Here is a 57,671-nt window from a genome sequence, read left to right as displayed (position 1 = left end):
TATGAACCGCCGCATGAACCGGACTGCTTTGTTTGGAATCATCAGTGTTTCTTTGGCGGTCTGTGTCTTTAATGTTTGGCCAAATCATGCCAGTATGAACGAGAACAAAAAAGCGGAGAGTATGGGGATTCTTAATTACGAGGTCTATACTATTTTTGCCGATACAAGGGAAACAGAAGAAATAATCGACAGCAAAGAAATCACGCAACCATCCATTAACGAGACCAAAGGGATTACAGAACCTGTCTCACCGAAGTACTGGGCGGCAGCTCAAGGTAAGAATCTAATCGTGGTACAAATGGAATCTTTTCAGAACTTTTTGCTGGGCCTGAGCATTGATGGGCAGGAAGTAACACCCAATCTAAATAAGCTTTTGAAAAGCGAACATTATTTCAATAACTTCTATACTAATGCCGGGCAAGGAACAACTTCGGATGCTGAATTTGTAGTGAATACTTCGTTGTACGTTCCTCACCACGAAGTAGCCACTTCATCCAATTATATGGATAAGGCGCTTCCGAGCCTGCCTAAGTTAATGAAAGCTAATGGATATAACACAGCAACCTTTCACACCAATAGCGTAGAATTCTGGAACCGCAAAACCCTATACAAAGTTCTAGACTTTGATAAGTATTATGATCAAGCGTTCTATGGGGATGATGATCATATCGCATTCGGTGCTTCAGATGAGGTACTCTATGCCAAGACTGTTCCAGAATTAGTCAAAATGGATGCTAAAGATGATCCTTTTTACGCGATGGTCATATCTATGAGTGCTCATCACCCTTATAAAATGCCAGAGTTAAAAAATAAAATGACACTGCCTAAACGGTATGAAGGCACCCTAGTTGGCAACTATATTCTAGCTCAAAATTACGCAGATTATGCAATGGGACAATTCCTGGATCAATTAAAGTCCAGTGGTCTATGGGATGATAGCGTCATTGTCTTTTACGGTGACCATCAGGGTGTATCGCTATATTCCCTTGATGGCAACGAGAAATCGTTAATGGAAGAAATGGTCGGCCACGAATATGGTTATACCGATATGTTCAATGTTCCTTTCATCGTTCATGCCCCTGGTGTAGGTGAACCTGCCGTGTACAGCCAAACTGGCGGCCAAATCGACATTATGCCAACTGTAGCTAACCTGTTAGGGATTTCAATGAAAGACCAGCTCCACTTCGGAGAAGACCTGATGAACCAACAGACCAACATGCTGCCTGTCAGACACTTTTTGCCTACCGGCTCTTTCATTAATGACACAAGCATGTATTTAACTGGTGTCGATTACGACGATGGAGACAACTTTAATCTAATCGATGGCTCAGAAACAGAGGGCGGTTCGACAAAAGAACAATTTGACGCCGTTCAGCGGCTTCTAAATATGTCAAACAGCTACATTCAACAACTGCCGGATTTACCCTCTACGGATGATGCAAAGTAACTATAAAAAGAATGCCCCTCAGCCAAATAGCTGAGGGGCATTTTTGCATTTTTTATAAGAATCTAAAACTTAATTAAGCTTCAACATCCTATCGATAATCACTGCTGCTTGAGCACGGTTGGCAATGTTTTTAGGACCGAAGGTATCCGCAGTCAGACCTTGCACAATACCTTCCTGAGTTAGTAATGCCACCGCTTCTTTACCGTAAGCAGCGATTGTAGCCTGATCTTTAAAGTTAGCCAAAGCGGCATTTGTATCACTTACCGACTTGCCTTTAAATTTCTTAAGTGCATTGGATACAATGATTGCCATTTCCTCGCGTGTAATCGCACGGTTAGGATCAAACTTTCCATTGCCTACACCGTTAATCAATCCGTTCTTGACCCCGGATGCAATGTATCCGTAAGACCAGTCAGTAGCTTTCACGTCACTGAAGGCAGCGGATGATTTCACATCAAGCAGATCAAAAGCTCGCACGATCATGGTAATAAACTCGGCACGCGTCACCTCTTTAAGCGGAGCAAAGGTATTATCGCTCACCCCTTGCAGAATCCCTTTTGCCGCCAGCTCTTTAATCGCCGATGCTGCCCACGCCACCTTACCTAGATCCGTGAAGTTAGAACCTATTGGGGCTGGTGTCGCAGACGGCTGCACAGTTGGAGTTGGAGCTGGCGTTGGTGTTGCAGACGGCTGCACGGTCGGTGCAGGTGTTGATGTTACAGATGGCTGCCACGGTGTCGAAGGTATTGTTGGCTCTTGTTCATTCACCCCGTTATCCATACCATCCTCTTCAGTCGCCGCTGGAGCGGCAGCATAGATTGAATTGGCAAGCAATCTGAATTGATTTTGCGGATGATATTTATTCATCAGATCATTCGCAAATAACGTCACATGAATGTTGTCTGTATTGTAAGTAAGCGCCAATACTTGGTCTTGTGCAGCCTCGTTATTCGGCCACCAGCCTGCTTTGAAAAAGTCAGCGCCTGATCCGTATTTCGCCAAGATCTCTGCGCCTTCAGGCACTTTTGTAATATAAGCCGCGGAAACCGTGTAGAGGTATTCGCTATCGGCATAAGGCGCTGTAATTACATTGTCCTGAGAGACCTCAGCCTTAAACAATCCCTCATGAGCATCTTCTTTGCCATCCTTATTGACCGGAGTTGAATAGTCCAGTCCAGGGAGGACCTTAAGCCCTTTAACAGTTTTCAGCATCGTTCTTCCATAACCGATAAATGGTTTACCTGTAGCAATCAGATTCGTTCCCGAATTGATTAGAACATCTGCTGCCACTGTATCCGTAGTTACGTTAAATCCAAGATCCTTCAGCATAAATGCAGTCGCTCCTGCAATAGCTACCTCAGGAGCCTTAAGCAATTTACCCGTTCTGTTCTCTGAAGCACTAAACGGCACAATATCCAGCAGATATTTAGACGATACCGTTCTAAGGTTGGATCTGGAAACAAGGAAACTTCCCTTCTCGTAACCCGTCCCCCCATTCTCCAGCAGTGTCACTGCCTTATGGTTGGCTAGCAGCTCATTCACAGCTTTTATCGCATCATTGTTGCTGTTTTTAATCACATAATTTTGCTCGAACGGAGATTGATCCAGATTCGTACTAGGGATCGTTACACTGCTAACCTGTTCTGTTTTCCCAGTGAATGCTCCAACAGAACGGCTAATATATCGGTCAAAACCACGCATAGCCGAGAAATTCTGTACCGTATCTGAATACATCTCATTAAAATCCGAGACATCTAGTCCATCATACAAGACAAGATTCGCATAACCTCTTTTGGCTTGATGCATATTCACCACATAGGTTCCAGCCGGATAGACTACAGAATCTACAGTTACACTGGCTGTTGTCCGTTCTACTTTCACATTGTTACGCAGTAGGTACTGAACCATTTTGTAGGTTTCCAGATCATTTTTTTGCAAATCTTTTGCAACCGGAAGAATGTAATACTCAGGGAAGAAATTCGTATTCTCATCTACCCCTGGACGTCCAATGGACTCATTCTGTGCATTGATTAGATAATCTTTAACAGCAGCATTAGTATTCTCATTTTGGATACCCCGTTTGAAGATTTCCAATTGATTCAGGAACAGTTCCTGCTTGTTGTTGATCACATAATCGGTTGCCCCCAAAGCCGCATAATAAAAGGCATCCAGTGAATCTTCATTCAATTCAGGCACTTCAATCGTATGCCCAAGTGCTCCTTGATGCATGGCATATACAGCTGTGTAGGCTGGTGAAGCATCATCCCAACCTGTTGCATTCGTTCCTTTATAGTTCGGATCCTGTTGTGTTTTTTCGTATTCTTCATAAGGGATATGGTAGGAATCATATTTAGTATTAGCAATTCCCGCCTTCCCCATGGCATTTGCTTGCTCAAGCATACTTGGCATTACAAGATCATATTCAATGTTAGGATCATGAGGTGGTGTGCAAGGCTCAATCAAGAAGCCACTTACAAATCCATGCATGTCCAAAAAGGTAAGCGGCGTCCACTTAGCAATTTGTGCAGTTACCGCTTGTGTCTCAGGCTGGGTCTGGTAAGAGTTGTCCCGATTTGGATCAAGCAGCGTTGAAGTTTGACGCGTGTTTAACGCGCGACCGTCAGGATTCTCTACATAATCAAGCAGGAAAATCACATGGTCAAGCGCTTCGTCGATGTTCAGAACTACCTTTTTCGGATTTCCATTCTCATCAGTGGTATCATAGGTGACAATTTGCTGTGTCATCAGCGTATCCAAAAACTTAATGATTACATCGACACCATTGGCTTCATCGGCATGAATGTTGTTCAACCAGATAGGTACCTTATAATCCTGCAGATCCCCGTCGTTAATTTTCTTTTGCAGGGCTTCAGGATCATTCATCATAAGCGGTAAGGTCTCGTTCAAATATTGATCTACTGAGGACTTATCCTTAGCAACAATAGAGAAATGAATGGCACGACCTTGAGTTGAGGTCCCAATTTGCTGATACTCTACATATCGATCATATTTATTATTGCTTTCAGCAGTAATCCTATCGATCGCCGGTTTAATCTCATCATATGTATGATAGGTTTCATATGGATTTAGTTTGACTTGCTGCTCTACCAGCACATCTCCAGCAGGTATTGTCCCGATTAGATTATAAATTCCCACTCGTTTGACGTACTCTGCACGTATACCCGTTAATGAAAGATTCTCTCCGTACAGCAAATCAAAATGAATTAAAGCCTTTACTTTTGAACCTGAGATCGGCTCATAGGTCACTGTTACGAAAGGATTACCTGAATAATCTTTCGCATCTTTATTCCATTTCTTCCACTCTGCCAGCGGCTTCATCTCTTCCGCCGTTCTGCCAAAATTCCAGATGATATCTTGAGGCGATGCCCCATCAGGAAGATCTAAAGTCAATTCTAATGTTCTAGCTTCCGTCATAGAAGCTTTGTATACTTCTGTGGAAACTGTCGCCGCTATTTGTTCATAGACAGCAGTCGCTACCGTAGTTTGTTCTGAAGAAAGCACCGCTGGATCAGCTGTGTTCTCCGTAGAAACCGGAGCAACAACCGCCTGCGGGTTAATTTCGGTTGCAACTTCACCTGCATATGCAGCTGGAAGCAGACCCGACATCATAAGTGTAAAAGCTAGTAATAAAGATAGTATTCTCTTGGACATTTTTTACCTCCTATAATTTTGTCTACTTTCACCCCAAATTGAATGAATATACACTTATATGAATCTGTATTCATAACATAATATAGTATTCTATTAATTTTGGGAACAAAAATAATAGAAAAAATAATATTTTTATACGACTCGCCTAAGTAAGCGCATTCATTTTGTGCAAGAGCCCTACACTACCGCAACAAAAAAAGCGCCCGGATAACCGGACGCTTTGAATTACAATGAATATATTAAACGGTTTCTGGAAAAGAAGCTTCACTTACCTCTTGTACAGGTACAAGTTCACTGCTACCCTCTTGCTCTACAGGTGCGTTAACCAGCATATACACACGGGACTCGTAAGGCCGTAATGCGACAGTCTCAATCGGCTCCGCAGGATCAACCTCATAGTTATGCAAGAGCAATTCACTAGTATCAAACTCCAAATCAAATGGAAGGTCAAACAGCGCTTCCTCTGCTGTCAGGTTAGACATGACCAGCAGTTTTTTATTTCCAAGCGTCCGCGTATAAGCATAAATACGTTCATCTTCAGGCAAAATGAGATCATATGTCCCGTAAACAGTAACGGGATTAGCAGCCCGAAGAGCGATAAGCTTTTTGTAATGATGATAGATGGAATAAGGGTCCTGCTTCGCCCGCTCCACATTGATTTCCGTATAATTCGGATTCACCTTCATCCATGGCTTGCCGCTGCTGAAACCAGCGTTTTCAGAGTCGCTCCATTGCATTGGTGTTCTAGAGTTGTCCCGACCGTTCTTCCAGATTACCTCCATGACTTCTTCATGTGATTTACCGGCTTCAGTCTCCAAACGATACAAGTTCTTCATCGCCACATCATCGTAATCATCCATTGATTCAAATCTTACATTGGTCATCCCAATTTCTTGACCTTGATAAATAAATGGTGTTCCCTGCATCAGGAAATACATCGTAGCCAACGATTTAGCTGACTCTTTCCAATACTGGCCATCATTTCCCCAAGTAGAAACTGAACGCGGCTGGTCGTGATTTTCGATGAACAATGCGTTCCAGCCTCTGCCCTCAAGACCTTTTTGCCAACGGGAGAGAGCTGATTTTAGCTGCAGAACATCCAATCCACCTGTCACACTCTTATTCCAAAGAGCTAAATGCTCGAATTGAAAAATCATATTAAATTTGCCTTGCTCTTCACCCACCCACGACTCCGCCTGATCAACATTTACACCACTCGCTTCGCCAACCGTCATGATGTCATATCGGTCAAACGTCTCCTGCTTGAGCTCCTGCAAGAAATCGTGAATCCCTTCACGGTTCATGTGCCCATCGCCAGACGGAACATACGGAAGATTCTGTGGATTCGGCAGATCGGGATGTCCGGTGATTTTTTTAATATGTGAAATGGCATCCACCCGGAAGCCGTCGATTCCTTTGTCCAGCCACCAGTTGACCATGCTATACAATTCACGGCGCACCTCAGGATTCTCCCAGTTGAGGTCTGGCTGTCTTTTGGAAAATACATGCATAAAATATTGCTCTGTGGCGGGATCAAGCTCCCAAATCGAACCGCTGAAAATACTCTCCCAGTTATTCGGCTCCTTCCCGTCCTTGGGATCACTCCAAATATAATAATCCCGCTTCGGATTATCCTTGCTTGAACGTGCTTCAACAAACCATGGATGTTCGTCCGAAGTATGATTAATCACTAGATCCAGAATCAGCTTCATGCCTCGTGCATGAACCTCGTGCAGCAGCTGATCAAAGTCGGCCATGCTGCCGAACTCCGCCATAATATCCTGATAATCCGAAATATCATAACCATTATCATCATTTGGGGATTTATAAATAGGACAGATCCAAATGACATTGATGCCAAGATCCTGCAAATAATCAAGTTTAGAAATGACTCCCTGCAGATCGCCTACACCATCACCATTGCTGTCCATAAAGCTCCGTGGGTAAATTTGATACGCTGTGGCTTCTTTCCACCATGTTCTGTTCAATGCATGCAGCTCCTTCGTATTCATATACCCTTCACAGGAAAATATTTTCCCGAAATTCATTAGAATTAATAATTCAGTTATTTTTTTTAGCAAAAATTCAACTTTATCGTGTAAAACAAGCTTTTTTCAAGGAAATAATTTTCCTACAGCGATCATTATAGGACCTTTTATTTCCTAGGTCAACAACAATCTTTTGGATTCTTGAAGCTATCCGTGATATGCTTGCGAGAGTTGAAACACCAAGTGAATCATATGGAAAGTTATGGTGATCTTCTTGAAGGTAAAGATAAAAGATATAGCCCAAATGGCGAACGTTTCGATCTCTACGGTGTCCAGGGTAATCAATAACAGCAAACCAGTTAACGATGATGTCCGCAAACGAGTACTGGAAGCTATTAAACAAACCAACTACCGTTCGAATGTCATCGGTCTTGAAACGGACAGAGCTAATACACAGCTGATCGGTGTGATCATTCCGCAGAATAGCAACACTGTACTGGATGACTTCAATGTTGGCATTCGCGATCTCGCGGATTTGTATGGATACAACATTATGGTCGGATTAACGGACGGCAGTGCAGAAAGTGAACAACATTATTTGAAGATGTTCCAGCGGATGGGGACAGAAGGAAATATATTTGTGGGTTCTATTCCAAACCATGAACATTTGGAGATCATCCGCAGCTCAAATACACCTTGCGTGCTTGTCGGGCAACAATCGCAGGTGGATACGATTCCTTCCGTTCATCTGGACAATATAACTGCCTCTTATGAAGCTGTTACTTATCTGATTCAAAAAGGTCATCGCAAAATCGCTATGATTCGTGGCTCGGGAGATAATGCAGTGGGCGGGGATCGATATAAAGGCTATCTACAAGCCCTTATGGATGCAGGCATAACCTTAAGGAAAGAATGGGTAGTAGAAAGTGCGATGGCCGTCGAAGATGGGAGCGACGCCATGCGCCGAATTATGGATAGCGGGGAGTTACCTACTGCGGTGTTTTGCTCTACAGATTGGATGGCAGTTGGAGCCATGAATCATTTAACCGATAACGGTCTACGGGTGCCAGCTGATGTTGCCGTGTTCGGATTTGATAACAGCTTCATTGCCTCTATCGTTCGACCTAAGCTTTCCTCGGTTGAATACTCAGGAACGGAGATTGGGATGACCGCCACCCGAACTTTAATCAAGCTGATTAAAGGGGAGACCGTTGTGCCGCATCATGCAAATGTGGCTCATTATTTGGCTATTCGGGAAAGTACGGGTTAGGAGCTATGGAGCTCCTAACCCTTTTTTATACAGTTGATGTTGTTGATGTTGTTGATGTTGTTGATGTTATTGTGTGAATCCTACTTTGGCTCGTTCACGCGTTTTGGTATCTAGAGAGATAGAACAGATCGAGCTGATTGGAATATAAAACTCTTCAAAATCCGTCCGATATTTGACGAACTTTTCACTTACCGTTTCCAGCACTCCTTTTGTAGCGTTGGAGCCATCCACAAAATAGATTGTTACCTCTTTTCCCTGCAAAACCTCCAGCATAGCCTTCTTCACTCCTTCGTCTTAGAGATTTGTGATGACCTTATCGATAATTCCGTATTCAACCGCCTCATCGGCTGACATGAAATAATCTCGATCCATATCTTGCAGTACCTTCTCTACCGTCTGCCCAGTTCGGTCCGCTGTAATTTGCACAAGCACTTCCCTTGCCTTCAAAATACGTTTGGCACTGATCGCAATGTCACTAGCTTGCCCCTGCGCCCCACCATGCGGCTGATGAATCATAATCTCGCTATTCGGCAAGGCATAACGTTTCCCTTTGGCCCCAGCCAATAACAACAAAGAACCAAAAGAAGCCGCCATTCCTGTACAAATGGTATTCACCGGCGGTTTAATAAGCTGCATCGTGTCATAAATACTGAAGCCTGCGGTGATAGAGCCACCTGGACAATTAATATACATGTGTATATCTTTATCCGGATCTTCTGCTGATAAAAACAATAACTGGGCAACAATACTGTTAGCCAGCTGATCCTCAATTTCCGCACCTACGAACACTATCCGGTCCTTCAACAGCCGCGAATAAATATCGTAAGATCTTTCACCTTGATTCGTTTGTTCGACTACATAAGGAACGTACGCCATCTGTATTCGACCTCCATCTGTTTTAGAGTTTTGAAATCTACCCTGTAAACGGATTAGTATGGGGATAGGATACGTTAGGCGTGAGAATTTTTATTTTTTAAAATTGCGTATCTTAATTTCCTGCTCATTCGTTTATTATTAGAAGTAATCGAAATCACCTTACTGGAAAAGGAGTTATGCAGAGTGATCATCCTTGAGAAGCTTAGCACCGGAGATGCGCCGGATGAAAGTAACACCAGGTCTTTGCAGAAAGCTCTGAAGCGATATTGTCTTGCATTGACACAATCCCCGTGGGATGCCGATGATTTAGCTCAGGATACATGGGTCAAGGCTCTAGGTTATATGAAGACCTCGGACTCAACGAGCGCAAATAATAGGAACAGTCCAATGAATGAAGTTAAACAAAATAAAGAAACCATTGAAAATGATAAAGCTAATGAAGCTAATAGAGCTAATGGAGCTAATAGAGTCAATGGAGCTAATGGAGCTAATAGAGTCAATGGAGCTAATGGAGCTAATGGAGCTAATGAAAAACTTGAAACTAATCAAACTAATAAAATGAACTATACTTTTTCTACGGCTGCAACGTCTGCCAAGGCTGTAACGCCATCTAAGACTGCACCGTCTACAAAATCTGCAATGCATTCTACGATTCCTACAAATTCTACTCATCATACAAGTTCTACAAATCACCCAAATCCTGAGGCATTGCTTTTTCGGATTGCCCGAAACACATGGATTGATATCATGCGGCGAAAAGCCACCTTGTCACGAGTGTTGGAGCTGGATCAGTCCCCCACTGAGGCCTCTGCGGAGTATGGTTCATTTGAGATTGAAGCTGCTTTTCAAGCACTACAGGAGCATTTATCCCCGCTGCAGCAGGCGGTGTTCCTGCTTCGAGATGTGTTGGGACACTCTGCAATGGAAGCTGCCGAGATTCTCGATACCACAGAAGGGGCAATAAAAGCCGCTCTGCACCGAGCCCGGCAAGCCCTTCCTCTCGTAAGACAAGAGCTGCTTCAGGCCGATGGTCCTTCCTTACCACAGGACACAGCCATGCAGATCGTCTTGAGCCGCCTTGCAGCCGCGTATGAACATGGGGAAATTGCCGAGCTGATCGAGCTTGTATTTGCGGACGAAAGTCAGGAGCCTGTAATGGCGGTATCGAGCCAAAGCTTGCAAGGCTTCCAGACCTTCCAAGCTGGTGAATTCAGTTCAAACAGCTGGAACTATACCACGCCAGGAATGTGTATGGTGGCGTAGTTTTTCGTTAAGCTGGATTTCGGGCAGCTAAGTGTCTCGTTACGTTAAAAACGAACAGATATAATTGTGATTAGTGCGCTTAATGTGTAATTAGCGTTTGGGCGGTTTGTGGTAACTAGCTGTAGACGTTGCATATTGTGCAACAGAATCCGCAGTCCTGGCCGCAAAAATTGAATCTGCTGCACTCTCTGCAATAGATTCAGGTGAAAAGTTAGTTTAATGCCACTTGCTCATCCATTGATTGTATAGAGTGCAATAGGATCAAATTTTCTCCACTCTAATACGAATTCTATTGCACGAAGTACAATCAAACTAACTCCTTTCCCTTTAGTCCAATTTGTATCACTCAAAACTCAATAAATTGCTGCTGATCTGGCTGATCCCGCTGCTTATCTACAATGAGTCAGAAGCTTTATATAAACCAATAAACAGTCGTTTTAATAACCATTAATAGCAATCAAGGAGTGAGGTTGATGAGGAAGATTCTTATTTTAGGCGGCACACGCTTTTTTGGAAAACGTTTGGTCGAGCGTCTGCTTGAGGATTCTAAGAACGAAGTAACCATATTAACGCGCGGGGAGACAAGCGATCCTTTTGGCGATCTCGTTCACCGGATACAGGTAGATCGGTCTCAACTGGCGGCCTTCGCTCAAGCATTAGGTGATACGAGTTGGGATGTAGTTTACGATAATATTTGTTTTTCACCTGATGAAGCGGATCAGGCGCGCCGTATTTTTGACGGCAAAACCACACGTTACATACTGACTTCAAGTTTATCTGTCTATGATTTCAGTGAGCAAGCGCTGACAGAAGAGATATTCGATCCTGAAACGTACCCAATTCGTTATGGAGGACGAAATGATTTCACCTATCAGGAAGGAAAAAGACTGGCGGAAGCCGTCCTTATCCAACAAGCTAACTTCCCTGTAGCCGCTGTCCGCTTTCCGATTGTTCTGGGAACTGACGATTATACACGAAGACTCCATTTTCATATTGAACATGTACGTAACGAACTGCCCATCGGGATTCCGAATCCAGATGCAAATATCTGTTTTATTCGTTCGGACGAAGCCGCTGATTTTCTGTATTGGCTCGGCAACTCGACGGTGACGGGTCCTCTCAACGCTTGCTCAGACGGTACCGTTAGTATTAAAGACCTTATCTCGCTGATTGAAAAAGAGACCAGAAAACAAGCCGTCATTCAAAGCGAAACTACGGATGCGCATAATTCTCCATTCGGGATCACACAATCCTGGTTTATGGATACAACTAAAGCTCAATCGGAGGGATACAAGTTTCTCACTCTAAGCGACTGGCTCCCAGCGTTAGTTAGCACCCTAAATCAAACTTACGAGGACTAGTTACTAATTATATTTCTACGATAAAAAGCTGGCTTTTCGTGGACACTCCCACGAATGAGCCAGCTTCTTCATGCAACAAAGCACAATTATGCGTTGAGTTAATTGCACTCTATACAACTATTTTCAGGTATGTGCACTCCCACCTGGTTTTAGTTGTATTTCATGCAATTAAATCCCCACCAAACCACCGTTATCGTCATTTCGCCTCGAAATAACTGCACTAAATACAACTAAACCCTAATCAAGCTAAATACAAACTTTTTTAGTTGTATAAAATACACTTAAAATCAAAACGGCAGGTAGAACCTCACTAAGCGCTAAACTTTAGCCTCTCATCTCTAAACTCTATTCTATAAACTCTAATCTCTAGACTCTACTCTCTACTCTCTACTCCACCTTACGCTACGAATGCCAATTCCCGCTGAGCTAAGCAGAGATTGTCAGATAAGACCTCTCTTTAGAAGCGTCTGCATTTGGAGTACCACCATCATTTGGAGTACCGCTATCATCTGGAGGATCGCCAGCACCTAATGTATCATCTCCTAATGCGTCTTCTAATGTGTCCCCAGCTTCTGGATTGCCAGCATGCTTTGTATCCCTGTCACCTTCATCGCTGACCCCATCGTCCCCATCCGAATCAATCTTAAAAATGTTGATTTCTTTGAATAAATTCTGCGAAATTTCGTTAATCTCAATGGCTTGACGGGCTATATCACGGATAGCATGATCCTGCTGTACGCTGGAGGCGTTCACCTCTTGCACCCCGGCCGCAGTTTCCTCGGCGATGGCCGCGACGGCATGCACAGACTCTGCGAGTCTACGGTTCATAGTCTGAGTCATATCCACTTTGTCGTGAATTTGCCCAATCTGTTTACTAATCTCCACAATAGAATGATCAATCGCTTCAAAAGAGGACAACGTTTCGGCCACTTTATGATCCTGTTCCTCAAGATTTCCTTTGGTCACCAGCATATATTGCTGGAATTCATCCATCCCGGATTGCAGCTCGCTAATAATCTGACTGATATGTACGGAGGACTCTTTGGTCTGCACTGATAATTGTCTTACTTCATCAGCGATGACAGCGAACCCTTTTCCGTAGGCACCCGCCCGGGCTGCTTCAATTGCTGCGTTAAGTGAGAGGATATTGGTCTGATTAGAAATATCTGTTATGGATTTAGTGATGCGCGAGATGTCCTTTGATTGATCACTCAGTTTGGTTAAAGCCAGATATACTTTATTAACAGATTCTCGCGAATGCTCAGACACCTCCCGGAGGGCGATGACGGATTCAGATCCTTTACGAGTATTGTGATTAGCCGTTTGACTGGTAGCCAGCATAACCTCGGTATACTCCGTGATCTCATTCACTTCACGTTCCAGCTCCTGAATCAGGCCAGCGCTCTGCTCAGATTGTCCTGCCTGCTGTTCTGCGCCTACCGAGATTTCCTGTATAGTGCTTACGATATCTTGATTCGTATGCGCCGTTATAGATGAAGATTCTTGAAAAGAATGCGAATAAGTTGCCAGCGAAGAGGCTACTGACTGGGTATGCTGAAGCATTTCCCGGACCCGCTCCACCATATGATCAAAATGATGACTCAAACTGCCCAACTCATCGTTGTAAGGTGAATTAATCTGCTGACGCAAATCTCCTTCGGCAATTTTTCGCAGAGCCACTTGCAGTTTATGAATAGGATTCAGGAAGGAACGTATGAGCATAACCGCAATCACTAATGTGAAAATAAACACTAGCACAGCTGCGTAAGCAACTATAGAGGTGGTCAGATTAAGCAGATCAAAAGAATAATCCTGTGCTTTTTCTGCATTTTCTGCTGCTGCCGTATACAACTTTTCATTAGTCACTAGCATGACTTCACTCAACGCTGTAGCCTTCGTATGTAATTCATCGATTTGTTCCAGCACACTCATGGGATCAAGCTGCTCGTCTTCTATGGTCTTTACCAATTCGTCAAAATATCCCGTATATTCCCCAATCTGACTATGTAATTGTTCTAACTCTTTAAATGCCGGCGAATCTGCCGCAAAATTCACCGTCGCCAACTCTTTAGTCAGCTTTGTTTGCTTGTCCTTAAAAGGTTGGACGAATTCCAAATCACTCGAACCTGCTAACGAAGATTCTACCGCATTCATTTCCTGCAGCAGTTGCGTAATTATAGACACGGTAATTCGTTTTTCCATCTCAGCTTTTTGCGTTTCCATAGAAATCTCCACTTGGCTGATTTTATGGTTTTGATAAAACGCTACTCCCAAAAAGAAAAGAACAACGGCGGAAAAACTCAAAATCAACTTCCATTTCATAGTTAGATGCATAGACCTAGCTTTCAACAATATCATCCTCCGTATAAAGCCTCATATTGCAATAGGTACATTCTACCAATATCTTGATTGTAGAAGCTGGACGTTAAATACTGGACAATGTTTTGTATGAGAAATGTAAATTATCTCGAATACCCAATCATTAATTCTCCTTGCAATTGACGTAACGTTAAATGCTAAAATAATCCACATAAGGCGCCTTATCAAACTATGAAATGGGAGTTGTCTATGAGCGGATTTGTTACCATTGATAAGCTTTCTGCGCAATTCGGGCTGACGAGTCGGACTCTGCGTCACTGGGAAGCTCAAGGATTGTTTGAAAGTAAGCGGGACAGCAGCTCTGGCTGGCGGATTTATGATGAGAAAGCAATACTCGCCATTCGGGTTACCTCATTATTAAGAAAGCTGGATATTAGCATCAAGGATATTGGAACCGTCCTTAAAAATATGTCCGTTCAGTCCATGTACGAAGCGCTCAGCCAGCAAGCGGCTTCTATTCACAATCAAAAAACAGAACTAACAAATAGAGAAGGTGAAATCCATCTCTTTTTACAGTGGATATCCGCCCATCTCGAGGAACCCATTACAAATCAATTATTATCTGAACTAAACGAAAAGTCATGCAGTCCATCGGATGGTATGACTAAAACTGAGGAGGTTATATCTATGCCAACTATTAATCACTCTACCCCTATTCATGTAAGATTCATTACTCTCCCAGCTATGAGATTTGTCTACAATGTTGCGGTTAGTACCTCTCCAGAAGATGAAGCTATGATTCCAGTTAATGATTGGCTGGACGCTAGTCAACTATTAGGCACAGCACGGCTGTTTGGCGGCAATACGAACCCGCATCCAAGTGGTGAGAATAAACCTTACGGATATGGATTCTGTGCCTCAATTCCGGAAAATGTGAAGATACCAGCTCACCTAAAAGAAATGCGCCTCGACGGCGGCCTCTATGCTTTGACAGAAAGTACTGATGATATCTACGGCTCATGGCAAGCCCTAATGGGGTATCTGGATAATCATCCTGATTATCAAGCGGATCACAATTCCAGATTATGTCTGGAGGAGCATATCCGTAACGATAGTCCCAAAGGTAGCGGAAATGAGTATGCCCTAAATCTACTCGAACCTGTAAAAAAGAGAGTTCACGCGCTTGCGTAAACGAGCGAGCCATAGATAAACGTTTCTCATCTAAAAAAAAACGCTCTCTTCTGCTTATTCGGGCAGACGGAGAGCGTTTTGTTGTACATTGCTTCTATTGATTTATTCCCTACGCAGACACAGCTGGAGTAATTTTCACAAAAATAAATCGTGTAAGCGGCCCAACTAAAATGATTTGCAGTGGAAGTGCAAAAATAAAATTTTTACCTATGGCAGACAGATAAGCTCTTGGTAGCTCAGCAGAAAATCCAACATGGAGAACTGCGCCATAGAAGGACATGAACAATACCATTCCGGTCACCATAAAAAAGGATATGAACATGATTTTTTTGATCATCGGCTCATTCTCTTTAACCAGCTTATGCGCGATCCCCTTCGCAACCTTGCCTACAACAAATACATCTAGAATGAGTGCAACTATAAATGCAGGCAAGTAGCCGACAATCACATCCTTAACTAACGTGCCTGACCAACCCTCCATTAGTGCTACATTGTAAATACTCATCCCCAGTACCATCAAAAAACACATGATGAACGTAAATAAAAATGCTTCTTTTTTGTTTCTTCCCATCTTCAAGCTCCTTTTATCTCTATATTGTCAACTTGGATTACAATAACACAAATTCTCAAATCAAGTCAACCAAGTTGACAATAATCGCAAATGACTTATACTGGGATAAACGAGCCATCATTTAGGAGTGTTCTAATGAATAAGCAGCTGCAAAAAATGAACCTGATTGATTTACTCAGTGAGAAGCATCTAGCTTTACGTAAAATAGTGACAGACAAAGACCCGGATCAAATCAATAAGACCGAATCCCACATTCTTGCAGTTCTTGAGGCCCGAGAAATGTTATCGATCTCAGAAATCAGTAGAATAATTCATATTTCAAGACAGGGCACGCATAAAAGCATTCAAGGCATGTTATCCCGTGGTTATGTCCAAGCCGTTGAAGTCGAAGGAAATCAGCGTGACAAAAATATTGTCCTCACTCCAAAGGGTATAGAATGCAATAACAGAATGATGATCACCAAAATTGAATTAGAGCAGCAGATCGCTGCCAAGCTGGGAGTAACAAATGTAGAGCTTCTTAAATCTTTGCTAAAAGAAGATTGGCTCTAATCTCCAGCAAAAAAAAGCCGCAGAGCTGTCTACTCTGCGGCTTTAAAAAGATTGAATTATTTTCCGGGAAATTGTCGTTAATTAGCTTTCAAAGCACTGTTTGCCGCGCTCTCTCCACCTAGACGACCTGAGGTAAAGGAATAACCAATTCCGACCCCATTGCCCACATAGGTATCATTGAATAATACGCCTTCCGATTCAAGCCCTACAGCAAACAATCCTTTTACTGGTGTACGTTTATCATTTAGCACTTGGAACTTAGTGTTTACCAGCAAGCCACCCACAGAACCCAAGTTGTTGATTTCAGCGACGATGGCATAATACGGTCCTTCTTCGCCCATTGGCTCTAAATAATCAGCAGCTTTACCAAATTCAGTATCCACACCAGTTTTTGTAGCTTCTTTATAACTATTGTAATTTTCTACAAACACATCTACATCCATACCTGCATTTGTTGCTAATTCTTCGATTGTATTTCCTTTGAAGCCATCTCCGTTTTCTACCATAGAATCAAACACCTTTTCTGCATTTACCCATGGATTCTCTAACGTGAATTGATCTGCAAATTCGGCATAAAATTCTGGTGGCATTCCTGGCAGGCTTGGTGCGTTAACACCTTTCATCCCCTTGGACTGAAGAGCAGCCAATTGAGATTTTGATACGATAACCATATGATAAGCACCATTAAATGCACTCGTATTAGCTGCTGCGACCGATGTTAATGTAGCTGCTTCATCTCTGAAACGTGCTCCGGAAGAACCGACATTCATGAAGTTAGGCAGATACGTCAACATCAGCGGATAACTTGCTTCAAAAGGCTCATATTGTGTTTTTAGTCCTTGTGTTGCTCTGGCTAATGTTTGGTGCAGCATTTGTCCACCGAAGTTATCAGGAACCTTGGCTCCTGCTTCCCAAGCCATCTTCAGACCTTCCCCAACATTCTGACCTAGTCCTCCGTTAACCCCTTCAAAACCAAAAGCTTCTTTAACCATTTCCGAATTTGCGGCATAACCGCCTGTTGCCATTACGACACTTTTGGCTGTGATTTCAAGAGTAGTCCCGTCCGATTTCTCAGCCACAATACCTGTAACTTCTCCTGCTTCATTGGTAATCAGCTTTTTGGCAGTGGTTTCGGTGATCACTTGTCCACCTTTTTGTTCAACCGATTCAGCCAACATTTTCCGAAGGGTCTCTTCTCGGGTTTCATAAGCTGGCAGTACATGCAGCTGCTCTCCGAAGAAGTTTAGGAAGCTGGTTTTATACCCTTTTTCTGCTAACCAATCATAAGTTTCGCCGGATTTCGTTACGTATTGTCTAATCGCTGCAGCGTCAACTCTCCAGTGATTGTTGACAATCCAATCGGCAATTTCTTTTTCCACATTTACTTTAAGATTATTGTCAGTAGCTGCGGAAGAATTATAGAACTTACCGGCCCAGGATAGATTACTTGCTCCCCCGATAACTCCTGTCTTTTCGATAATAATAACCTTGGCACCTTTATCAGCAGCGGTTACCGCTGCGGACACACCAGATGCACCGGCGCCTACTACCACTACGTCTGATTCAAGCTTTTCCGTTTTACCTTCACCTGCTTTTTGCACGCCACCGGCTTTAAGGACTTCCAGATTTCCTCCACCTTTGGTTACGGCATCTTCAACTGCCGCGAGCATTGCTTCACTGGAAAGACTCGCACCACTAACAGCATCTACTGCCAAGGTTTGTCCTTCCAGAATTTGATCTTTTATTTTTTCAAGTGCATTATCGCCTAGACCACCCGTTTCTGACTGGCTTACGATCTTAATATCTTTAATTTTATCTGGCTCATCCATAGTGACTTCTACTTTAATCACGCCCTCTTTGCCTTCCGCTTCCCCTGCGAATGTACCGGCTTTAAAAGATGATGATGACGAATTTGCCGACTCCCCATTTCCTTTGCATCCGCTCAGCATGGAAACGATCAGCACCATACAAAAAGTTAACATGAGCATTTTCTTGGTGAAATTTCTGTTGCGCATTCTCTTCTCCCCCAGTATCTAATATCTTATAGCTCGCCAAGAACGTGATATTTTTCACATTCATATCTATACATATCTACCGAACGTTGCCAAGCTATATACCGAAGTATAAACATTGGTGCAGCACCAAGGTCAATGTCCAATTCTTGTCCAAAAAGAAAAAACACCCGCTCTTAGAGCAGGTGTTTATAAAAATAAACTTATACAATTGGAATATTCACTTCCAAATATGAGCGGTTATTGCCTTCTATTTTTTCAGTAAGCATTAATTTACCCACCACATCACCCGCTATGGTATAACCATTTGCTTCGATGTAATCTATCATAAACTGCAAAGATTTCTTCGTGATATAATGTCCATCCGTAGATAACATGATAGCAGAAATACAGGTACTCGGGCTAATGTACTCTACATATTCATCGATATCCATTGCAAATTTCTGCACTTCCTCCTCGGGTAAGGTAAGCCCCCAGCTATAGTCAAAGTTATTATCACCGGATAACACCCCCGCGTCCTCAATCTTAAAAGAATAAAACGCATAAGGAAGCCTATCCATCCAAGTGTTGACGAGGCTTTTTACGATATCATTTTTTAATAATGCATTTTTATCCGTTTGCTTAAGCCTGTACATGCCTGGCAGTTGTTTAAGTTTACATATATATAATGAGGACTCTATTTCCTTAAGCTCTTTATGAATTTCATTCATCTTGTTTAGCAGCATCGTCTTTTGCTTAATCTCTTCTTCTAAACTCTGCTGAGACTGCTGCATCAATCCCATAACTTGCTCAATAGAGGAATCCTTCATCAGAAGTGCCACTTCGGGCAATGGAATTTCCATACTGCGATACCATCTGCTCATTAACAGATCCCTTGCATCTAAATCATTAAAATATCTATAATTATTGCTGTTATCTTTTGTAGGCCTAACAATATCATGTTTCTCGTATAATCTCAGCGTATCCGCAGTTACCCCGAGAATGGAAGCAAATTCACCTATGCAATACTTCACTTGAAGTCCCTCCATTCATTTCATGCATATCCTACCACACTAAATGATAAAGAGAAGGATGCTGTTTGGATATGAAGTAACTCATTTCATACTCAGGGTGTACATGCTAACTACGCTAGCGCAAGTAAGTGAACTAACATAAATCCAACTAAAGATAACATGACCGAACCTATAAGTCCCGCTGCAAAAGACTTCATTCCAAGCCGTCTAAATGCCGCCAAATCAACGTTTAATCCAAGCCCTGCCATCGCCATAGCGATTAACATATAAGCAATCGTAACGATCCCATTGGCTACTGATGCGGAGACGATTCCTAACGAATTCACATCACTGACAACTAGAAATCCTAGAATAAACCAAGGGATTGGAATGCTTTTCCACGAAGCTTTTGCCGCTCCACCTTGCACTTTTCTTTCTTCACGATTGGACCAAATCCCAATTAAAATAGCCACCGGCACAAGTAAAGCCACCCGGGTTAATTTAACGATGACCGCCATATCAACGGCAGCATTTCCACCAGCATCCGCAGCCGCGATAACGTGAGCAATTTCATGTAAAGTCGCTCCTGAGAATACCCCATAACCTAAATCTGATAAGCCGAGAAAAGGATATAAAAATGTGTACAGCAGTGTAAATATTGTGCCTAATATAGCTACTATAGCTGCACCAATGGCAGTTTCGTCATCTTTGGCTTTTATCTGTGGAGCGATGGCAACCACCGCTGCCGCACCGCAAATCGCAGTTCCGCAGGCAGTTAAGATACTGAGGCGCTTATCTACTTTGAACAGTCGTGCCAGCCCGTATACAACGGAGATCGCAAATATAATGACGATGACTGCCAAAAGAAATACCCGGGGTCCTGCAGCAACGATATCCTTTAGATTAAGCCGCATACCGAGCAAGATAATCCCAAGACGAAGCAGTTTTTTACTGGAAAAATCGGTGCCATGTGTGATGCTATTTGGCACTCCTATCGTAGCTCGCCAAATAATCCCGATTAAGATGGCAATGACCAATTGCCCCATAATAGATAGGAATGGAAAACCCGCTAAAAATTTCGCCAATAATGCGATAACTAAGGTTAGCCCTATCCCAAATGCAAACCCAACCTTTTTGTTGTGATCTGGTTGATACAAACCTTCTGATTGACCCATGTCGTATACACTCCTTGATGAATCTCTAGATGATGCTGTATAAATACATCCCATGACTCAACAATAATACGACACCGCTCGGAAGTTAAATACCAATATCCTATCCGTAAGATTAGGAATACTTATGCTTAATTTTAGACAAAAAAAGCTCCTTCGAGTGAAACATAAATGCCGTAGCATCTGCCTCACCAAAGGAGCAATTATAATCGTTAGTGATATTTAAGCTTCCAGCTTCTGTAGTCGAGTCCCTTTTGGAAGTACAGAAGTTATATATTCGTGTACCGGATGTTGCCCTTCCTCTTCCGCAAGTACAGTTACAATTCCTTGATCTGTACCGGTTCGAATCAGCCGCCCCATCCCTTGTTTGAGTCTTAACAGCATGTAAGGCAAATCCACATCTTCAAAGGGAGTGGAGGTTTCCACCCGTTTTGCCATAAACACTGGATCAAGCGGAGGATACGGCAGCGACCATATGATCACATTAGATAATGAAGGTCCAGGAATGTCTAGCCCCTCCCATAAGGTGACCGCACATAACACGCTATGCTCATCCCGTTGGAACGCCGAAATTAAATAGCTGATTTCTTGATCCCCTTCATATAAAAATGAATATGAACTGCTTTCCGGTCGTAACGAGTTAAGCTGCTTGAACTGCAGAAGCTCTTCACGAGTACGGAACAGTAGCAGCGCTCTACCTTCAGTCCGCTGAATAAGCTTCAGGGAAATTTCCATTTTCTCAGCAAAATCCCCACTCTGAAGCTCTGGCACATAGACATTCATCTGGTGCTCATAGTCATAAGGTGAGTCTACAGAGAAGGATAAAAAATCTTGTATCCCAAGACTGTCCTTCAAGTATTGGAATGATTTATCCACAGACAATGTAGCCGATGAGAATACGATTGGCATTTTTTGCGTGAACAGGCTGTCTTGAAGTACCTCTTTGACATTTCGTGGCATGACCGACAGCGTTAGACCATCACTTTCTTCTGTCGCCCAGCAGATTAGAGCTCCCGAATCCTCAAACAATCGCAAAGCGATCTCTATGGTCTCCAAACGTTCCTCCACAATTCGCAGTTGGTATTCATCAATCGTGTAGAGTCCGCTCTCGAATACTAATTCTTCTTCGATAGCAGCAATTACACTCCGCATCCGGTGTACCTCACGAATCAATGAAGCATTCAGCGCAATGCTTTTCCGATCTGATCCCGGTATGTTTCGGCATTGACGGCGAATCGCTTTGAACATTTGCTCACTTTGCATGATCGCTTCATCAATCAGAACCGCCAGCGTTTCACGGATTTCATTCTGTAGCAGGCGAGAAATCAATTCTTCAAAGACGACATGCTTCATCTTATAGCCAAGCGCCTTCATGGCCGCTGATTCTAATAAATGTCCTTCATCGAATACAACCGCACAGTGATCCGGAAGCAAAGGGATTTGCCCTTCCCGCTTACGCGCTTCATAGGTCCAAATATGCTCCATGTAATAATCGTGGGAACAAATGATCAGATCACTTGATTTCCGGTAATGATCACGGGACAAGGTCTGCCCGCAGCGGTGACGCATATCGCAAGTAAAGCAGTCCTGAAACGTATCCCAGTTAATCTTGTTCCATTGTTCGTCATTCAGATCAGGGTAATCTCTGCGGTCTCCATAAGCATGGAATTGCTGCATCGGTGCATGTGAATGTACAAAATCAGGTAATGTACTGTACAAGCTCTCCAGTGGTAAGCTTTCATCATCATGGTTCCGAGCCTGATCCAGCTTTTTCAGACACATATATTTATCCGGAGATTTCGCTAGTCTGGCATCAATATTCATGTTCAGATGCTTCGCAAGCTTGGCGATATCGCCTTCCGGTTTCACAAGCTGCTCAATCAAGGACTCGTCCGCACATGCAATAATCGCAGGTTTGCCCATATAACGCGCATAACAAATGCTATACAACAAATACACTAATGTCTTGCCTGTTCCGACCCCTGCTTCAGCAAAAATCGTCTTTTTCTCGGCAAAAGCCCGCTCTACCTGAAAGGCCATATATATCTGTTCATCACGTACTTCAAATCCAGCCTCAGGAAGAATTTCATAGAATACATCTCCGACCCATTCCCCTACTTGCTCCATAAAAGGTTTGGTCCGATCATATTCAAAAGGATACTGTTTCGCCAACAAGCCTACCTCCAATATTTGATCAGGCATCTCTACCATGCCATGAAAAATAGAATCAACGGAAAAACTCTATTATCTCATACGTTTGGAGGAATTACAAAAAATAATTAGAGACAACTAAAGATCTGATTAATAACGAAGATACTCTTTTTCGTAAATATCATTAATCCTTTCCAAAACATTCCTGGCTTGATCCTTAAATTTCAAATCCGCAACCTGGCCTTTCCGAAGAAATACCCCCGTCTCCCCACGGTGTTCTCCCAGAGCACCCTCATACAATTGGTCGGCGCCGTGGGTAGGCGGAGAGAAAAACAGCTTCATCAACGGTTTAACTATTAGAGGCAGTCCAGAATTTTTTCCTTTTCGCAGCGTGTTATTGCTACCCGGATCAACACTGCGAATCATGATGCCCTCGTTAGCAAGCTGCGGCGCAGCGGCCTGTGTCCATAACGATAATGCCAGCTTTGAGGTGGCGTAAGGACCAAGCAGCTTGCGGAAGGTGGTGGGACGCTCCAGGATTTCAATCGTAAACTCTTTCGTAAACTTAAGCGCGGAGGATGAGGTGTTGATCACCGTTTTTAAGCGTCCTTTTTGTAGGATATCCTTCAATTCCATTAAAATAATATACGGCACAACGGTCATCAACTCATAGTGCTTTTCGCGCCCCTGTGTCGAATAGCTCAGTTCAGGGAAGCTCCCGCCGGCATTGTTGAACAAAATATCGATCCGCTGCTCCTTGCCTTTGATCTCTTCCAGTGTCCCTCTCAAGCTGGGAAAATCCGCGAGATCGGTTGTTTTATAAATACGAAGCCAGCCGTTTTTGATGGCTTTTTGGATGTTCTCATCATCGGCTGGAAAACCGGAACGGTTCAAAGCAACCACCTGCCAATCCTCCGCTAGCAATTTTCGAGTTAATTCCAATCCAATCCCGGCGTTAGCGCCTGTAATCAATGCGATATTTTCACGTTGCTGTGTGCTCATTGTAAATCTCCTCCTGAATTCGGGATATCTTCTTCTTATAACGCACATTTTATTAATTGGAGTCGACTCCAAGTCAAGGCGTAATAAAAAGATTTTGTCCCAGAGATAAGGTCTTGACTTGGAGTCAGCTCCAAGTTGTATAATGCACACACAAAGCAATCTCCAGGAGGTACAGTATGAAGGCAGAGCAAACGTTTACGATAAAAGAAACCGCCGTGCAAACCGGAATATCCGAGGATACAATCCGCTATTACGAAAAGATCGCGCTGCTTCCCCGGGCGGACCGGAAGGACAACGGGCACCGCGTTTACCGGCAGGAAGACATAGATACAATCCTGCTGCTATCCTGCCTCAAAAAAACAGGCATGCCCTTGCAGGAAATGCAGCCATTTTTGGCGGTCTCCGCCGACGCTGATCCCGCGGATTATCCTGAACTGGTGGAGCATTTAAGAAACCATCGAGAAAACATCGTCAGCCAAATCTCCTCGCTGCAGCAGGTTGTCGATTTTATTGATATGAAGCTGGAACAAGGGAAATATCGCCGAGACTGCTCAGATAAAAGCGAGGACAAATCGAAATCAAAAAACATCTCCCCTGTTGAGATGAGTTATTTTTCTGGATCAGCAAAAATGAATAATTAATGAATTGGAGTTTTTAGGATGAAAGCAATGATCATAAAAAAATACGGGAATTCCCCTCTTCAACTAGCCGATATCCCAACACCCGCAGTGGGTGATTACGATGTATTGGCAGAGATCCACGCAGCAAGTATTAATCCTATCGATTTCAAAGTGCGGGATGGCAAAGTACGTACGCTGTTGAAATACAACATGCCCCTAGTTTTAGGAAATGATTTTTCAGGGATTGTCATCCAAGTAGGAAAGAATGTTAAAAAATTCAAGATAGGTGATGAGATTTACGGACGGCCCAGAAAAGATAGAATCGGAACCTTCGCAGAATATATCTCCGTACATGAAGAGGATATAGCTCTCAAACCTCACAATCTTTCCTTTGAGGAAGCTGCATCCATCCCATTAGTCGGGCTTACTTCTTATCAAGCTTTACATGATATATTACAGCTAACGGCAGGACAAAAGGTATTGATTCAAGCGGGAGCGGGCGGTGTTGGCACCTTTGCTATCCAACTTGCCAAAGCGATGGGGATATACGTGGCTACTACTACAAGCGATGCTGGAGCAGAATTGGTCAAGTCACTTGGAGCCGATCAAATTATCAATTATAAAACCGAAGCATTTGATAAGATTTCACAAAATTATGATGGAGTATTCGATACCATTGGCGGTGAAACATTAGAAAAAGCTTTTAAAACAGTCAAACAGGGAGGACAAATTGTATCGGTTTCAGGGTTGCCTAATGCACGCTTCGGAAAAGAGTATGGAGCTGGGTTCATAAAAACTAATATTTTTCGCTTGATTACCCGGAAGCTGAGCAAATTAGAGGCAAAGTACAAGGTTAAATACAGCTTTCTGTTCATGAAACCAAGTGGCAGTCAATTAGAAATCATTTCAGAGCTTATTGAATCCGGACAAATAAAACCTGTTATTGATCAAGTGTTTCCTTTTGTAGAAGCGCAGAAAGCGATGGAGTATTCCGAATCGGGCAGAGCTAAAGGAAAGATCATATTAAAAATAAAGTGATACAACATATAAATAAAACGGCAGTCTAAGACTTTAGGCTTCTGTCTAGACTACCGTTTTTTATTTGTGTACGCATTAATTAAAGTATCTATTTCCAAAAATCCGTGCCAGCAAAAACAAACTCTTTATCCAGTGTCTCGTCCCCATCTTCAAAGCAATCTGCCCAAGACACACGTTGCTTACTCAGGGGAATTGCATCCTTCACGCCATATTCCTTATAACTAACGGTTTGTTCATTAGCGGTGTTGTTCCAGTTATCCCAGCCAAGTGGATGTATATGTGCACCCAACTGGCAATCTACAAATACGGTTTTAGCATACTCACGCCAAGGACGGCCCAGAAACACCGGAGCAATATCAGGAGCAGCTGTTAAAAAGCAATTTTTAAAAATATAACCATACGATTGTCCCTCAGGTGTGGAGGCAGCCGTAATATAACCTGCTTGATTCTCACTATGACGCAAGCTGCGAATTTCACATCTGTCAAAATATGCTGTAGCCCCACCAAATATAAAGTCCACTGTTCCCTCTATATAGCAATGCTGATACAACTGCCGATATTGGGCATGGTGTTCTCTCAGTGGTATACCTCCAAACGTAGATCGCTCTTTGGGTGCAGGTGGCAAAGGTCCCGTGAACAACGTGTCCTGATACCCTTTTAAAGTACAATTTCTGAATACGGTTTGATCACAATTAGCATACACAGCTACGGCCTGCCCGATATTTTCACCCTGCCCTGCATTATTGGTAATCACCAGATTTTCCAAGACCAGATGGCTCCCGCCCAGAAATAACGTTGGTGTAGAGAATGTATTGATTTCTTCGCCCGCTTCATCACGCTCTTTCGCGTAACGATTCATAACAATCTCCACGTAGCCAATCCCTATGATCGTAAGATTAGAACGATAAATCCGCACTGCCTCTTTATAGACCCCTGACAAAATATAAAGCGTATTTGCTTGACCGGATGGCCCCTGCTCTAGTGAATCTATCGCCTCTTGAATCGTGTGATAAGCGCAAAAGGATTCTTTTCCTACAACAAGCATAGTGGATTCTTTTCCTTTCAATAAATTGATGACTTTCTCTTATGGACAGACATTCTGTGCTTCAGGTGACACTGTAGCTTGTTCTACTAATTTTTCCGGCTTCTTCGTGTTTTTTGATCGACAATCTATGATCTCTACAGCTTCTCCATTTTCAATGTAAAAAGCAGGCCCTTCATGGTTCTCAATCGTCACCTGATGAAATTGAACATCTCTTGCATTCCCGAGGAAAAACCCCCGATTATTCATGTTTTCGATCCCTGTCATCATGTCTGGATGGCCGGGAATTGCATTCGTCGCCATGGAGATGTCCACATTGGTAAACGTAATCTCGGATACATACTGCTCCGCAAGCCCGTATAAGAAACCCGCTGCGGCATGAACATTACGTGCGGTAATATTGGCAAAATGAATGCGTCTAAAACACGGCGTTTCCTCTGTAATCGGATAAGGATTTTTATCCCACACATATTTTTCTTTCCCGCGTGGTCCACAGAAATAATATAGATTTAGAGTAAACGGACAAATAACGTCCTCCATTACAATATTGCTGATCCGAATATCTTCAATCGTTCCCCCGCGTCCCCGTCTTGATTTCATCCGGATTCCACGATCGGTTTGTTTAAACACACAATTACTAATCGTGACATTACGAATATCTCCACTCATTTCACTACCGAGTACGACACCCCCGTGTCCATGTACCATAGTGCAGTTGGTGATCGTAATATTCTCACAAGGAACTCGTTCTTTGGTGTCCTCAGTTCCTGCCTTGATCGCAATGCAGTCATCACCGACATCAATATTGCAATTGCTAATTCGCACATTGGTGCAAGACTCTGGATTAATGCCATCTGTATTCGGAGAGTCGGCCGGGTTCAGAATGGAAATATTATCAATAGTCACATTGTAACAGCCTATCGGATTAACGGTCCAGCTTGGAGAATTGACCAGCGCGATATCTTTAAGGGTTACCCGCTGACATCTGTCCAAGCCGATTAGAGTCGGCCGGGGATACTGCAGCTCTTCCCGGCGGTTCCGAAACTTATCCCACCAGAGTTCACCATTTCCGTTAATCATTCCGCTGCCAGTGATCGATACATTAACTAACTCTCTTCCATAAATACAAGGTGAATGAACCTGCTGCTTCACTCCTTCCCATCTGCATTCCACTGCAGGGTAATCCTCCGGGTTCGTACTGAATGAAAGAATGGCACCAGGATTTAAATTCAATTCGATATTGCTTTTCATATGAATTGCACCGGTTAAGAACGTACCAGCCGGTACATAAACGGTTCCTCCACCGGCTTTATTTGCCGCTTCAATCGCACGCGTTATCGCTTCAGTCGCTAACTTTTTACTATTCTTAAGCGCTCCAAAATCCTCAATATTGTAGATCAACATTCATAAGCCCCCCTGTTCTATATCAGATCCAGCCTTTTAATTGTTCATATTCCACACAAGCCTGTAGGAAAGCACCCACACCTTTTTGGTCGTTAGTGACAATAGGCTCGCTAATGTAATAAGCGAAAGTACCGTCACGTTGGTCCACTCCACCTAATCCGGCTACTTGGCAATTCTTATTTAAATTGACCCATTCTTCTTTGGTTTCTAGTACAAACTCCGAGATAAGTCCTTGTTGAGCCAGATCTAATGTTTCGTACCATCCAGCGTTTAACACGCCTAATCGGATACCTTTAGCCATGGCATACACGATCATGCTTGAAGCAGAGGCCTCAAGATAATTTCCTTTGCGTTCCCCTAGATTAATCACTTGATACCAGACCCCGGATTCCTTATCCTGATATTTCTTCACCGCAGTTAAGGTATCATTTAGTATTCGTACCAGCTCTGGATAATCTGAGTGCTCACTAGGCAGCAATTCCAGAACATCAACTAAAGCCATGAGATACCAGCCAAGTGAACGGGCCCAAAAGTTAGGCGAAAGTCCTGTTTCAGGGTCGCACCAAGGTTGAATACGCTGTTCATCCCATGCATGATATAGCAGACCTGTTACCGGATCTTTCGTATGCTTCTCACACAAGATAAATTGTTTGGTTACATCCTCAAGTCCCTGCCCTTCTTCAAAAGCTAGCAAGTAGGCTAAATAAAAAGGAGCGCCCATATAAAGTCCATCTAACCAAATCTGATAGGGATATATATTTTTATGCCAAAAAGCACCTTCCGAGGTTCGCGGATGGGTCTCAAGTTGCTTTCTAAGTAAAGCAGCCGCTTTTTTGTATTTTTCCTGCTTCGTTTCTTTATATAGAGTCAATAATAATTTTCCGTTGTTAATATGATCGATATTATACTCCTCTAGGTGGTAGCCCTTGACACTGCCATCTTCCTGAATAAAGTAGTCCATATTATCTTGAATGAACTGCAGATACTTCGAATCACCGGTCTGCTTCCAAAGCCATTCAAAACCGTTCAATACCACGCCATAATCGTAGGTCCAGCTTCCTTTGTAGCCTTTATCTTCATAAAGCTTCGGTGTCCGCGCCATAATAGAGTCTGCCGTTTGAATTGCCCACTGTGATTTCTTCATCCCAACCCCCAAAATATTTATAAATTTAAGAGCTCAAAAACTAAAAATAGGTTCACCCGATTTAAGGATTACTTTGTACATAAAATAATACGACTTGATTCTCTGAAATCTCAGAGAATCAAGTCATTGTTTAGTAAGGATACGGAGCGATTCAGTCTTGGAGCATTGACTGTATTTCAACACAAGCCATCACCAATGCGCCCACACCATGCAGATCATTTTTAACCTTAGGCCGAGTCACGTAACTCTCGTAATCTCCAGCTGAGGTACCGATACAAATGTCCGGCAGAACTAATCGGTTATGCTCATCCCACTGGATTACTTTGGTTAACCCTTCATATCCTTTTTTAGCGGCAGCTGTAGCGATAGTCACATCACTTACAACGCCATGCTTCACGGCTTTGGCAATCGTATAGACGAACAAACATGACCCTGAAGTCTCCAGCCAATTATCTGGCTCATGTCCCTTATCTACGACTTGATACCAAAGTCCACTTTTTTGATCTTGGTAACGAATAAGTGCATCCACAAAATCTCTCAGCGTAGTAGAAAGCTCTGTCCGGGCTGAATCATGGGAAGGTAACAGATCCAGAAATTGCGATAAGGCGAGACCATACCATCCTAATGATCGGCTCCAGAACTCCGGTGAACAACCCGTCTCCGGATTCGACCAAGGCATCCGCCGGCTCTCATCCCAGGCATGGTATAACAAACCCGTTGTCTCATCCTTCATATGCTTGCGCATTAACATTTCCTGATGAAGGACCGTTTCACGCAAGCTTGGTTCATCGTAGACATTAGCATATTTCAAGGAGAATACGCCTGCCATATAAAGTCCATCCAACCACATTTGGTTGGCGTACTTATCCTTGTGCCAATACCCGCCCTCAGAGGTTTTATTTAGTGTGAGCAGTAAATTTCTTAGCTTCTCTGCTGCAATACGATACTTAAGTTTGCCTGTCCGTTCATAAAGAGTGAATAGTAGCTGTCCTGCTTGAACCGCATCCAGCTCATCACGTGCAAAATAAAAGTTCCCGTATTCATCCACCAAATCATCTACATATTCCTGAATATAGTTGATATAACGGTCTTCTTGATAAGCATTCCACAAAAGCTCCATGCCACACAGAAATACACCCTGATGATAGTGCCATCGATGCGCAGGGGGAAGCTCTCCCGCCCTGTAAGTATCTATTAGTGAATCGCAAGCTTTTTTTGCCCACTCTATCGGCGTTGTAGGTATCTGTACAGTCATCTCGAAGCTCCTCCCCTAAGTATAGTCTCTCTCTTTCTTGCTAGCCCTTCATAGAACCCAACATGGCACCTTTGGCAAAATGCTTTTGCAGGAACGGATACACACAAACTATTGGTAAGGTAGCTACAACAATAACAGCCATTTTAATTGATTGATCTGGCGGTGGAACAGCAGCATCCAGTGTAGCGCTGTGATCCATACCGCTGGCAAGGACGACAATTTGTCTGAGCAGAACCTGTATTGGCCATTTCGCACTATCATTCAAATACAGAATCGCATTCATGTAGGTATTCCAATACGTTACCGCATAGAACAATCCGATCGTCGCTAATGCAGGTAAGGATAGTGGCAATACAATCCGAAATAATATTCCAAAATCGTTACAACCATCAATTTTGGCCGATTCCTCCAAACCTTCAGGTATATTTTGGAAAAAGTTTCTCAAAATGATCATATTAAAGGCACTAATCGCTGACGGTAGAATCAGTGATGCGTACGTGTCAATTAGTCCTAATTCCTTCACCACGAGGAACGTTGGAATCATCCCACCATGAAAAAGCATGGTGAACACAACCATGAAGTTAACCACTTTACGACCATCCAGATCTTTTCTGGTAAGAGCGTAGGCCATCAAAGAAGTTATAAACAAACTAAAAATAGAACCAATTGCCGTGACACCAATGGAAACACCCATGGCTTTAAATATTGTATTCGTCGAAAAGATGAACTTGTACGCTTCCAGACTCCATACCTTTGGAATCAGTACAAATTTGCTAGAAGCTAGTTCTGCACTCGTTGTGAAAGAGCCTGCTACAACGTGAACAAGGGGAAGCACAGTAATTAAAGCAATGATCGCAAGCAGCGTAAAGTTTATAGCAGAAAAGATTCTACCACTGATTGTTTTATCTTCTACCATTTCGATTCCTCCCACAAAATATCAATAAACGCCTTCTTCTCCCATTTTCTTGGATAATTTATTCACCATCATCACCATTACAAAGCCTACAATCGATTTAAAGAATCCAATAGCTGTACTGTAACTAAACTGCCCCTGTCTCAAACCAGCAGTATATACATACGTATCGATAATTTCCGCAACTTCTCGATTCATGGAGTTAAGTAGCAGATATACATGTTCAAATCCAAGATCAAGAACGGAACCAATTTTCAGAATAAATAATGTAATAATTACGCCTCTAATCGCTGGAAGAGTGATATGCCAGACTTGTCTAAGTCTTCCAGCTCCGTCCATACGCGATGCTTCATAAAGCCCTGGGTCAATCGCAGCTATGGAAGCTAGATAAATAATCGTTCCCCAACCTGCTTCTCTCCAAATCACCTGAATAATATACATGGGCCTGAACCACCCTGGATTAAGCAGGAAATTGATTGGTTCAAAACCAAAATAGACAAGCAGCTCGTTGATAATCCCTCCATCCATCGTGACCATTACATAAGAAATGGAGACGATGATAACCAATGACAGAAAATGGGGCAAATAGAAGATCGTCTGAAAGGTTCTTTTGAAAAAGCTGCCTTGAAGTTCATTTAACATCAGGGCAAGAATAATCGGCATCGGGAAATAGATAAGAATATTTAATCCGAAAAGAATAAGTGTGTTCACTAATATATTTAAGAAATCCGGCTCTGTGAACAACCTGCTGAAATGCTTCATCCCTACCCAGTCACTACCGTTGATCCCTTGATAGGGTTTGTAATCCTGAAATGAGATAATTAATCCGTACATTGGAAGATATTTAAAAATCAAAAAATACAGTACTCCCGGAGTTAGCATGACGTAGAGCCATTTATTTCTCCACAGCCGCTTTTTCAGTTCGCTGCTGCTTTTATAAATTTCAGGCTTAGGATTCATTTGAGGAGCTGAGCTGGGCTGTGCGGTGACTTCCTGCATGATATTCTTCCTTTCTCCTTCTTTATTCAAACACGATATTTCTGAACCCAGTGAGGAATAGAAAAGGTTGTTGAAACAAGATCAACAACCTTTTCAGCTACAATTTGTCGCTTAACTATTCGAGTACGGGTTACTATTTTTTGTATAACGCGTTGTATTCTTCAATAATCTTATCTCCACCACGGCTCTTCCAGTTCTCTACTTCCTTCTCAAATCCAGCCTTGTCAATCTGACCATAAATATATTTATAGGTTGCATCTGTAATAATCTGTTGAAGCTCTACGCCTTTTTCTGTATAGGTAGCCGAATCCATAGCAGCTGTTGGATCCGCTACACCAACTTTGACATTCTCAAGAACCAATTGATCTGCATGAATTCTTCCTGGCAGCGTGTTATAGTTCTCGTACATTCCATTGGTTTCAGCTTCGCCGATAACGCTGTCCTTATATCCCTTTACTTCACGTTCAATCAATTCTTTGTCGTCTGCAGCTTTCGCTTTACCGTCTTCAACGGTATAGTGAGTACCTTCAATTCCCCAATACATCAAATTAGCTACTTCTGGGGTCATCATTTGATCAAAGAAAGCAAGAATCTTCTTCAGCTCTGCCTCATCCTTGACAGCAGATTTCGGGAACAAGACAACATTGTTATAGCCTGGAATCATCCATTGAGCATATTTTCCATCTGGACTTGCAACCATACTATGCGCATCCAAAACAGCGTCAGGGTTATTCTTAATAGTATCTTTATTGATGGCATCAATATCTTGCATGGAGCCCCCAATATAGAGTCCACCCTTTCCAGCCTTAAACATATTTACAGCATCCGTTTTACTGGTGGCAGCGAAATCTTGATTAATGTATCCGCCATCACGAGCTTTTTTGAAAAAATCCATTGTGTCGAAATATTCATCGAAGGTAAATTCAGGCGCTAATTTGCCATCCTTCTCACCCCAGGTATTCGGTGTTCCGAACCAAGACGAAACAGTTTTGAAAGCTCCATAGGTCAACTCATTACGGTCAATAATACCGGTAGTATCTTTCTTTCCATTACCGTCTGGATCTTGTTCTGTGAAGGCTTTAGCCATTTCAAATAATTCATCTACATTAGCTGGTGCAGCAAGTCCTAATTTATCTGCCCAGTCTTTGCGGTAAATGATCCCTTGGCGTGCAAGTGGACGCCCGATATATAGGGTATAAAGCTTGCCATCTACTTTCGTGTTATTAAGAATTTCTGGTTTCAATTTGCTCAAATTCGGAAATTCGCTTAATAGTGGACCGATTTCCCAGAATTGTCCGTCTTTTATCGCTTCTTTCATCTGAATGAAGGTTGTCTGATTCTTCAAATATGTTACTTGCGGCAATGAACCCGTTGCAAAAGATGAATTCAGTTTTTCTTCATAAGTATCAGCCGGAAAAAATTGATAAGTCAGCTTCGTGTTGGTCAATTTCTCAAGTTCATTCTTAATCGTATCAGGCGGAGTCTCTGATGTATTCAATGGAAGCATGATTTTGATTTCTGTAGGTTCCTCTTTAGGTGCTTCAGTCTCTTCCACCTTCGTAGTGTTCTGTGCACTTGTAGTTGGGGCTGCTGCTTCTTCTTTGTTATTGTTGTTACCACCGCATCCAGCTAACAATGTGCTGAATGTTAACAGTGCTGTTAACAACATGGTGAAGGATTTCTTCTTCATACCATTTTGACCTCCATAATTTGTATTGGTTACGAGTTCCACGTTACATCGTCGGCAAGGTTACGAAAACAATCATTTCCCCATAACGGCGCGTTCTGAAAGGGATCTGAGCAAATGATTATCGGGATATCGCAGCACAAAAAAAATCCACCGCATTATCCGCAGTGGATCAAAACCTTTTTAACCTATTTACTTTTCTGTCTCAAACTCAGCCTCAGCATATTCCTTAATAATAAGATTGCCTCCACGAGCTCTCCATTTCTCAACCTCTTGCTGGAATCCCTCGACGGTAATGTTACCTAATATATAGTTATATGTAGCATCCACAATGATTGTAGATAACTCCATATTCTTCTCATCAAAAGTAGATGAGCTAAGAGAAACTGTCGGGTCATCAACCAGAAAAGATTCATTATCTTTACTCAGCTGATCTGCTAGAGAGGTTAATTGCTCCTTCTGAGCCACTTCCATAATGTTTTTATTACTAATGTCCGCAATCATTAAAGCATATAGCGGATTCACTTCCTGTACCCGCAGTTGTGAGGTTTCCTCGGGAAGGATAATTTTTCCGCCTTCAAGCTTATAATGCCGCCCCTCAAAGCCATACATCATTATATTGGATACATCTTTATCCATGGTCCGATCAAAAAATCCAAGCACCTGCCGAAGCTCCTCCTCTGTGGCAATGGACTTTTTGGAAAAGAGATACAGTCCGTTGTAATTGGGGATAGACCACACTTTATATCCATCAGGCCCCTCGATACGATTGATCAGCGTAAGTTCAGCCTTTGGATTGTATGCTTGAGCTTCAATTGACAACCGCTGCACATCAGTCATGCTGCCAATAAACACACCAGCGATACCGTTAATGAATTTATCGCGTTGAACCTCTTTACTGGTAAGAGCAAAGTCCTGATTTATGATTTTTTCATCATATAATTTCTTCATAAAATTCATTGTGTTCATATACTCCGCTGTTACGAATTCCGGAACAAATTGATGATTCTCTAGCTTCCAATTATTTGGTGTGCCAAAATAAGAGCTTAGTGTCTTAAATACACCATAAACAAGATCATTACGATCGACTAATCCAAGGGTATCTTGTTTGCCATTCTGATCCGGATCGTTATATGTAAATTGCCTCATTACTTCATATAGGTCATCTAAGGTCTGTGGATTGCTTAAATGAAGATTGTCCAGCCAATCCTTACGTATTATGACACCCTGTCTGGAGGAAGGGCGTTCTGTATACAGGCCGTAGATCTTACCATCAACAGCTGTCTGCTTAAGAATAGCGGGGTCCAGTGCTTTAAGATTGGGGAACTCCTGAAGATATGGGCCGATCTCCCAAAATGCTTCAGAACGGATGGCGTTTTTCACCAGATTATAGTCTGAGAACTTCACAAAGGTGACTTTTCCCAAGGAATTAGTGGTCAACGCCGTGTTCATTTTATCGGTATAAACACCCTCAGGCACCCACGTGATATCAAGCTCCACCCCTGTTAATCTTTCAATCTCAGCTATAATCTTTTTTGAAGGCTGCTGTGGAAAATGAAGAGGTGCCAAGATGGAAATGCTCGGGCGAGCTTCTTGCAGTACAGAACCAGCTGACTTTCCATCACTGCAAGCGCTTAACATAGGGAAAACAAGCATGAAAAATAAGCAGCAACATAACGTTGCCCTTCTACACAAAAATTGTCTAAACATTTCTACAGCCTCCTAAGGTATTGTAAGGATTTTCACCCTACAGCTTGAAGATTTTCCATTTTGTAGTCATAATTAGGGTTAATGATTATTGCAGAACGAGATGATTATTGTTATTTTCCACCAGGTTTCATACACTAAGAACAAGTGTCTACTTCTACATAAGTAAAGGTGCTGAGTCCCGTGAGACCATTAAGCTTTTTAAGTAAATTAACGATTTTTGCCTTTGTAATTAGCACGTTGCCGGTGATATTCATCGGTTCTTTTTCCTATTTCACATCATCTAATGAGATCCAAAAGAACGTAAACAACAGTAAAATGGAACTTATATTACAAATCACCTCAAATGTAGAACATAAGTTAACAACTGTCAATCAAACATTAAACCAAGTAATCAACTCTAGTGTATTAAAAAAAGCACTAAATAACCCTTTAAATGAAACCGATTTCATTTTATATAATGATTTAAGAAACGAAATCCGCAATATGCAATCCTTCGATACGAAACTTGAGGATGTCATCCTGCTCAATCAGCAGCAGAACTGGATGATCAAAAATTCAGGCGTCTACCGTCTGAATGAATACAAAAACCACGCGCAACTCTCTAATCTAATGAATATAGCTGACGATACTTCATGGATTTTGAATCCATCGTCCTTATTTTATAGCGAGGAGAGCATTAACGTCACTGGCTGCAATTACAGCATCAGTCTTATCAAAAAGCTTCCCACCAATAAGCTGCAAAAATATGGGCTTGCCCTAGCTAATATTCCGGTCTGCAGTCTTCAGGATTTCATTAATTCAGATGTGCAGCCACTCGATGACATTATCGTTCTGGATCAAGCTGGCCGCTTCCTGCTCCATCCGGATACCAGCTTAATCGGAAAACCTAAAGAGCAAGGCGGATTTAAAGAAGTCCCTTTAATCTCTGATCCTTCTAAACAATCCGGACAGTTCAAGACTGTGATCAACAAAAAGAATTACTCCGTCACTTTCATGCGTTCTCAGTTAAATGGCTGGGTTTATCTATCGGTTACTTCCATGGAAAGCTTGACGAAGGAGTCCAATAAAATTGGTATGTTTACGATAATCGTGTGTACCTTTATGCTCTTGTTCTCCATTCTTCTGGCCTGGATCGGCTCCAGGCGTATGTACACCCCTATCGAAAGACTGCTTAATCAGATGGGCCAACGCAAACCGGATATTAAATCGAGACATCGCAATGAATTTCAGATTATAGGAGAACAAGTTCATTCTTTGTTCCAATCCAAATCACAGCTGGAAAAAGAAGTCCGGCAACACTTTCAGCAGGTTCGTACGTTTTTTCTGATCAATGCCTTCCACGGCAATGTTAAGAAACGTGATTTACTCGAAGAATTAGGGCAATTCGGTTACCAAACCCAGCTTGAAGAATGGAAAACCATGGCAGTAATTACGTTGTCTATTGATTATGCCGAGGATTCCAGCTATGAGAAAAAAGATCTCAGCCTCTTATTGTTCGCTGCCCACAATATGATCGAAGAGTTAATCTGTCCTGAACAACGGCTGGCTCCAGTGATCATGGACCATGCGGTAGTCGTATTATTGGGCAGTCCAGACTGCGATACCCAGTCTTTTCATAAGACACTGTATTCGTTAACGGAGAAGCTGCAGCAAGAAATAAATAATTATCTAAAGGTGCAGGTGAGTATTGGGCTGAGCCTGCCCTTCAACGCCTTCGATAAACTAGCCATCGCCTACAGAGAAGGTCTTGAAGCACTGAAGCATCGCATTAAGCTTGGCAAAGGCGTTATTATTCAATATGAGAACATTAACTCCGGCAAACATTATCTGAACTTGAACTACCCTACGCATAAAGAAAACGATCTAATGGATGCGATCAAGCTGGCTGAAACGGATAAAGCCAAGGAACTGATTCATTTGCTTTTTAAATCTATCTTTGCCCTTGAGCTTTCACCACAGGAATATCAAATCCCGTTGACCCGCTTACTCAATAACTTGCTCATTATGATGCAGGAATCGGGCATTAGCTTAAATCAGATCTATCATGCTAATGGCTCTATTTTTGAGGAATTACATGACCTTCATACCGTGGCTGAGATTGAGGATTGGTTCTGGAGCATGGTCATTTACCCGATGATCAAAATTTTTATCAGCAGGCAAAATGCCCAATACCAAAACATCTCTGAGAAAATCATTGATCTGATCCAACATGAATATGATACGGATCTAACCTTGGAAGAATGCGCTTCTCGACTGCATTACAACGCCAACTATATCAGCAGTGTCTTCCGTAAGGAGACCCAATACTATTTCAGCGAATATTTAACGATGTACCGATTTAAAATGGCGAAAAAATGGCTGCAGGAAACCGATATGCCGATCAAAGATATCGCAGCCAAATTAAGATACAACAATTCTCAGAATTTCATTCGATCTTTCCGTAAACAGGAAGGGATGACCCCTGGACAGTACCGGGATAACAATACAGGCACTAAATCCAAACCAACATTTGACGAATCTATGTAAAAATCACAAAAAAATCGTTCAAGGCCGAATCTAAAAAAAAAGAGTCTCTCTTTTTTTCGGAAAATATGTTAACGTGTGCATATAACCATTTAGGGAGGAATTTGAACGCAATGTTGAACTTTCGTCTAAATACTAACCGTGTAGAACAAGATGCGATTTCTCAGGAAACCTCACTACTCACCCTCTATCCGCTCGAGACGGATCACCCCCGTCCTTTTATATTGGTATTACCTGGTGGAGGTTATCAGCACTTAGCCAAACATGAAGGAGAACCTGTGGCTCAATGGCTAAACAGTCTAGGTATTCATGCAGGTGTACTAGATTATCAGGTCGGAGATTTCAACGTCTCTTCTTTGTTAAATGATGTTGAGGAAGCTCTCAAATGGATTAGGGAAGCACCCAAAGCTTGGAATGTGATCTCAGACAAAGTAGGGATGATTGGATTCTCGGCAGGAGGACACTTAGCTTCCATCTCTTCTACCACTAGAGCAGAGAAACCAAACCTTCTTCTGTTAGGTTACCCTGTAATCACTTTCCAAGAGCCCCATTCGCACAAGGGAAGCCGGCTACATTTTCTTGGAGACGACCCATCACAAACGGAGCTTGACTCCTTTTCCTCAGAAGCCCAGGTGGATTCACTCACACCTCCAACCTTTATCTGGACAACAGCGAACGATGCCAGCGTTCCCGTGGAGAATAGTCTGTTGTTCGCCTCTGCCCTGTCTAATCAGGGAATTCCTTTTGAATTACATATCTTTGAAGAAGGGCGGCATGGTTTAGGGCTTGCTAAAGAACACCCTCATTGCCAGCAATGGCTTTCCCTTGCTGAGAATTGGTTAAGGGAACGCCAATACGTTAAAGGAGAAGAAGACCTTATGAGACAACAACTATTTATTGCAGGCGATTCCACTGCGGCCATTAAAGGCGCTGGAGAAAAACCTATGACCGGTTGGGGAGAGTACCTGCAAAGTTATTTTCGGACTTCTATTCAAATCCAGAATCGTGCAATTAATGGTCGAAGCACCAAATCGTTCATAACAGACGGCCGCCTCGATGCTATAAGAAAAGACTTCCAACCCGGCGACTACCTGTTTATTCAATTTGGACATAACGATGAGAAAAAAGAGGATCCATTACGTTACACCGATCCTGAAACCGAATATCGCCATAATCTAATTCAATATATAGATGCTGCTAGGCAGCTAGGGGGGACTCCGGTTCTGTTAACCTCTGTAAGTCGCCGCCGCTTTAACGCCGATGGAGAGCTGGACCCGTTTGCTGTAGGTGCTTATCCCGAGGTAATGAGACAAGTGGCTGAAGAAACGCACACTCCGCTACTTGATATTTTTGCAGCCTCGCAAGCGCTCTATCGTTCATTAGGCGAAGAGGAATCCAAGAAGTTATTCATGCATTTGCCAGCGAAAACACATCCCAATTACCCAAATGGGGTTAAGGATGATACTCATTTCTCAGATGAAGGTGCCCGGCAAATTGCTAAACTTGTGGTTCAAGCTCTTAAACAAAATCCAGCCTCATCTCTATCAAACTTACAACAACTTTTATAAGGAGTGATCAATGATGTCTCTAATTAAAGAAGTTATTACGGAGTACTATCGTATCCCTTTGCCAGAAATCATGGAGGATGCTAAACACGGCTTGCATACTCATTTTGAAGTTCCCATTGTCAAAATTAGAACGGACGACGGTCGTGAAGGTGTAGGTTATACCTATACTGGCGGATTTGGCGGCAAAGCGATCTGCTCACTAATTGCTAATGAATTAACACATATCTTAGTTGGCAAAGACGCCAGCTGTGTGGAAAGTATCTGGGAGCAGATGAACTGGGGAATACATTATGTTGCTCGCGGGGGCTTGGCTAGCTTCGCCATTGCGGCATGTGACATTGCGTTATGGGATTTACGTGCGAAGAAAGCAGATGAACCTCTCTACAAACTTCTTGGTGGCGCAAGCAATGAGGTCAAATGTTATGGTGGAGCGATTGATTTAAACTTCCCATTAGAAAAGCTCCTGCGCAACAATCAAAAATACTTAGATATGGGCCTCCAGGCTGTCAAAATTAAACTTGGCCAAAAAACATTAGCTGAAGATGTGGAACGAGTGGCTGCGGTACGCCAATTGGTCGGCCCGGATGTAGCCTTTATGGTCGATGCCAATATGAGCTGGAGTGTGGAAAAAGCGATAAAAGCCGCACGCGAATTTTTGAAATACGACATTCTCTTCTTAGAAGAACCAACGATTCCGGAGGATTATGCCGGCTATGCACGGATTGCTGAAGAAACAGGAATGGCCGTTGCAGGCGGAGAGAACTTGCGCACATTAACCGAATTCCATCACATGCTGCAATATGGTCATGTTGATTTTCCTCAACCTGATGCTTCCAATATAGGCGGAATAACGGGCTGGTTAAAGGTAGCTCACTTAACACAAGCCTATAACCTTTCCGTTTCAACACATGGGATGCAGGAATTACACGTTAGTTTGTTAGCAGCTATGCCAAATGCAGGTTATCTCGAAATGCATAGCTTCCCTATCGATCAATACACTACACGTCCGCTAGTGATTAATAAAGACAATGGGATGGCAGTTGCGCCAGAAGTAACGGGCACTGGTGTTACCTTTGACTGGGACAAATTAGCACCTCACAAACAACAATACTAATAGGAGCGATCGGTCATATGAGCATTCCCCTTCAACTAGGTGTTCGAGCACATGATTTCACACAAGTTCCATTGCAAGAGTTAATTGAGAAGATTAAGTCCTATCATTTCACTCATATCCAGTTTGCACTTAAGAAATCTTTTCCTGATAGTGCCCCTAGCCTGACGGCTATAAGCTCTGGAACAGCCAGCTATTATGGCAATGCCTTTAGACAGGCAGGTATTCAGATTGCGGTTCTGGGCTGCTATGTAAATATTGTAGACACCGATCCTCACAAACGGGCAGAAGCGTTAGCTGCGTTTAATACCCATCTGCGCTTGGCCAGGGATTTCGGCGCTAGTCTGGTAGGTACGGAAACCGGAAGTGTGGGACTTGGGTATACCACAGATAATTTTACAGAAGAAGCCTTCCAAGAGGTGGTGACATCAGTTAAGGCCATGGTGGCGGAGGCCGAACGTTTTGGTGTGACGGTAGGAATCGAAGCAGGACTTCATCATCCGCTTTACACCGCGCCCTTAACCCGCCGACTTCTGGATGAAGTCCCTTCTAACAATCTTCAGGTCATATTAGATTGCGCAAATCTAATGTCACCTACAAATTACTTGCATCAAGAAGCTATTATTACGGAGGCTTTGAAGCTTTTAGGAAATCGAATTGCTATCATTCATTTAAAAGACTTTATCGTCCAAGATGGAGCCATAAAAATAGTCCCTGTAGGTCAAGGGTGGCTAGAGTTTGAGCCGATTCTTCGTTATATGAAATATGAACGTCCTCATATTCAAGGAATCCTGGAAAGCACTCCTGAGTCACATTTAGGAGAAAGCATTACCTTTTTGCAACAGATATACGAATCCTTGTAGGGCTTCATCCCATTAAAATGAATAAATCCACTGCACACCTCTTTATCTTACCTGGTGCAGTGGATTTTTATATTCTGTTTAACATCCGTTTGACCTCCATCAAATAATCGCCTGTTATGATCAGGGCATCAAGAGTACCTGGGAGGGGTTCCATGCGTCTTGCTTTATTCACGGACACATTTCTTCCGCAAACCAACGGAGTTTCACGTACGCTTCAACGATTAACCACCCATTTGAAAGAGCGCGGTATTGAACATCTACTTTTCTCACCAAAATCTGCTCCTGAAGACAGTTATGCCGATCCCATACGACCCATTACCAGCATCCCCTTTTTCTTATACCCTGAATGTAGACTCGCACTGCCCAATATGTCCTCTATCCAATCAGAGCTGAAAGCTTTTCGTCCCGATCTGCTTCATATGGCAACTCCGTTCAATATCGGTCTCTGCGGCCTTCGTTATGCGCGAAAACATGATCTGCCCCATGTCGCCTCCTATCATACCCATTTTGACCGCTATCTTGAATATTACCGGATGAAAAAAATCGCTCCGCTCTATTGGAAATACATGAAGTGGTTTCACCGCTCCTGTGATGCCACCTTTGCACCATCCTACGAAACCCTCAATTCCCTCCAAGCTCAAGGCTTTCATCGCCTGAAGCTATGGTCCAGAGGCATCGACTGCCAGCTGTATACCCCCAAAAAACGCAGCCATGAGGTCCGTGAGCGCTACGGAATTACCGCACCGTTACTGCTTCTATATGTGGGAAGGATCGCTCCTGAAAAAGATATACAGACCCTTGCTCTCGCCATGCAGCAATTGCCCGAATCTACGCAATCTCAGGTTCATTGGCTGGTCGTTGGAGACGGTCCCCTTCTGCCGGAAATGCGGGCACAGGCGCCGCATAATGTCACGTTTACAGGCTATAAACATGGTGACGAGCTTGCCCAATTATATGCCTCAGCAGATCTATTCGTCTTCCCTTCCAGTACAGAAACCTTCGGTAATGTTGTCCTTGAGGCGATGGCCTCGGGACTGCCTGTCCTCGCAGTAAATGAAGGTGGGGTGAAGGATCTGGTCACACCCGGCCGCACAGGAATGATTGTCGAGCCCCGCTGCCCGGATGCTTTTATTCGTGAGATTTGTGCATGTGTAGAGCACCCTCAAAAGCTGGCTGCTATGGGGCATGAAGGTCGAAAGCTCGCACTCGGCCGCTCTTGGGAGAATATTTTTGATGGACTCATCCGCGATTATGAAGAGATCATTGAGAATAGACGTTATGATCTTATACCGGCTTTACTACCATTAATATAATAATGACGATAGTAAGTACATGAACCGCCGCTTCTAGCGGAGCGATTTTGTTCATAGCGGTAGTGTAACCATCAGGAATTTCCTCCCCTTCGCTGCTCATTACGAGCTGGGTTAGCTTTTTCAATCGGGGCTCAACCATTCCAATAATAATCACTTCGATCACGATAAAAAATAATAACGACAGATTTAACCACAACACCGACAAGCCCATTTTATCTATGATCATTAACAAAATACCTGTAACGATCAGGGTGATCCCACCTGTCTTAGGGAATCTGTTTATTTTCTTCATAAGACCAAATACAAAACGAAGCTGACTGCCTGTCTTGGCTGAGCTTGTCAGTATTGGCAGCACAAAAGCTGGTCCAATTCCCACTATGGATGCTATAACATGTATAACTACCACAAGCTTTGAGATCATATGCGTCAAATCCATATTTACAATCCCCCCTATCATTCGTTGTTTAGATTCATATGAGGCTGATAGGAGAATTAGTCTTGCAGAATCCTTTAAATCTTAGATAATCTTAAAAAAGCGCCTAGCCGGATATTACCGACTTAGGCGCTTTTTTAACAAATATTCAGTTATTTTACCGTAACTTTCATGATCGCACTCTCATTTACTCCTTGATCATTCAACAGCTCAGCCCGGTATTCATAGACGCCTGGAGAACGGTTAGTGATAGAAGTAGAAGCCGTTTGTGCGTTTGGGGTACCCGCTGTTAAAGTCTGAGTATCGATCAGTATTCCGTTCTCATACAAGCGATACTCTTTGCCGTTCATCCCCCACCATAAATTCATAGTCACTTTATACTCTCCATCACCATCCCAGTTGTCATTGGACAACACCGGCTTAGCTGGTGCAGCATCCTTCACGATAACCACATGAGCAGCAGACACCGTTGTGCCAAAAGAATTGGTCAGCTCAGCCGTATAGGTGTAGGATCCGTTTTCTTTTCCGGTAATATTAGTCACTGCAGTCTGTGCAGCTGGGGAATCATCACGTAAGGTTTGCGTGTCGATTAAGGCACCATTCTCATATAGCTTGTAGACCGTACCATTATTGCCCCACCACATATTCATTGTGATTTGGTAATCCCCGTCCAAAAGTCCTGTATCCTGCCCATTATTATTGGATAGAACCCATTGCCCCGGAACACCTGTAGCCTTCTGAGGTCCACTTACGAACACAATCACTTGTTCTGTCGTCGAAAGTCCAGCGTTATTAATGGCTGTTGCGATGAACGTATGCGCTCCCGCAAGCCCTGTGAGTAGAATCTCATCTCCATAAACGACAGGTTTACCATCAAAGGTAATATCCAGACTGCGAATGCCAGACTCTGGATCTTCCGCTACGACCTGCACCTTCAATACATCCGTTTCACTCATTTGAGCAGAAGGTAAACCAGAAATCGTAGGTGGTGTAGTATCTTCAGTTTCTCCCGGTGAGCCTACATATTGAATTTTTGGAGCCGCTGGTTGTTCCATCCCTTCACCAAGAAAGAATCCAGGGTGCGGAGGTTGATTATAGCCTACATTTTGCCAAGCTACTGCCAGGCGGTAGATCGGATCATGCATCAATGTGCGAATACGATAATCTGTCATATCCGTTGTTGTGTAGATCCGTAGTTCAGAACTGTCCGTTGCCCGCCAGATCACTTCTTCACGCCAATCCCCGAACAGATCTGCCTGCAAGCTTGGATTCGCCTTGGTGCCATTATTTGAAGAAGCACCTACAGCCGTCAATAAGTTAACCGTTGTCTGGTTGGTATAGTCCCACTTATCCACTCGATTCGCATCCAGTAATTCACGTAAAAGATCACTATCCCACCAAATACCAAAATTCGTGGAGGAAGGCAGTTTTTTAGTGATTAGTTCCCCTTGCGCACTGTATAGGCCCGTAACAGGTATATGCTCCTCGTTGGTGATCGTTGCAGCCCATACCTCTTCGCCAGCATATCGCGGATCAATATCTGCTGACATTCCCCGTCCAGTATCAATTCCCGTGAATACACCCCATAATATTTCTCCTGTAGCTGCATCACGCATTTCAATCCCATACTTCGAATCGGTATGCTCATGAACATCAAAGACTTCCAGCCCGGGTCTGGTAGGATCAAGGTCCCCGAAATGAATTGCATCACCATGGCCAAGCTTTGTATTATACAGCGGCAATCCGTCATCGTCGATTGCCATCGCGCCGAAGGTTATTTCGTCCTTGCCGTCGCCGTCCACATCTCCTACAGAAAGATTGTGGTTTCCTTGACCAACGTAGTCTCCATATCCTTCATCATTAGAATCGAAACGCCATACTTTCTCGAGCTTGCCCTCACGATAATTGTAAGCTGCAAGTACGGTTCTAGTATAATAACCGCGGCTAAAAATCACGCTTGGCTGCTCGCCGTCTAAATAAGCTACAGCTGCCAAAAAGCGGTCTACACGGTTACCATAGGTGTCCCCCCAAGCGCCAACATCTCCACGTGGCGGATCATAATCAACGGTATCCAATGCCCGGCCTGTCGCCCCTTCGAACACCGTTAAATATTCATTGCCCAGCAGCACATAACCCGAACTGTTACGATAGTCTGCACTGGCATTGCCGATGACTTTTCCTTGACCGTCCACTGTGCCATCTGCCGTCTTGATCATAATTTCGGCACGTCCATCACTATCCAGATCATATACCAGGAATGGAGAATAGTGTGCACCGGCACGAATATTAGGCCCTAAATTAATCCGCCATAAGCGAGTTCCATCTAATTTATAAGCGTCCATATAGACAAGTCCAGTATACCCTGCTTGAGAGTTATCCTTGCTGTTCGAAGGTGACCACAACATGATGATTTCATATACACCATCACCGTCCAAATCACCTACACTTGCATCTCCCGCACTATACGTATACGGTTGACCATCCTTGGTGTAATCATCTGCTGGCTTCTGCAAAGGGATCGATAGATATTGCTTCCGCCATACGCTGAATGGTTCCGAAGCAGATTTCTCGATTCCATTGATTACTGATGTGATTCTATATTTGGCATCCTCCGTGCCTGTAATATCGAGATAGTTCGTGTTTTGAGTAATCAACGAATCATTTAGTTTCTTATCGCCACGATACAGATTGAATCCTATCGTTTCCGGATCCAGACCTAACATCCGCCAGCTGGTATAAACACCCTCATCTGTCTTAACCGCTACAGGCGCACGATCCAGCGCCTCCATCTTCCGGTATAATGTTGTCACCGCTGAGGTTTCCAACGTAGCGGATAGATCAGAGATGCCGCCTGCATTTACCGAGGCTACTTTGTAATAGTAAGGAATGGTAGTCAGAACGGTCGTGTCTGTGTACGAATCTTCGAATGATTTGCCGATCAGGATGAACTCACTGTCTGCGGATTTCGCACGATAAATGTTGAACATCCGTGCATCCGGTACCTCATTCCAAGTAAAGGTCACATCATTTTTGTTCGTAGATTGTACAGCTAGACCACTAGGTACGGCTGCTTTTGCTACGGAGGGGTCAATCATAGACACTTTTAGCGCATTGGAGCCTACGGATTCCAGTCCCGTGCTGTCGACCGAAGTTACCGTATAGATATATTCCATACCAATATCCGCAGTGGTATCTGTGTAGAGCGGCTCTGTTGTTTCGCCCAGCAGCTCTGCACTATTCGCAACCGTAGCCTGACGATATACACGGTATTTCAGCGCACCCTCCATACTATCCCAAGAAAGATTAGCAGTGATAGGCTCACTGTTTAAATCCAGGCTACCCAGTTTCAGATTCGTTGGGGCTAATAATAACGGGGTGATCTCCAGCCCATTGAGATGAGCGGTTGTGCCACTAAAGACAAGATTCATCTGCCCGTCTTTGACAGCAATCTGGTTATACAGCTTCTCAGCAATATTTTCCTTACCTGAGGAGACTGTTCCGTAATCTTTGCCTTCAATGGCTACATTCGTCTTGGCAGATCCAATCCAATCTCCTGTATAGGTCTTAACAGAGTAATAACCATTGGGTAAATCAACTTTGAATTCATACGATCCTCCAAAATAAATCACAAAATCTCTGCGCAGATCGTCCGTCGCATTTCCCCGATCCCGATCAATCATCCCTGCACTCGAGGTCAAACCATATCCACGTTCTGGGGTATACAGGACATTCACATTCACTTCCGTATAACCCGCAGCAACGGGTGAACCAACAGGTCCAAAATCATAACGATACTGGGCGGATTTCGTAGTCAGCTTCACTTCATCTGAAGGCTCAGACTCTCCTAGCCCGTTCACTGCAGTCACTCTTACCGAGTAGCTTTGACCTTCAACCAACCCGCTTAATGTCAATGAAGGGACAGTTGAAGTTCCCGCTAATGTATAAGCAGATTCGGCTTCTGCCGCTAGCTTACGATAGATTTTATAGATATCTGTACCTTCTACTTTATTCCATTTCAGTACTGCACCTGCATTACTGATACTCCCAGCTACAAGACCTTCAGGCTTCACAGGCACCGTTTCCGGCTGTTTGATGTCCTGCACAAAGCTGGAGAGTGGAATATTTAATTCCCCTATTCCTTTGGCCAGCAGACGGGCCATTTGAATGGCTCCGTATTCTTGAAAGTGAGTATCGTCTGTCGAGCCATTTGGGAAAGCACCATATATCCCTGCATCGAGGTGAAGGAATACAGAGCGTGTAGCTGCAAAACCGATAGAATTGTAAAAAGCTACACTGAGTGCGCTAAGATCGACCAAATCAACATCAAGTTCACTTGCTACCTCTTTCATAGCCTGCACATATTCTGGAAAGCTCACATTGAATTTTTCGCTCGCAGCATTATAATCTCTGCGCCCCATGGGGGTCACCAGAATCGGAGTTGCTCCTCTTTGCCTAGCTCCATTGACATATGTTTTTAAATAAACTTTGTAATCGGCTGGAGAAGCATATCGGTCTGGAACGCTAATCGTTGCGTCATTATGACCAAACTGGATCAGGAAATAATCACCCGGTTGGATCTTACGCAGCACTTCATCCAGCCTTCCCTCGACAATAAATGACTTAGAGCTGCGTCCTCCGATAGCGTGATTCTTAAACGTTACTTCCTCGCTAAAGAAATCAGGAATCATTTGTCCCCAGCCTGCCTGTGGTATCCAATAAGGATCATAAGTCTGCACGGTTGAATCACCCGCAATATAAACCGTTGGCAATTCATTAGCAGGACGGTCTGGCTGCTTAGTAATCACCAGTGCATTGATATTAGGCTTAGTGCCAGAGAACACCAAGTTCATTTGTCCATCCACCAAAGCGATGTCAAAGCTCATTTCCAAATACTGGCCTGCTGTTTTGCTCGTCAGTTGAACTTTTTGAATGGATTCGACTTTGATGCCAATCTCTGTATCTCCGGCGCTGTCACCAGCGATAAGTGACACTGTATAATCGCCATTCGGTAAATCTACATTAAAAGTTGCATCCTTAGGGACCACAAAATCTGATCGCAAAGGATCTGAGGTTCCTCGGTCTACCCCAGTTACTTTCGATATATCTGTAAATCCATATTTAACCTCAGAGGAATAAGATACCCCTGCATCTACCTTAAGATAACCTTCAGCCACAGCACCCGGGCCAAAATCAAAGGAATAAACATCCCCTTCTGGCAAAGTTCCAGGAGGCGAATACACAGCGCTTTCCACCTTGTTAGATAGCTCTGATTCGCCTTGGTCATTGGCTGCCTTCACCCCATAATATTGCCGTTTTGAGGTGTCCGCTGAGGCATCCGTAAATGTCGTCTTCTCTGACTGACCAATCTCATGGAATGTTCCATCTGCTGAATCAGACCTTAAGATCGTATAGCGGCTAGCTCCAGCCACACTGTTCCAATTCAGTTGAACAGAACTTACACCGACACTGACAATTGAAAGACCGGTTGGTGCTGCGGGAACCTCTACCCCCGGAATTTTGTCTACGGTCACAGATGCGCTCAAAGCAGACTCCTCACCCTTTCCATTTACAGCTGACACATTGTAAATGTAACCACTCCCTTCATTTACATCTGAATCCACGTAGCTGTTAGCAGCAGCTTGACCTATGGCTTGAAGGCTTCCACTAGGAAGAACCGTTCGATAAATATTGTAATAGACTGCTTCGGTCACGCTGCTCCACCCTAGAGATACCTCAGTGGGAGTGATATTATGAACCACTAATCCCTCAGGGGCTTTCAATGGACCTGGTACAATCTGCTGAATAATTAGTCCATTTAAATATCCGCCAACCCCTGTACCCGTAATGCCGACGGTCAGTTGACCATCTTGAACAGTCGTCCGGTAGGTAGCTTGATTTACAGCTTGCTTGCTGCTTATCGACCCAGCCGTGCTACCTTCCAAAGTAATCGTAGTTTTGGTTGTACTTGTACCCGCTAGTAAATCTCCTGAGTATACAGTCACATCGTAATCCCCATTAGGAAGATCCACCAAAAAAGAATAGGACAGTCCCAATACAAAATCGTTGGTCATATCGTCTCCACCCGAGCGATTCCTCGAAGCAACCGCCTGATCTAAACCATACCCTAGCTCATTCGTATATAATTCAGATTCATGCACGCCTGTATAACCACTCATAACAGGACTTGTTGCTGTTCCAAAATCATATTGCAAGGTTATTGGGCCTGAAGCTGCACTGGCCTGTTGCCCCCCAAATGTTGTAGATGGAAGTATTGATGAACAAATGAAGATCCACGACAATAACACCATAAATATTTTATTTCCAAGTTTATTCCTCTTCATCTTCCGTGCTTCACCCGCTTTCTTATGATTAAAAGAACTTAGTACGCATCTAGCCCCGTTGTAGTAAACGCTTACAATAAGCTTCGTTGTCATTCGTTCTTCAAATATAAGTTCACTTCGTGCGCGTATCCCCTCCTCTTTGCTCAGGAAGCTGGATGGTAGCTGATTCCAGTTTCACTCATATCCAACACGATACTACCACCTAAGTGTCACTCTGAACATTTAAAAAACAGATTTTATCATACACTAAACCGTTCAATTTCTTCGCCTATAGTTATAAAAACCTACGATTTGGGAAAAATTTAGGACAGAAGAATCAGTGAGGGGACACCCGCTTTTGAGATTACGACAACAGTTTTGCTATTCCTTCATCCTTAACCATTCGCTTCTGAGCAATCCATAGGAATAAGTATCATGCCAGATTGGCTCTCCATTACTATCGTATTTAATATAACCCGTCTGCAAAAAATGTCCTTCTCGACGAAGCTTCAATCGTTCAAGCAGTTTCCATGAGCGTGTATTTTCGGGATCACAGTTCGCAATCACACGTCTCATTTTCAGATTATCAAAGCCATAGTTTAACAATTGATTACAAGCCTCTGTAGCATACCCGCTTCCATGAAAATCAGGGTTAAAAACATATCCAAATTCCCAAACGCCAAAAACCTTTGGTTCGCTCGCTTGAAAATATAAGTTGCCGATCATTTTTGTCGTAGATTTAAGACAGACTGCCCAAAAAGCACGGTCCGATGACCGTCTGAGCGCCTCAGTGCGAGATTCATCTGCATTAAACACGGAATAGGGCTCATATTTCACAACACTTTCTTGGGACAAATATTCATGAAGGTCTTTCCAATCCTCTGCTGAGAACCTTCTAATCCATAAACGTTCGGTTTCCATAATTTCCATCAGAACAACACTTCCCCAATATTAATAGTAAATATATACCATACACCCCATAATACCCCTATTCCTTTTTTATTTCATATGAGTAAAATCATTTCACAAACAGCAAATAGGCCTCCTTGGATTCCCAAGAAGGCCGATGAATGTTTCTCTATATCTTAACTCTGCTTAAACTGCCACCTGACGCAAATAATCGTTCGATATGCTTCTGAACGGTTGGGTCTGGGATCAGTGGCGGGGCTTGATGGGGTTTTACCCGAGCATCAATAATCACGTTATCACAGGACCAATGTTTATACTCAGTAGAACTGTTCACTCCATAGATATCATGAGATGGATTACTGCGGGTGAATGTCGCCCATAGGAAATTGTCGATCTTTTCACTCAAAAACTCGCTATCATCACACAAAATAATCATTGGGCAAGAAGGAAGTGACCCTTGCTCCTGAATAGCTTCACTAAGCTTGTTCATTTCCAGTGCTGCTTCAGCGTAGCTTGTGAATTTAGCGCCTTGAAGGGCAACAAGACCAGGCATCACCATTCGTGCATGTTCAAATCCCTGTAATTCTTTCAGCAGGCCTGGCACCTCTGTACATAGCTCTCTTTTCTTATCCCCTACTGCTGCGAAGATCACTTTACTTCCGCTGTTTAATCCTGTGCCGGAATAATCAAGTGTATCAATCGTGGTATTGGTATAGAAATGAATATCTCTATGAAGATTAATCCGCTCTAAGATATACGTCAAGAAATCCTCGATATTATGTGTGCTGATAGGCTGATTCTCTTCTGCTGTAATAAACAAAAACTTAGCTAAACTAAGCTGACCCGTCCCTAAAATCCGGTTAGCAATGGTCAGAATTTCCGCTGGCTGTTTTACTTGCTGATAAGGCGTATAACGTTCACTGCCAATGGCGAACAGCAGGGGATGAACACCCGCAGCATCGACTGCATGAACTTCTTTGACGCCCGGAATTTCTTGGCGGATAGCCCCACCTGTCAGCTCGTGAATTAACTCACCAAACGCGGTATCCTCTTGTGGCGGCCGGCCGACAACCGTAAATGGAAAGATTGCATTTTTTCTGGCGTACACTTTATGTACTCTCATTACTGGGAAAGGGTGAACCAAGCTATAATAGCCTAAATGGTCGCCAAAAGGCCCCTCCGGCTTCGTCTCACCAGGGTGAATTTCACCTGTTATTACAAAGTCCGCATCATTGCTGATACAATAACCATCCACATAGCTATAGCTGAAATGGCGTCCTGAAAGTAATCCTGCAACGATCATCTCACTCATTCCCTCAGGCAAAGGCATAACCGCCGATAAAGAGTGAGCGGGTGGTCCACCGATAAAACAACTTACTTTAAGCGGTTGTCCTTGGCGGTTCGCTTTTTCCTGATGTACGCCAATGCCGCGATGAATTTGATAATGAATGCCCACTTCTTTATTTAATTCATACTCATTTCCAGTCAGCTGCACACGGTACATTCCCAGATTGGAGTTCATAATGCCCGGCTTGTCCGGATCTTCTGAATACACCTGCGGCAAGGTTACAAAAGCACCACCATCTCCCGGCCAATGTGTGATTAGCGGAAGATCAGAGATACTAATTTCCTGAAAACCGCTTGGCAGACCCCCTGGCTTTTTAATCGGCAATGCTTTTCTCGCGGATAATCCGGTACCAACATATTTAAATGGATTTTTGAGTGCTTTTACGGGATCGTTGCGAAGGGCAATTACGTTATGTGTGGAGTCCCAAGTCCGCCGAAAGATAAACTTACTGCGCTCTATCGTTCCAAAAAGGTTAGATACGGCCCGAAACTTCGAGCCTTTTACATTTTCAAATAATAATGCAGGTCCGCCAGCCTCATAAACCTTTAGGTGAATCGCCGCCATCTCTAGATAAGGGTCCACTTCTTCATGAATACGAACTAAATGTCCGTGTTTCTCTAAATCATTAACACACTCTTCTAAATTGCTATATTTCATTTCATTACTCCGATCTCTAGAAGGTTATTACAAGATTACTTGGATGCTTTAATTATACCCTGTAAGATATTAAAATAAAGCGCACGCGTACCCTATGTACTAGAACCTAACGTCTTTATCTTGTATTCTCTGGTTTCGGTTCACTCCGCAATATATTTTTAGCAGGAATACCTACAGCCGAAGCGTTATCCGGCACATCCTTTACCACGACAGACATGGCCCCGATATTAACATCGTTACCAATGACAACCGGTCCAAGAATCTTGGAGCCTACTCCAATAAAAGCTCTGTCTCCAATCACTGGCTCTCCTAAGTTATTTCTCCCGCCAATAGTCACTTGATGAAAAATAGTAGCATGGCTTCCAAGCACCGCTTTAGGACTAATGATAATCCCATTTAAACCATGCGGTAAATGAAGCGCGTCACCAATTTGAGCTTGAGCGTGAAGCTCGCCATTCGCAAGAATACGGACAAAAAGCACATCCATTATTCGATACAAAAGCCACAAAGGTTTTCGCACGATGCCATTCTTCACTCGATAATACACCCAATTTCCATAACGATAAGTAAACAAGGCCATAATCGTTTGAGGATTTTTCAGATTTGCTTTCCAGTCCGTTTTGAATGATTTCATCATTTTATCGTTCTCCTTTTTAGGGGCTAGGGTATGCACTGTATTCTGGAGTAATGAAGGCAACTGTGGATAAAACATCTGGGAGGATCGCGGGCTGGAGGGTCAGTCGGTGATTGTACTTTCACCAGTGTAAGATAGATTCTGAGATTCATCAAGCAAGTGGGCAGTTCTCTCTATATAATCATCAACCGATTTAGAGGCTTGTTAAACAACAACACGCGCCGAACAAAAAGATCGGCGCGTGTTGAACAGCATATTTTCTATTAAATCAGATCCAGAACAATCACATTCACGGAATTGGCAGCTAGCTTCACAATTGCCGTGTCTTTATCAATTACGATTTCCGTTTCAACTGGTGTAACCTTCTCATCATTTTTTCTGTTCACATTAGGTGTGTGAACCAGCGAGGCGTCTCCGGTTAAGGTAATCCGTTTACCCGTAGCAGCTACTTTTAAGCCTTTTAGATCAAGCTTCGTTGCTTTTTCTACACCATCCGCATTTACAAGCTTCACATAAAGATGCTTATCATCTTTAGTTACGGAATTGTATACCTCTCTGTTATAAGCCTCAAGCTTATAATCCAGTACTTTGCTTGTTACCTTGCCATCTGTATAAGAGCAAATCAAATGTTTGCCATCTGCTCCGCCATAATTAACGGTGATGGTATATTCCGTATGATCCGCAAGCTCTTCATAGCAACTGGCTCTAAGGTTACCAGCAGCGGTACTAGAGGAATAATCGCCGAGAGTATAAGCCTCAATCCCTTGCTTGTACACCTTGACTCCTGTGGCATCGCCATTATAGCCAATTGCATATTCGATAACATCTTTATTTTCCGGTGAGATTTCTGTCAGACCTGCGCCTACATAGAAGCCATCTTCGCCAGAAGCTTTTTCAGCTACAACCTCTACTTTATAATTAGTCCACGCGTCATTAAGGATATACAATCCATTCAATCCGCCATTCTGCGCTTTCAATACCAGACCTTTGGAAGGATCAATCGTATATCCGGCAGAGCCAGGAATCACTTTCCAAGCTTCATCCAGCGGCTGCGTGAAATCTTGATCCAACCATACACTGCCATCTACATTCGAAGTCACTTTCACCCGTTTCACGATCACAGCTGATTTCCCGGCAGCCACTTCAATTCCTCCATGAGGAATGAGGTCTACCTTCTCCCCGTTGCGATAAGTCGAAAATGAGGTGCCAACCACTTTGGTTCCCAGGTATTTAGCATACAGCTGCTGAACATAATAGTTCGGTGTGTACCATACGGTTTCATCATCGAACCAGATGCAATCCGGTGTCCATCTATAGGTGCCATCTGTCAGAACCTTGTTGAACAACGGTGCCGTTGCTGCCAATCTAATCACATCAGAGTTATTCTCGAAGCTGGACATAATCGCCGCCTCAGCAACAGCTCCTGCCAATGTGTTTTTATCTGTGGAAGCATATTCACCCACAAAAACCTTTGAAGTTTCAGCCTCATCCAAGCTGCCGTCTTCCTTATAGGCTCTGTAATAGTAGTTGTAACGATCAGCATTCTCTAACAAATATTCATTGGAACGGTAGTAATGCTCATCCGCAATGGTATCCATGTAGTTCTTTTGTTTTTCGTACCAGGTAACAGTCTCTTCGATGCTCGATGTACCATCCGTAAAGCTGATTTTTTCCGAGCCCTGTAAATTTCCGCTTAGGAATTTCCAACCTTGCTGGTAAGCATCATCATCTGCCTGTGCACCCACGGTAGAGAGAATAGTCAATTCATGATCAGGATAGTTCTTCACCATATACTCATCAATCACTGTTTTAAAATATTCGAAGTTGGCGAAAAACTCTGTACCCCAGTTTTCATTCCCCACACCCAAATAACGCAGATCAAACGCTGCTTCATGGCCCATCTTTTTACGCAATGCAGCCCACTCATTATTGTCAAAATCCATGCTAATCGCAAAATCAATCAGATCCGTAAAGTTCTTCACATAATAATCTCTTAACGCACCGCCAGCTGGATTCGCATAATCCGAACGAGCTTGACAGAGTACGCCGCAGGCCATAACCGGAAGTGGTGTTGCGTTCAAATCCTCGGCTAATTGGAAATACTCCATATATCCAAGACCCATGGTCATCATGTAGCCCCATACGTTATAGTTCTCTTTGCGCAATTCGATATCGTTGACGGACTCTTTCCAATCGTACACGTTCTCCCAAATGTGAGAACCTTCAGAAATACAACCCCCAGGGAAACGCAGGAAGGTAGGATGAAGGTCAACGAGTGCATTCACTAAGTCTTTTCGCAATCTATAGTTTGAATTTCCTTTATAGTTAGCATGAGCTGTAGCAGAACGTTCCTCTTCACCAGCGCCCCAAACGTCATCAGGAATTAAGGAAACCATATCAATGGAGATCTCACCGTTAAAGGTTAAAGCCAGCTGACCAAGCACAGTTTCAGATCCTGTTAATACAAGCTTTGAATCGACACCATACTTCTTCCAGCTGCCGTCACCGTTTACTTCAACAACTGCAGTATCGCTGATGGCTTTACCGTCTTTGTCGAGCAATTGCAAGGTAATTGTGCCCGCTGCTTCTGCCTTCGCCCAAATCGTGAAGTTGTACTTGGCATCTTCCTGAATAAACATCGAGCAGTGCTGATTGGAATCGGCAAAACCTCTATTATTAATCGTCGCGCCATCCGCTACCGTCACATAATGCGCATTCATATCTTTATCATCGATGCCGAAGAAATCGTTTAATCCGCCTGTATTATGGACAGTCATTTGGTCTGTATCCCCAGACCATGCGTGAAGAGGTGTATAATTTCTTCCGGTGGAAGCACCATGTACACCACATACATGCGAATAGCTGTCAAAAGCAAAAGATTCGAAGGAGCGGTTCTGCACTAGCTCTGCATAGATCCCACCGTCTGCTGCATTGTTAATGTCCTCATAGAATAAACCATATAGAATTTGGCTAACATCCAAAATCTCCTGATTGCCGTCAATCGTTAAAGTGTAAGGTGGCAAATCTTCCGGAAGCACAGACACCGTGAAGCTCTTTTCTACTGTACTAGCTCCCTTTTTCAAATGTGCTGTAAGTGTTACACCATGAGCAGATTGAACTCCTTTATTCACAACGCCTTCATTAGAAATAACTTTGGTATCGCTGGATACCCAAGATACGTCAACTTTCCCGCCCATCAGCGAAGCTGGCAATTCGATATCTTTGGTAATAATCGAGCTTGGGAAGGTTAAGTATTTATCTTTTGCAAGCTTAACGATATCTTCATCCGTCAAAGATTCGCACATAATTTCAATCACTTCATCTTGAGTTAAGCCTGCTTTATATACACGGAAGTCCGAAATATAGCCGCCAAAATCAACATCTGCCGCGTACTGGGATTTCCCGATTGTATTATTGCTATAATTCAGTTGGTCTTCAAAAGTAGCAAACCATGTGCGCAGCTTAGCATATGTGCCACTCGAGGTTTGGCTGATCATTCCATCCGCAACTACTTCACCATTTACATACATCACAGGACCTGCACTGCTTAGTGTTCCACCTTTTGTGCCTGTAACTGCAAAGGAAACGTGTACCCATTCATCAGTCGCAAAGGATTTCCCTGGATCTGCAATTAAGTCTTCCCCTGCAAAACAAGTGCCCCGTAAATTGCGGGTTACAAAAAGATAAGGTCCTGTTTCACCTTTACCAAAATCAAAAATTCTTTCCCATAAGCTTGAAGCTTTGCTTACATACATCCAGGTCGAAATCGTAATTCCTGTATGGTCACTGACCTCTTTAAGCAGATCGTTAGGTAATGAAATATAGGATGTGCCATGTTCTCCCCCAGCAAGCGAAACAGCTTGTCTACCTGCTACGGATTTAATAGCCGGCAGCTTCGTACCTGAAGCGGTTCCATCATTGCCGTTCCCCGAGAAATCTTGACCAACATCCTCTGGATTATCAAACTTATAATGCGCAATTAGACTACCATTAATAAATTTGTTACCGTTGTCATTTTTCATAGAAGATCACCTGTTATCTTTATAGTAGAAATCTTAAAAACCTAACAATATTAGTTCATTGCCGTTTATACGAAACATAATAACATATTTTATAGTCAATTAATATATTAACCAATTAATATTTATGTGAAATAAAAGAAAACAATTTTTATAATCAAATATTACCAAATCAATCATTTGTTTCATGGTAAAATATCTGTTAGTTAATAAAGGAGTGGTACAAGTGAGCGAGGTTGTGAATGATAAGGCCAATTCTAGTGATTTATTTACGATTGATTGTAAAGATATTTTTTTGCGGGAGTATAGCGTGGAGGATTTA

General features: G+C 43.1%; 39 protein-coding genes and 1 pseudogene (2 of these 40 running past the window's edge). 15 read left to right on the top strand and 25 right to left on the bottom strand.

Annotated elements, in window-relative coordinates:
* Positions 1–1,447: the 3' portion of an LTA synthase family protein gene (locus tag NST94_RS09605; protein WP_280752708.1), read on the top strand. 431 nt of this gene lie to the left of the window's left edge; only the last 1,447 of its 1,878 coding nucleotides appear in the window; its start codon lies off the left edge, out of view; the stop codon is at positions 1,445–1,447.
* Between the two features lie 69 nt (positions 1,448–1,516).
* Here NST94_RS09605 and NST94_RS09600 read toward each other — a convergent pair whose 3' ends face one another.
* Together NST94_RS09600 and NST94_RS09595 are read right to left on the bottom strand one after the other, a co-directional pair.
* Entirely contained in the window at positions 1,517–5,119 is a 3,603-nt protein-coding gene (locus NST94_RS09600) for an S-layer homology domain-containing protein (protein WP_280752707.1), read from the bottom strand.
* Between the two features lie 239 nt (positions 5,120–5,358).
* Positions 5,359–7,107, bottom strand: a complete 1,749-nt coding sequence (locus tag NST94_RS09595) for an alpha-glucosidase (RefSeq protein ID WP_280752706.1) — start codon at positions 7,105–7,107, stop codon at positions 5,359–5,361.
* Positions 7,108–7,369: 262 nt separating this feature from the next.
* Between NST94_RS09595 and NST94_RS09590 the strand changes: the two genes are divergently transcribed.
* On the top strand, positions 7,370–8,377 hold the full coding sequence (locus NST94_RS09590) for a LacI family DNA-binding transcriptional regulator (RefSeq protein WP_280775617.1): 1,008 nt from the start codon (positions 7,370–7,372) through the stop codon (positions 8,375–8,377).
* Positions 8,378–8,443: 66 nt separating this feature from the next.
* Here NST94_RS09590 and NST94_RS09585 read toward each other — a convergent pair whose 3' ends face one another.
* Together NST94_RS09585 and clpP are read right to left on the bottom strand one after the other, a co-directional pair.
* Positions 8,444–8,650: a hypothetical protein gene (locus NST94_RS09585; protein ID WP_076125006.1), complete on the bottom strand. Its 207-nt coding sequence runs from the start codon at positions 8,648–8,650 to the stop codon at positions 8,444–8,446.
* Between the two features lie 21 nt (positions 8,651–8,671).
* Positions 8,672–9,253: an ATP-dependent Clp endopeptidase proteolytic subunit ClpP gene (gene clpP / locus NST94_RS09580; RefSeq protein WP_036679301.1), complete on the bottom strand. Its 582-nt coding sequence runs from the start codon at positions 9,251–9,253 to the stop codon at positions 8,672–8,674.
* 243 nt (positions 9,254–9,496) lie between these two features.
* Between clpP and NST94_RS09575 the strand changes: the two are divergent.
* The 3 genes and pseudogenes from NST94_RS09575 to NST94_RS09565 all read left to right on the top strand — a co-directional run.
* Positions 9,497–9,598, top strand: a pseudogene (locus NST94_RS09575) (sigma factor); the annotation flags it as partial.
* On the top strand, positions 9,596–10,516 hold the full coding sequence (locus NST94_RS09570; RefSeq protein WP_339282139.1) for an RNA polymerase sigma factor: 921 nt from the start codon (positions 9,596–9,598) through the stop codon (positions 10,514–10,516). The pseudogene NST94_RS09575 and the gene NST94_RS09570, both read left to right, overlap by 3 nt.
* Before the next feature lie 473 nt (positions 10,517–10,989).
* Complete coding sequence (locus NST94_RS09565) at positions 10,990–11,877, top strand: NAD-dependent epimerase/dehydratase family protein (RefSeq protein WP_280752704.1); 888 nt, start codon at positions 10,990–10,992, stop codon at positions 11,875–11,877.
* A 426-nt stretch (positions 11,878–12,303) separates the two neighbouring features.
* Here NST94_RS09565 and NST94_RS09560 read toward each other — a convergent pair whose 3' ends face one another.
* A complete protein-coding gene (locus NST94_RS09560) occupies positions 12,304–14,199 on the bottom strand; it encodes a methyl-accepting chemotaxis protein (protein ID WP_280775615.1) in 1,896 nt (631 codons plus the stop codon).
* Between the two features lie 246 nt (positions 14,200–14,445).
* Between NST94_RS09560 and NST94_RS09555 the strand changes: the two genes are divergently transcribed.
* On the top strand, positions 14,446–15,387 hold the full coding sequence (locus tag NST94_RS09555) for a MerR family transcriptional regulator (RefSeq protein ID WP_280752702.1): 942 nt from the start codon (positions 14,446–14,448) through the stop codon (positions 15,385–15,387).
* A 109-nt stretch (positions 15,388–15,496) separates the two neighbouring features.
* Here NST94_RS09555 and NST94_RS09550 read toward each other — a convergent pair whose 3' ends face one another.
* Positions 15,497–15,958 (bottom strand): DUF2798 domain-containing protein, encoded by a 462-nt coding sequence (locus tag NST94_RS09550; RefSeq protein ID WP_076124997.1) that lies wholly within the window; start codon positions 15,956–15,958, stop codon positions 15,497–15,499.
* A gap of 135 nt (positions 15,959–16,093) precedes the next feature.
* Here NST94_RS09550 and NST94_RS09545 point away from each other — a divergent pair, with 135 nt between their 5' ends.
* Positions 16,094–16,510: a helix-turn-helix domain-containing protein gene (locus tag NST94_RS09545; RefSeq protein WP_076184313.1), complete on the top strand. Its 417-nt coding sequence runs from the start codon at positions 16,094–16,096 to the stop codon at positions 16,508–16,510.
* A 77-nt stretch (positions 16,511–16,587) separates the two neighbouring features.
* Here NST94_RS09545 and NST94_RS09540 read toward each other — a convergent pair whose 3' ends face one another.
* The 5 genes from NST94_RS09540 to NST94_RS09520 all read right to left on the bottom strand — a co-directional run bounded on the left by NST94_RS09540 (position 16,588) and on the right by NST94_RS09520 (position 23,839).
* Complete coding sequence (locus tag NST94_RS09540) at positions 16,588–18,525, bottom strand: FAD-dependent oxidoreductase (RefSeq protein WP_076304407.1); 1,938 nt, start codon at positions 18,523–18,525, stop codon at positions 16,588–16,590.
* Between the two features lie 200 nt (positions 18,526–18,725).
* A complete protein-coding gene (locus NST94_RS09535; protein ID WP_076124994.1) occupies positions 18,726–19,535 on the bottom strand; it encodes a MerR family transcriptional regulator in 810 nt (269 codons plus the stop codon).
* A 110-nt stretch (positions 19,536–19,645) separates the two neighbouring features.
* Positions 19,646–20,689: a YeiH family protein gene (locus tag NST94_RS09530; protein ID WP_339281906.1), complete on the bottom strand. Its 1,044-nt coding sequence runs from the start codon at positions 20,687–20,689 to the stop codon at positions 19,646–19,648.
* 219 nt (positions 20,690–20,908) lie between these two features.
* Positions 20,909–22,888, bottom strand: coding sequence for an ATP-dependent DNA helicase (locus tag NST94_RS09525; protein ID WP_339282138.1), 1,980 nt, complete (start codon positions 22,886–22,888; stop codon positions 20,909–20,911).
* Positions 22,889–22,987: 99 nt separating this feature from the next.
* Positions 22,988–23,839, bottom strand: coding sequence for an SDR family NAD(P)-dependent oxidoreductase (locus NST94_RS09520; RefSeq protein WP_339281905.1), 852 nt, complete (start codon positions 23,837–23,839; stop codon positions 22,988–22,990).
* Between the two features lie 176 nt (positions 23,840–24,015).
* Here NST94_RS09520 and NST94_RS09515 point away from each other — a divergent pair, with 176 nt between their 5' ends.
* Both NST94_RS09515 and NST94_RS09510 read left to right on the top strand, forming a co-directional pair.
* The gene (locus NST94_RS09515; protein WP_076124989.1) at positions 24,016–24,480 is read left to right on the top strand and encodes a MerR family transcriptional regulator; all 465 of its coding nucleotides are present in this window, start codon (positions 24,016–24,018) and stop codon (positions 24,478–24,480) included.
* A gap of 18 nt (positions 24,481–24,498) precedes the next feature.
* Positions 24,499–25,497 (top strand): NADP-dependent oxidoreductase, encoded by a 999-nt coding sequence (locus NST94_RS09510; protein ID WP_076191243.1) that lies wholly within the window; start codon positions 24,499–24,501, stop codon positions 25,495–25,497.
* An 88-nt stretch (positions 25,498–25,585) separates the two neighbouring features.
* On the opposite strand, the gene NST94_RS09505 is transcribed toward NST94_RS09510, so the two are convergent.
* From NST94_RS09505 to NST94_RS09470, 8 genes are all read right to left on the bottom strand, one after another.
* Entirely contained in the window at positions 25,586–26,542 is a 957-nt protein-coding gene (locus tag NST94_RS09505) for a pectinesterase family protein (protein WP_339281904.1), read from the bottom strand.
* A gap of 39 nt (positions 26,543–26,581) precedes the next feature.
* Positions 26,582–27,943, bottom strand: coding sequence for a glycoside hydrolase family 28 protein (locus NST94_RS09500; RefSeq protein ID WP_339281903.1), 1,362 nt, complete (start codon positions 27,941–27,943; stop codon positions 26,582–26,584).
* 22 nt (positions 27,944–27,965) lie between these two features.
* Positions 27,966–29,087, bottom strand: a complete 1,122-nt coding sequence (locus tag NST94_RS09495; protein ID WP_339281902.1) for a glycoside hydrolase family 88 protein — start codon at positions 29,085–29,087, stop codon at positions 27,966–27,968.
* A gap of 151 nt (positions 29,088–29,238) precedes the next feature.
* A complete protein-coding gene (locus NST94_RS09490; RefSeq protein WP_076301277.1) occupies positions 29,239–30,342 on the bottom strand; it encodes a glycoside hydrolase family 88 protein in 1,104 nt (367 codons plus the stop codon).
* Between the two features lie 40 nt (positions 30,343–30,382).
* Positions 30,383–31,258 carry a carbohydrate ABC transporter permease gene (locus tag NST94_RS09485; RefSeq protein ID WP_036679255.1) on the bottom strand — a complete coding sequence of 292 codons (876 nt, stop codon included), beginning with the start codon at positions 31,256–31,258 and terminating at the stop codon, positions 30,383–30,385.
* A 21-nt stretch (positions 31,259–31,279) separates the two neighbouring features.
* The gene (locus NST94_RS09480) at positions 31,280–32,254 is read right to left on the bottom strand and encodes a sugar ABC transporter permease (protein ID WP_036679252.1); all 975 of its coding nucleotides are present in this window, start codon (positions 32,252–32,254) and stop codon (positions 31,280–31,282) included.
* 133 nt (positions 32,255–32,387) lie between these two features.
* Positions 32,388–33,944 carry an extracellular solute-binding protein gene (locus NST94_RS09475; RefSeq protein ID WP_076301278.1) on the bottom strand — a complete coding sequence of 519 codons (1,557 nt, stop codon included), beginning with the start codon at positions 33,942–33,944 and terminating at the stop codon, positions 32,388–32,390.
* A gap of 189 nt (positions 33,945–34,133) precedes the next feature.
* Positions 34,134–35,651: an extracellular solute-binding protein gene (locus NST94_RS09470; protein ID WP_081383134.1), complete on the bottom strand. Its 1,518-nt coding sequence runs from the start codon at positions 35,649–35,651 to the stop codon at positions 34,134–34,136.
* A 180-nt stretch (positions 35,652–35,831) separates the two neighbouring features.
* On the opposite strand from NST94_RS09470, the gene NST94_RS09465 reads away from it, so the two are divergent.
* The 5 genes from NST94_RS09465 (at position 35,832) to NST94_RS09445 (ending at position 43,029) form a co-directional block, all read left to right on the top strand.
* Positions 35,832–38,177 (top strand): helix-turn-helix domain-containing protein, encoded by a 2,346-nt coding sequence (locus tag NST94_RS09465; RefSeq protein ID WP_076278595.1) that lies wholly within the window; start codon positions 35,832–35,834, stop codon positions 38,175–38,177.
* A gap of 110 nt (positions 38,178–38,287) precedes the next feature.
* On the top strand, positions 38,288–39,742 hold the full coding sequence (locus NST94_RS09460; RefSeq protein WP_339281901.1) for a GDSL-type esterase/lipase family protein: 1,455 nt from the start codon (positions 38,288–38,290) through the stop codon (positions 39,740–39,742).
* Between the two features lie 10 nt (positions 39,743–39,752).
* A complete protein-coding gene (locus NST94_RS09455) occupies positions 39,753–40,856 on the top strand; it encodes a mandelate racemase/muconate lactonizing enzyme family protein (protein WP_339281900.1) in 1,104 nt (367 codons plus the stop codon).
* 17 nt (positions 40,857–40,873) lie between these two features.
* Positions 40,874–41,716, top strand: a complete 843-nt coding sequence (locus tag NST94_RS09450) for a sugar phosphate isomerase/epimerase (RefSeq protein WP_339281899.1) — start codon at positions 40,874–40,876, stop codon at positions 41,714–41,716.
* A 152-nt stretch (positions 41,717–41,868) separates the two neighbouring features.
* Entirely contained in the window at positions 41,869–43,029 is a 1,161-nt protein-coding gene (locus NST94_RS09445) for a glycosyltransferase family 1 protein (RefSeq protein WP_339281898.1), read from the top strand.
* On the opposite strand, the gene NST94_RS09440 is transcribed toward NST94_RS09445, so the two are convergent.
* The 6 genes from NST94_RS09440 to NST94_RS09415 form a co-directional block, all read right to left on the bottom strand.
* Complete coding sequence (locus tag NST94_RS09440; RefSeq protein WP_248549305.1) at positions 43,001–43,465, bottom strand: DUF2269 family protein; 465 nt, start codon at positions 43,463–43,465, stop codon at positions 43,001–43,003. The genes NST94_RS09445 and NST94_RS09440 overlap by 29 nt on opposite strands.
* Before the next feature lie 149 nt (positions 43,466–43,614).
* Positions 43,615–49,770, bottom strand: coding sequence for an SGNH/GDSL hydrolase family protein (locus tag NST94_RS09435; protein WP_339281897.1), 6,156 nt, complete (start codon positions 49,768–49,770; stop codon positions 43,615–43,617).
* A gap of 393 nt (positions 49,771–50,163) precedes the next feature.
* Positions 50,164–50,703: a GNAT family N-acetyltransferase gene (locus tag NST94_RS09430; protein ID WP_339281896.1), complete on the bottom strand. Its 540-nt coding sequence runs from the start codon at positions 50,701–50,703 to the stop codon at positions 50,164–50,166.
* Between the two features lie 157 nt (positions 50,704–50,860).
* Positions 50,861–52,696: a UbiD family decarboxylase gene (locus NST94_RS09425; RefSeq protein WP_076124967.1), complete on the bottom strand. Its 1,836-nt coding sequence runs from the start codon at positions 52,694–52,696 to the stop codon at positions 50,861–50,863.
* Positions 52,697–52,811: 115 nt separating this feature from the next.
* Positions 52,812–53,333: a serine acetyltransferase gene (locus NST94_RS09420; RefSeq protein ID WP_036679239.1), complete on the bottom strand. Its 522-nt coding sequence runs from the start codon at positions 53,331–53,333 to the stop codon at positions 52,812–52,814.
* A gap of 260 nt (positions 53,334–53,593) precedes the next feature.
* Positions 53,594–57,352 carry an alpha-L-arabinofuranosidase C-terminal domain-containing protein gene (locus NST94_RS09415; protein WP_076301284.1) on the bottom strand — a complete coding sequence of 1,253 codons (3,759 nt, stop codon included), beginning with the start codon at positions 57,350–57,352 and terminating at the stop codon, positions 53,594–53,596.
* 223 nt (positions 57,353–57,575) lie between these two features.
* Between NST94_RS09415 and NST94_RS09410 the strand changes: the two genes are divergently transcribed.
* Positions 57,576–57,671: the beginning of a GNAT family N-acetyltransferase gene (locus NST94_RS09410; protein WP_254857033.1), read on the top strand. 516 nt of this gene lie beyond the right edge of the window; 96 of the gene's 612 nt are visible here — the first part of the coding sequence; it begins with the start codon at positions 57,576–57,578; its stop codon lies off the right edge, out of view.

The sequence above is a fragment of the Paenibacillus sp. FSL H8-0282 genome (assembly GCF_037963825.1).
Taxonomy (GTDB): domain Bacteria; phylum Bacillota; class Bacilli; order Paenibacillales; family Paenibacillaceae; genus Paenibacillus_AQ; species Paenibacillus_AQ odorifer.
The sequence above is the reverse complement of the archived record's forward strand: the minus strand, read 5'-3'. Positions and strand labels throughout refer to the sequence as shown.

Excerpts from the sequence above, each read along its gene's own strand:
- NST94_RS09600 (WP_280752707.1), bottom strand. The coding sequence starts at position 5,119 with ATGTCCAAGAGAATACTATCTTTATTACTAGCTTTTACACTTATGATG.
- NST94_RS09590 (WP_280775617.1), top strand. The coding sequence starts at position 7,370 with ATGGTGATCTTCTTGAAGGTAAAGATAAAAGATATAGCCCAAATGGCG.
- NST94_RS09585 (WP_076125006.1), bottom strand. The coding sequence starts at position 8,650 with ATGCTGGAGGTTTTGCAGGGAAAAGAGGTAACAATCTATTTTGTGGAT.
- clpP (WP_036679301.1), bottom strand. The coding sequence starts at position 9,253 with ATGGCGTACGTTCCTTATGTAGTCGAACAAACGAATCAAGGTGAAAGA.
- NST94_RS09570 (WP_339282139.1), top strand. The coding sequence starts at position 9,596 with ATGAAGACCTCGGACTCAACGAGCGCAAATAATAGGAACAGTCCAATG.
- NST94_RS09565 (WP_280752704.1), top strand. The coding sequence starts at position 10,990 with ATGAGGAAGATTCTTATTTTAGGCGGCACACGCTTTTTTGGAAAACGT.
- NST94_RS09560 (WP_280775615.1), bottom strand. The coding sequence starts at position 14,199 with ATGAAATGGAAGTTGATTTTGAGTTTTTCCGCCGTTGTTCTTTTCTTT.
- NST94_RS09555 (WP_280752702.1), top strand. The coding sequence starts at position 14,446 with ATGAGCGGATTTGTTACCATTGATAAGCTTTCTGCGCAATTCGGGCTG.
- NST94_RS09550 (WP_076124997.1), bottom strand. The coding sequence starts at position 15,958 with ATGGGAAGAAACAAAAAAGAAGCATTTTTATTTACGTTCATCATGTGT.
- NST94_RS09545 (WP_076184313.1), top strand. The coding sequence starts at position 16,094 with ATGAATAAGCAGCTGCAAAAAATGAACCTGATTGATTTACTCAGTGAG.
- NST94_RS09540 (WP_076304407.1), bottom strand. The coding sequence starts at position 18,525 with ATGCGCAACAGAAATTTCACCAAGAAAATGCTCATGTTAACTTTTTGT.
- NST94_RS09530 (WP_339281906.1), bottom strand. The coding sequence starts at position 20,689 with ATGGGTCAATCAGAAGGTTTGTATCAACCAGATCACAACAAAAAGGTT.
- NST94_RS09525 (WP_339282138.1), bottom strand. The coding sequence starts at position 22,888 with ATGCCTGATCAAATATTGGAGGTAGGCTTGTTGGCGAAACAGTATCCT.
- NST94_RS09520 (WP_339281905.1), bottom strand. The coding sequence starts at position 23,839 with ATGAGCACACAGCAACGTGAAAATATCGCATTGATTACAGGCGCTAAC.
- NST94_RS09515 (WP_076124989.1), top strand. The coding sequence starts at position 24,016 with ATGAAGGCAGAGCAAACGTTTACGATAAAAGAAACCGCCGTGCAAACC.
- NST94_RS09510 (WP_076191243.1), top strand. The coding sequence starts at position 24,499 with ATGAAAGCAATGATCATAAAAAAATACGGGAATTCCCCTCTTCAACTA.
- NST94_RS09505 (WP_339281904.1), bottom strand. The coding sequence starts at position 26,542 with ATGCTTGTTGTAGGAAAAGAATCCTTTTGCGCTTATCACACGATTCAA.
- NST94_RS09500 (WP_339281903.1), bottom strand. The coding sequence starts at position 27,943 with ATGTTGATCTACAATATTGAGGATTTTGGAGCGCTTAAGAATAGTAAA.
- NST94_RS09495 (WP_339281902.1), bottom strand. The coding sequence starts at position 29,087 with ATGAAGAAATCACAGTGGGCAATTCAAACGGCAGACTCTATTATGGCG.
- NST94_RS09490 (WP_076301277.1), bottom strand. The coding sequence starts at position 30,342 with ATGACTGTACAGATACCTACAACGCCGATAGAGTGGGCAAAAAAAGCT.
- NST94_RS09485 (WP_036679255.1), bottom strand. The coding sequence starts at position 31,258 with ATGGTAGAAGATAAAACAATCAGTGGTAGAATCTTTTCTGCTATAAAC.
- NST94_RS09480 (WP_036679252.1), bottom strand. The coding sequence starts at position 32,254 with ATGCAGGAAGTCACCGCACAGCCCAGCTCAGCTCCTCAAATGAATCCT.
- NST94_RS09475 (WP_076301278.1), bottom strand. The coding sequence starts at position 33,944 with ATGAAGAAGAAATCCTTCACCATGTTGTTAACAGCACTGTTAACATTC.
- NST94_RS09470 (WP_081383134.1), bottom strand. The coding sequence starts at position 35,651 with ATGTTTAGACAATTTTTGTGTAGAAGGGCAACGTTATGTTGCTGCTTA.
- NST94_RS09460 (WP_339281901.1), top strand. The coding sequence starts at position 38,288 with ATGTTGAACTTTCGTCTAAATACTAACCGTGTAGAACAAGATGCGATT.
- NST94_RS09455 (WP_339281900.1), top strand. The coding sequence starts at position 39,753 with ATGATGTCTCTAATTAAAGAAGTTATTACGGAGTACTATCGTATCCCT.
- NST94_RS09450 (WP_339281899.1), top strand. The coding sequence starts at position 40,874 with ATGAGCATTCCCCTTCAACTAGGTGTTCGAGCACATGATTTCACACAA.
- NST94_RS09445 (WP_339281898.1), top strand. The coding sequence starts at position 41,869 with ATGCGTCTTGCTTTATTCACGGACACATTTCTTCCGCAAACCAACGGA.
- NST94_RS09440 (WP_248549305.1), bottom strand. The coding sequence starts at position 43,465 with ATGGATTTGACGCATATGATCTCAAAGCTTGTGGTAGTTATACATGTT.
- NST94_RS09435 (WP_339281897.1), bottom strand. The coding sequence starts at position 49,770 with ATGGTGTTATTGTCGTGGATCTTCATTTGTTCATCAATACTTCCATCT.
- NST94_RS09430 (WP_339281896.1), bottom strand. The coding sequence starts at position 50,703 with ATGGAAACCGAACGTTTATGGATTAGAAGGTTCTCAGCAGAGGATTGG.
- NST94_RS09425 (WP_076124967.1), bottom strand. The coding sequence starts at position 52,696 with ATGAAATATAGCAATTTAGAAGAGTGTGTTAATGATTTAGAGAAACAC.
- NST94_RS09420 (WP_036679239.1), bottom strand. The coding sequence starts at position 53,333 with ATGATGAAATCATTCAAAACGGACTGGAAAGCAAATCTGAAAAATCCT.
- NST94_RS09415 (WP_076301284.1), bottom strand. The coding sequence starts at position 57,352 with ATGAAAAATGACAACGGTAACAAATTTATTAATGGTAGTCTAATTGCG.